Here is a 57,671-nt window from a genome sequence, read left to right as displayed (position 1 = left end):
CGTGCCGCGCGTCATTCGCGACGATGCCCGTTATGAGACTGCCGCTGGTGAAGTGGGCAAGTCGGAGACTGCCAAGTGAGTGAGTTCCGCCAGGCAACCGATGCCTTCGCGAGCAATCCTGTCGAAAGCAAGCAGGAAATCCGCAATTACACGATGAACTTCGGCCCGCAGCATCCTGCGGCGCACGGCGTGTTGCGCCTGATCCTGGAAATGGATGGCGAGACCGTGGTGCGTGCCGATCCGCATATCGGCCTGCTGCACCGTGGCACCGAGAAGCTGGCCGAGTCCAAGCCGTTCAACCAGTCGGTTCCGTACATGGATCGTCTGGATTACGTCTCGATGATGTGCAACGAGCACGCCTATGTGCGCGCGATCGAATCCCTGATGGGGATCGAAGCACCCGAGCGTGCGCAGTACATCCGCACCATGTTCGACGAGATCACCCGCATCAAGAACCATTTGATGTGGGTCGGTTCCAATGCGCTCGATCTGGGTGCGATGGCGGTGATGCTGTATGCATTCCGCGAGCGCGAAGAACTGATGGACGTCTACGAGGCGGTCAGTGGCGCGCGCATGCACGCGGCCTACTACCGTCCCGGCGGCGTCTACCGCGATCTACCCGATCGCATGCCGCAGTACAAGGAGTCGCGTTGGCACAAGGGCGGGGCGCTGAAGAAGCGCAATGCCGGTCGCGAAGGCACCATGCTGGACTTCCTCGAGGAGTTCACCAATACCTTCCCGGCACGCGTGGACGAGTACGAGACCCTGCTGACCGATAACCGCATCTGGAAGCAGCGTACCGTCGACGTCGGTATCATCAGCCCGGATCTGGCACGCGCCTGGGGTATGACCGGTCCGATGTTGCGTGGCTCGGGCATCGAGTGGGATCTGCGCAAGAAGCAGCCCTACGCCAAGTACGACGCGGTGGATTTCGATATCCCGGTCGGCACCAACGGCGACTGCTATGACCGCTACCTGGTGCGCGTGGCCGAGATGCGCGAATCCAACCGCATCATCAAACAGTGCGTGAAGTGGCTGAAGGCCAACCCAGGCCCGGTCATGGTCACCAATTTCAAGGTCGCTCCGCCCAGCCGCGAAGGCATGAAGGACGACATGGAAGCACTGATCCATCACTTCAAGCTGTTCAGTGAAGGCTATTGCGTGCCGGCCGGCGAAACCTATAGCGCGGTGGAAGCACCCAAGGGCGAGTTCGGTTGCTACTTGATGTCCGACGGCGCCAACAAGCCGTTCCGCGTGCATCTGCGCGCGCCGGGTTTTGCGCATCTGTCGTCGATGGACGCGGTGGTGCGTGGCTATTTGTTGGCCGACGTCGTGGCGATGATCGGTACTTACGATTTAGTTTTCGGTGAGGTTGACCGATGAAGGCGACGGGTAATTTCGAAGCGGCGCGCGACGTCGATCCGCAGGTGGTGCTGAGCGACAAGACGCGCGCCCACATCGATCACTGGCTGACCAAGTTCCCGCCGGACCGCAAGCGTTCGGCGGTGCTGCAGGGTCTGCACGCCGCGCAAGAGCAGAACCAGGGCTGGCTGACCGACGAATTGATCGTGGGCGTAGCCAAGTACCTGGAGCTGCCGCCGGTATGGGCTTATGAGGTCGCCAGCTTTTACTCGATGTTCGAGACCGAACGCGTCGGCCGCCATAACGTGGCGTTCTGCACCAATATCAGCTGCTGGCTCAATGGCGCCGAGGATCTGCTGGCCCACGCGGAAAAGAAGCTGGGTTGCAAGCTGGGGCAGTCGACGGCCGATGGTCGCGTCTACCTCAAGCGCGAAGAAGAGTGCCTGGCTGCCTGCTCCGCGGCGCCGATGATGGTCATCAATGGCCACTATCACGAGCATCTGACGAAAGAAAAGGTCGACGCGCTGCTGGACGGGCTGGAGTAAGACATGGCACATCATCACGCACCCTCAGGCCCGGTCGGTCCGGCGCCGCAGCCGCATCAGGTCGTCTACACGACCCTGCACTACGACACTCCGTGGTCGTATGAGAGCTATCTGAAAACCGGTGGCTACGCCGCGCTGCGCAAGATCCTCGAAGAGAAGATCCCGCCGGCCGATGTTATCGAAATGGTCAAGGCGTCGAACCTGCGCGGCCGTGGTGGTGCGGGCTTTCCGACCGGGTTGAAATGGTCGTTCATGCCCAAGGGCACGATGCAGAAGTACATCCTGTGCAATTCGGACGAATCCGAGCCGGGCACCTGCAAAGACCGCGACATCCTGCGCTACAACCCGCATTCGGTGGTGGAGGGCATGGCGATCGCCTGCTACGCCACCGGCTCGACGGTGGGCTACAACTACCTGCGTGGCGAATTCCACCACGAGCCGTTCGAAAACTTCGAGCTGGCGCTGGCCGATGCCTACGCCAACGGTTGGTTAGGCAAGAACATTCTCGGCAGCGGTGTGGATATCGACATCTACGGTGCGCTGGGCGCTGGCGCGTACATCTGTGGCGAAGAAACCGCATTGATGGAATCGCTGGAAGGCAAGAAGGGCCAGCCGCGCTACAAGCCGCCGTTCCCCGCGAATTTCGGCCTGTACGGCAAGCCGACCACCATCAACAACACCGAGACCTATGCGTCGGTGCCGGCGATCATTCGCAATGGCCCGGAGTGGTTTCTCGGTTTGAGCAAGACCAAGAACGGCGGCCCGAAGATCTTCTCGGTGTCCGGTTGCGTGCAGAAGGGCGGCAATTTCGAGGTGCCGCTCGGCACCACCTTCGACGAACTGCTGGAAATGGCCGGCGGGCTGCGCCCGGGTCGCAAGCTCAAGGGCGTGGTGCCTGGCGGCGTGTCGATGCCGGTGCTGAAGGCCGACCAGGTGGCTGGCCTGCAGATGGACTACGACACCTTGCGTGCGCTCGGCACCGGTCTGGGTTCGGGTGCCATCGTGGTGCTGGACGACAGCGTCTGCTGCGTGCGTTTCGCCTGCCGCATCTCGCAGTTCTTTCACAAGGAATCCTGCGGCCAGTGCACCCCGTGCCGCGAGGGCACCGGCTGGATGCATCGCGTGCTGGAGCGCATCGTCGCCGGCAAGGCCACGATGGAAGACCTGCATCAGCTGCGCACCGTCGCTGGCCAGATCGAAGGCCATACCATCTGTGCGTTCGGCGAAGCGGCGGCATGGCCGATTCAAGGCTTCCTGCGCCAGTTCTGGGACGAGTTCGAGTACTACATCGTCAACGGTCGTTCGATCGTCGATACGCAAGTCGGAGTGGCTGCATGAGCGCCCAACCAGTGAACCCGAACGTGCCACCGGACCATGTGACCGTCGAGATCGACGGCCAGAGTCTGGTCGTGCCGAAGGGCTCGATGATCATCCAGGCGGCCGACAAGGCCGGCATCCCGATTCCGCGCTTCTGCTACCACGAGAAGCTGCCGATCGCGGCCAACTGCCGCATGTGCCTGGTCGATGTCGAAAAGTCGCCCAAGCCGTCGCCGGCCTGCGCCACGCCGGTGATGGATGGCATGAAGGTCACCACGCGTAGCGAAAAGGCTTTGAAGTACCAGCGCAGCGTGATGGAATTCCTGCTGATCAACCACCCGCTGGACTGCCCGATCTGCGATCAGGGCGGCGAGTGCGAACTGCAGGACGTTTCGCTCGGTTACGGCCGTTCGGTCAGCCGCTTCAACGAGCGCAAGCGGGTAGTGCCGGACGAGGACATCGGTCCGCTGGTCGCCACTGAGATGACCCGCTGCATCCAGTGCACCCGTTGCGTGCGTTTCACCGCTGATATCGCCGGCACTTACGAGCTGGGCGGCATGTATCGCGGCGAAAACCTGCAGATCGGCACCTACGACGGCAAGCCGCTGACCACCGAGATTTCCGGCAACGTCATCGACGTCTGCCCGGTGGGCGCGCTGACCAACAAGGTGTTCCAGTTCCGCGCGCGTCCGTGGGAACTGATGGCGCGCGAATCGCTGGGTTACCACGATGCGATGGGGTCGAACCTGTTCCTGCATGTGCGTCGTGGCGAAGTGCTGCGCACCGTGCCGCGTGAGAACGAGGCAGTCAACGAATGCTGGCTCTCCGACCGCGACCGTTATTCGCATCAGGGCCTGTATGCCGAAGACCGTGCGGTCAAGCCGCTGAAGAAGGTCAACGGGCAGTGGACTGAAGTGAGCTGGACCGAAGGTCTGGCCGCCGCCACGCAGATCCTGCGCGAAAACGCCGGCGATCAGCTCGGGGTGTTGGTGCATCCGTCCACGTCCAACGAAGAAGGCGCATTGCTCGCGCGTCTGGCCGAAGGTCTGGGCAGCGGCAACCTGGACCACCGTTTGCTCAACCGTGATTTCTCCGACGCTGCGGTAGCCGAAGCGTTTGCCACGCCGCTGGCGGAGATCGAACAGGCTGACGTGGTGGTGTTGTTCGGCACCAATGTGCGGCATGAGCTGCCGTTGCTGCACGCACGTCTGCGCAAGGCGCATATCCAGAACCGTACGCAGATTCACTCGGTCAACCCGGTCGACTTCGATTTCGCCTTCAGCCAGGCCAGCCGCACCGTGGTGGCGCCGTCGCAGTTGGCGGGTGCACTGAGCGATGCGACCCTGCGCGATGCGGTCAAGGCTGCAAGCCGCGCCGTGATCGTGGTCGGCGCGTTGGCCGAAAATCATCCGCAGGCTGCCGCGTTGCGTGCCGCTGCACGCGACTTCGCTGCCGCAACCGGCGCATCGTTGTGCCGCATCCCGCAAGGCGCCAATGCCGTGGGTCTGGTGGCGCAGGGCGTGCTGCCGACCGCGCGCGATGTCGCCGCCATGCTGGCCCAGCCGCGTCAGGCGTACATGCTGTACGGCATCGAGCCAGGCCTGGATTTTGCCGACGCCGCCGCTGCACGCAGCGCGCTGGCAGGCGCCAAGGTGGTTGCCTTCAGCCAGTTCGCCTGTGCGTCGACGCGCGATGTGGCCGATGTGATTCTGCCGATCGGTGCGTTACCGGAGATCGATGCATCGCTGACCAATCTCGATGGCCGCGTACAGACTGCACGTGCTGCTGGCCGCCTGCCGGTCGAAGCGCGCGAGGGCTGGCGCGTGCTGCGTGCACTTGGCGGTGAACTGGGTCTGCCCGGTTTCGAATTCATCGACCTGGTCGGCCTGCGCGCCGGCATGCAGAACCGCAACGTGACGCCAACGGCGTCGGCGCAACCAGCGGCCGCCAGCAACGGGCTGGAAGTCGCTGCAACTGCTGCGATTTACCGCACCGATGCGGTGGTGCGTCGGGCCGCTGCGCTGCAGTCGCATCCGCTCAACATCGCGCCGTGCGTGGCGATGCATCCGGAGCAGGCGACGCAGTTGCAGGTCCAGGCTGGTCAGATGGTCAAGGTCGGTACCGATGCCGGTAAGGCAACGTTGCCGGTGGTGCTGGACAAGCGCGTCGCACCGGGCACGGTGTGGATCGAATCCGGCCATGGCGCAACCGCGCCGCTCGGTGCCGGTCGTGTAACGGTGGTGGCTGCATGAACGAATTGTTGTTGAACCTGGTCGACCCGTTGCACCAGTGGTTCCTGGGGCTGGGCGATGGCGGCGTGGTGCTGTGGTCGGTATTGAAGATCCTGCTGATCGCCGTGCCGGTGATCGTGGCGGTGGCCTTCTACGTGGTCTGGGAGCGCAAGCTGATCGGCTGGATGCACGTGCGCCATGGGCCCATGTACGTGGGTATGGGCATCTTCCAGGCCTTCGCCGACGTCTTCAAACTCCTGTTCAAGGAAATCGTGCAGCCAACCAGCTCGCACAAGGCGATGTTCGTCATCGCACCGCTGCTGACACTGGCGCCGGCCTTCGCCGCATGGTCGGTAGTACCATTCGATGCGAAGCTGGTGTTGTCCAATGCCAACGTCGGCCTGCTGTATCTGCTGGCGATGACCTCGCTGGGCGTGTACGGCATCATCCTGGCCGGCTGGGCATCGAACTCGAAATACGCCTTCCTGGGCGCGATGCGTTCGGCCGCGCAGGTGGTCAGCTACGAAATCGCGATGGGCTTTGCGCTGGTCGGTGTGATGATTGCCTCCGGCAGTGTCAACCTGAGCCAGATCGTGTTCGCGCAGGCCGGCAACTCCGGTTTCTTTGACTGGTTCCTGATTCCGCTGTTCCCGTTGTTCATCGTGTACTGGGTTTCTGGCGTCGCCGAAACCAACCGCGCGCCGTTCGACGTGGTGGAAGGCGAATCGGAAATCGTCGCCGGTCACATGGTGGAATATTCCGGCGGTGCGTTCGCCCTGTTCTTCCTGGCCGAATACGCCAACATGATCCTGGTCAGCTTCCTGATCTCGATCTTCTTCCTCGGCGGTTGGTTGAGCCCGATCCAGGGCTGGGTCAATGCGGACGTTTCGCCGTGGATCGACTGGTTGTGGAAGGGCGGCTGGCCGTGGCTGCTGATGAAGGTGTTCTTCTTCGCCAGCGCCTATATCTGGTTCCGCGCCAGCTTCCCGCGTTACCGCTACGACCAGATCATGCGTCTGGGCTGGAAGGTCTTCATTCCGCTCACGATCGTGTGGATCGCAGTGACGGCGTTGATGGTGTTTTACGGCGTGATCCAGAAGGGCGTGTAATTGATGAACAAGATCACCCATTACTTCAAGAGCTTGCTGCTGCTCGAGCTGCTCGGCGGCTTGTGGCTGACGTTGAAATACACGTTCAAGCCCAAGTACACCGTGCTGTATCCGATGGAGAAGTTCCCGCAGTCGCCGCGCTTTCGCGGCCTGCATGCGCTGCGCCGTTATCCCAACGGCGAAGAGCGTTGCATCGCCTGCAAGCTGTGCGAAGCGGTGTGCCCAGCGCTGGCGATCACCATCGACTCGGCCAAGCGCGAAGACGGCACCCGCCGCACCACGCGCTACGACATCGACCTGTTCAAGTGCATCTTCTGCGGCTTCTGCGAAGAAAGCTGCCCGGTGGACTCGATTGTCGAAACGCACATCCTCGAGTACCACTTCGAGAAGCGTGGCGAAAACATTGTCAACAAGCCGCAGCTGCTGGCGATCGGAGACCGGTTAGAGACCGAGATCGCCGAGCGTCGCGCTGCCGATGCCGCCTTCCGTTGAGGTCATGATGGACTGGGTCACTCTTGCTTTCTACGCCTTCTCCGCCGTCGCGGTCGTGTCCGCCGGTGCGGTGATCAGCGTGCGCAACCCGGTATACGCCGTGTTGTGCCTGATCCTCACGTTCTTCTCGATGGCATGCATCTGGCTGCTGGTCGGGGCTGAATTCCTCGGCGTGACGCTGGTGCTGGTCTATGTCGGCGCGGTGATGGTGCTGTTCCTCTTTGTGGTGATGATGCTGGACATCGATACCAGCCGCTTGCGCGAGGGGTGGGTCAAGTACATGCCGCTCGGCGTCATCGTGGCGGTGGCCATGCTCGCGCAGATGGTCACGTTGATCGGTGTCAAGGCGCGCAGCGCCACGCCGTTCCCGGCAGACAACGCAGCTGCGCAAGCGGCTGACAGTTCAAACCTGACCTGGTTGGCCAAGAGCCTGTACACCGAATTTCTGCTGCCTTTCGAATTTGCCGCGGTGATCCTGACGGTGGCGGTGGTGGCTGCAGTGATGCTGACCCTGCGCAAGCGCACTGGCATCAAGTTGCAGAATGCCGGCGAGCAGTCCCGGGTCAAGGCGGGCGACCGTCTGCGCATGGTCAAAATGGCGGTTGAAAAGCCGGTACAGGTTGCGCCGCAAATCGACGCGGCCGACGGACAGGAGGCGAAGTCTTGATTACCTTGGGCCACCTGCTTGGACTGGGCGCGGTGCTGTTCTGCATCTCGCTGGCCGGCATCTTCCTCAACCGCAAGAACGTCATCGTGCTGCTGATGTCGATCGAGTTGATGTTGCTGTCGGTCAACGTCAACTTCATCGCGTTCTCGCGCGAGCTTGGCGATACCGCCGGTCAGTTGTTCGTGTTCTTCATTCTGACGGTTGCCGCTGCGGAGGCTGCAATCGGCCTTGCGATCCTGGTGACTCTGTTCCGCACGCGCCGCACGATCAATGTGGCCGAAGTCGATACGTTGAAGGGCTGACCTGTAGATGGAAATCACTCTCTCCAAGAGTCTGTTGATCGCAGTGGTGCTTGCACCGCTGGTCGGCAGCATCATCGCCGGCCTGTTCGGGCGCCAGGTCGGGCGCAAGGGCGCGCAGTACGTCACCATCCTCGGTGTTGCGGTCAGCTGCGTGCTGTCGTGCCTGACGCTGTATCAGCTGGTGGAGCAGGGCGCCAGCCCGTTCAACCAGAACCTCTACACATTCTTTGATGTCGGCAACTACTCGGCACATGTCGGCTTCATGGTCGACCGCCTGACTGCGATGATGATGGTGGTGGTGACCTTCGTGTCGCTGTTGGTGCACATCTACACCATCGGCTACATGGAAGAGGACCCGGGTTACCAGCGCTTCTTCAGCTACATCTCGTTGTTCACCTTCTCCATGCTTACGCTGGTGATGAGCAACAACTTCCTGCAGCTGTTCTTCGGCTGGGAAGCGGTGGGCCTGGTGTCGTACCTGCTGATCGGTTTCTGGTTCAAGCGCCCGACTGCCGTGTTCGCCAACATGAAGGCGTTCCTGGTCAACCGCGTCGGCGACTTTGGCTTCATCCTCGGTATCGCCGGCGTCCTGTTGTGGTTCGGCTCGTTGGATTACTCCACCGTGTTCGCCAACGCGACCACCATGGCCGGCGCCAAGGTGCAGCTGTTCGCGGGCCACGAATGGAGCGTGATGACGCTGATCTGCATCTGCCTGTTTATCGGTGCGATGGGCAAGTCGGCCCAGGTGCCGTTGCACGTGTGGCTGCCGGACTCGATGGAAGGCCCGACACCGATCTCGGCGCTGATCCACGCCGCAACGATGGTGACCGCCGGCATCTTCATGGTGGCGCGTATGTCGCCGCTGTTCGAGCTGTCGGAAACAGCGCTGAACTTCATCCTGTTCATCGGTGCGACCACAGCCTTCTTCACCGGCCTGATCGGTATCGTGCAGAACGACATCAAGCGCGTGGTGGCGTACTCCACGCTGTCGCAGCTGGGTTACATGACCGTGGCATTGGGCGTGTCGGCCTATTCGGCAGCCGTGTTCCACCTGATGACCCATGCCTTCTTCAAGGCGCTGCTGTTCCTGGCGGCCGGCTCGGTGATCATCGGCATGCACCACGAGCAGGACATGCGCAAGATGGGTGGCCTGCGCAAGTACATGAAGGTGACCTACTGGACCAGCGTGATCGGTACATTGGCCTTGGTTGGTACGCCGTTCTTCTCCGGCTTCTACTCGAAGGACACCATTATCGAGGCCGCTGCGCATCATGCGCATGAGTCGCATGGCTGGATCGCAACCTATGGCTACTGGGCTGTGCTTGGCGGCGTATTGGTGACCAGTTTCTACAGCTTCCGTCTGCTGTTCCTGACCTTCCACGGCAAGGAGCGGTTCCGCGACGCCCATGCGCACGACGCGCATTCGCATCACGACAGCGCGCATACCGATGCCGAAGCGCAGGTTCACTCGCACGATGCGCATGGCCACGACACGCATGGCCACGACGATCACGGACATGGTCACCATGGTGCCCACGAGCCGCATGAGTCCAAGTGGGTGGTAACACTGCCGTTGGTCTTGTTAGCAATCCCCTCGATCGCGATCGGCTTCTTCACGATCGGTCCGATGTTGTTCGGAACCGACTGGCAGGGCCACCATGCAGCACACGCTATGCAGGGCCAGGCAGTTTCGTTCTTCACTGGCATCGTCGATTTCTACGATCCGGCACGCGATACCGTTGGTGCATTGGCCGAAGAGTTTCACGGCCCGGTTGCTTTCGCACTGCACGGCATGATGGCCGCTCCGTTCTTCCTGACGATTGCCGGCCTGCTGCTGGCTGCCCTGTTCTACCTGTGGAAGCCGGAACTGGCCACAAAGTCGCGCAAGACATTCGCGCCGATCGTGTGGTTGCTGGAAAACAAGTACGGCTTCGACAAGCTCTGGATCAATGGCTTCGCCGGTGGTGGCGTTGTGCTTGGCAAGGCGTCACGTGCAGTCGATACCCATGTGGTCGACGGCGCTGTCGTCAACGGTTCTGCCCGACTGATCGACCTGGCTGCAAATCTGCTGCGTCGCACGCAATCCGGTTTCCTCTATCACTACGCCTTCGCAATGATCATCGGTTTGATCGCCTTGTTGGCGGTACTGATGCATTTCTGGCGTTGACCTGTACGGAATAAGAAAACGTGTCGAACTGGCCTTTACTGTCTATCTTGATCTGGCTGCCGATTATCGGCGGCGCCCTGATCCTTGCGTTGCGCAACGCCGAGACTGCCCGCTGGGCTTCCTTGGCGGTAGCGGTGGCGACCTTTGCGCTGAGTCTGCCGCTGCTGGGCTACGACACTGCCAATGACGCCATGCAGTTCATCGAACTGCATGCCTGGATCCCGGCCTACAACATCGGCTACAACCTGGGCGTGGATGGCATTGCGGTCGCGTTGATCGTGCTGACCACGCTGGTGACGGTGCTGGCCCTGATCGGCGCCTGGCGCTCGATCGACAAGCGCGTCAATCAGTACGTCGCTGCCTTCCTGATTCTGGAAGGCGTCACGGTCGGCATCTTCGCCGCCACCGACGCGATGTTGTTCTACGTGTTCTTCGAAGCCATGCTGATCCCGATGTTCCTGATCATCGGCGTCTGGGGCGGCCCGCGGCGCATCTACGCGGCGATGAAGTTCTTCCTCTATACCTTCCTCGGCTCGGTACTGATGTTGGTGGGCCTGGTGTATCTGTATCTGAAGGGCGGCAGCTTCCAGCTCGCCGACCTGTACGCGCTGCAGCTGACCGCCAAGGAACAGACCTGGATCTTCTTCGCATTCCTGATCGCCTTTGCGGTCAAGGTGCCGATGTTCCCGGTGCACACCTGGTTGCCTGACGCGCACGTCGAGGCGCCGACCGCCGGTTCGGTGATCCTGGCGGCGATTGCGTTGAAGATCGGCGGCTATGGCTTCCTGCGCTTCAACCTGCCGATCGTGCCCGACGCGAGCCATGAGTTCGCCTGGCTGGTCATCACGCTGTCGCTGATTGCGGTGATCTATGTCGGCCTGGTGGCGTTGGTGCAGGACGACATGAAGAAGCTGGTGGCGTATTCGTCCATCGCGCACATGGGCTTCGTCACGCTCGGTACCTTTATCGCCTTCACCCTGGTGCGCGAGTACGGCAGCACCGATGCTGCCCGTCTGGGCCTGCAGGGCGCGATGGTGCAGATGATCTCGCACGGTTTCGTGTCCGGCGCGATGTTCTCGTGCATCGGCGTGCTTTACGACCGCATGCATACCCGTCGCATCGCCGATTACGGCGGCGTGGTCAACGTGATGCCCTGGTTCGCCACCTTCGCCATGTTGTTCTTCATGGCCAATGCCGGCCTGCCGGGAACCAGTGGTTTCGTCGGCGAGTTCATGGTCATCCTGGCCAGCTTCCAGAAACATCCGTTGGTTGCCTTCGGCGCCGCCACCACGCTGGTGATCACCGCTGCGTACACGCTGTGGCTGTACAAGCGCGTGTTCTTCGGCGAAGTGGCCAACGCACACGTGGCCGAGCTGAAAGACATCAATGGCCGCGAAGCATTCGTGCTGGGGGTGTTCGCCGCTGGCGTGCTGGCCCTTGGCCTGTACCCGAAGCCGCTGACCGATCTGATGGAACCGTCGATCGCCAAGCTGGCGACCCAGATTGCCGCGACCAAGCTCTGACCGCTTGCCGTACGTTTTGATTTCCAGGATTTAATGATGACCACGCCAACGCTCGCGCCGTTGACCACCGCTGACCTGGCTCCGCTCGTACCGGAGCTGGTGCTGATCGGCGGCGCCTTCGCTCTGCTGATGCTCGACCTGTTCGTGAGCCAGCGGAACAAGGTCTGGACCCACCTGTTCTCCGTTGCCGTGCTTGCCGTGGTGCTCGTGTTGCTTGCAACCGGCACGGGCGGGCAGGGCGATATCTTCAATGGCATGTTCGTCCGCGACACGGCAGCCGATGTCATGAAGACCGTGATCGTGCTGGTCAGCGGGTTGAGCCTGGTGTATGGCTGGACCTACCTGCGCGAGCGTAATCTCTACCAGGGCGAAATCCCGGTGCTTGTGTTGTTCGCCACTGCCGGCATGATGCTGCTGGCGTCGGCCGGTAGCCTGTTGATGGTCTATCTGGGCCTGGAGCTGCTGGCGCTGTGCTCCTACGCACTGGTCGCCTCCAACCGCGACAATGGCCTGGCCACCGAAGCGGCGATGAAGTATTTCGTGCTCGGGTCGCTGGCGTCGGGTCTGCTGCTGTACGGCATGTCGCTGGTCTACGGCGCCACCGGTACGCTCAGCCTGGCCGGCATCCACGATGCGATCGAAGGCTCGAACGAACGCACGTTGCTGCTGACCGGCACCATCTTCATGATCGCTGGCGTCGCCTTCAAGCTGGGTGCTGCACCCTTCCACATGTGGCTGCCCGACGTGTATCAGGGTGCGCCTGCGCCGATCGCGTTGTTCATCAGCTCGGCGCCCAAGCTTGCGGCGTTCGGTATGGCCTATCGCCTGCTGGAAGTCGGTATGGGCCCGTTGTCGCCGCAGTGGCATCTGCTGATCGGCGGCTTGTCGGCGGTTTCGCTGGTGGTCGGTAACCTGATGGCGATTGCGCAGAGCAACCTCAAGCGCATGCTCGCATACTCGACGGTCTCGCATATCGGCTTCCTGCTGATGGGCGTGGCGGGCGGCGGGGAAGAGGGCTATGCGGCTGCGATGTTCTACGCGGTCAGCTACACCATCATGTCCACCGCTTCGTTCGGCGCCATCATCGCGCTGTCGCGCAACGGGTTCGAAGCGGAAAACATCGACGACTTCAAGGGACTCAACGCGCGCAATCCGTGGATGGCTGGTCTGGTGCTGTGCATCATGGCATCGCTTGCAGGTATTCCGCCGTTCCTCGGTTTCTGGACCAAGCTGGCGGTGCTGGGTGCGGCAGTGAAGGGCGACATGCTGTGGCTGGCGTTGGTCGGTGTGATCTGCGCAGTGATCGGTGCGTACTACTACCTGCGCGTCATCAAGGTCATGTACTTCGACGAGCCGGTAGGCGAGCCGTTGCCGGCCAATAACGATCGCGTGCTCGGCACCGTGCTCGGCGTCAATGCGCTGGCCCTGCTTGCACTTGGTCTGGCCTGGAGTCCGATCATGGTGTGGTGCCAGCGCGCATTCGCCGGCCTCGCCTAAGACCGCTGCGCCAGCGTTAGGTTTTGCGGCGCCGCATGCTGCATGTGGCTTCGCACTGAAATAAAACCGCGCTTACTGTTTCGTTTTTGTTGCATTGCGGGTATTATTCGCCGCGACGTTGAACAGCCGCCACGCTGTTCAACAGATGAAAAACTAGGGCTTGCAATTGCCGCTCAAGTTCTTCATAATTCCGCTTCTGCTGCGGGGTGGAGCAGTCTGGCAGCTCGTCGGGCTCATAACCCGAAGGTCGCAGGTTCAAATCCTGCCCCCGCTACCAAGTTTCGAATTGTTGCTTCATCGCAGTAATTCAGCTTCTTGGATCGTAAGGACGCATGTTCCCGTCTTTACGCCGACCCTGAGAGGTCGGGTTTTTTTCACGCAAGGGGCCCATCGGGCCCCTTGTTTTTTCCGGAACCGGAAAGTTTGCTGCCGGTTGCCGGGGTACTACTGGCAATCATCTGATCAGGGCAGTCTGTGAGCGAAAAAGCGACCGAAATCGCGAATCTGCTGAGTCCAACGGTTGAGTCCCTGGGCTTGGAACTGCTGGGCGTGGAATATCTTCCCGCTCCAGGCGGCGCCACATTGCGCCTATATATCGACGTGCCGCTGGCCGAACAGCCCGAGCGTGTCATCAATGTCGACGACTGCGAGCGCGTGAGCCGCGAAGTCTCCGCCCAGCTCGACGTCGAAGACCCGATCAGCGGTAACTACACGCTGGAAGTGTCATCGCCGGGTGTGGATCGTCCGCTGTTCACGCTGGAACAGTTCGCGCGCCACACCGGTGAGTCGGCAAAGATCGTCTTGAAGCTGGCGCAGGATGGTCGGCGCCGCTTCCAGGGCGAGATCCTGCGCATCGATGCCGAGGCAGAGGCGGTGGTGTTTGCTGTCGATGGCAAGGACGTGCAGATCGGCTACGACAATATCGACAAAGCGCGCATCGTGCCGGATTGGGTTGCGCTGGGTCTGGCACCGCAGAAACCGAACAAGCCCGGCCCGAAAAAACCCGGGCACGAAAAGAAGAAACCATCCAACGAGTCGGCGGCTGGCAAGCCGCGCGCGGAGTGACGAAATGAGCAAGGAACTTTTGCTGGTAGTGGATGCGGTCGCCAATGAAAAGGGCGTGCCGCGCGAAGTGATCTTCGAGGCGATCGAGGCCGCGCTGGCTTCCGCGGCGAAGAAGCGCTATCCCGACCAGGACGTGCTGGCCCGCGTCACCATCGATCACAAGGACGGTACTTACGAAACCTACCGTCGCTGGGAAGTGGTTGCCGATGACGTGGTGATGGAATCCCCCGACCGCCAGGTGCGTCTGATGGATGCCATCGACGAAGCCGACGGCGTGGAAGTGGGCGATTACATCGAAGAACAGATCGAGAATCCCGACTTCGGCCGTATCGCCGCGCAGGCTGCCAAGCAGGTGATCGTGCAGCGTGTGCGCGAGGCCGAGCGTCAGCAGGTGGTGGATGCGTGGAAGGATCGTGTGGGTGAGTTGATCACCGGCGTGGTCAAGCGCGCGGAGCGCGGCAATATTTTTGTCGATCTTGGCGGCAACGCCGAAGCCTTCATTCCGAAGGACAAGGGCATTCCGCGCGACGTGCTGCGTCCCGGCGACCGCGTGCGCGGTTACCTGGCCGAGGTGCGCTCCGAGCCACGCGGCCCGCAGCTGTTCATCAGCCGTGCCGCACCTGAATTCATGATCGAACTGTTCAAGCTCGAAGTGCCGGAAGTCGGTCAGGGCCTGGTCGAGATCAAGGCTTGCGCACGCGATCCGGGCGACCGCGCCAAGATCGCCGTGATCGCGCACGACGCCCGCACCGATCCCATCGGCGCCTGCATCGGCATGCGCGGTTCGCGCGTGCAGGCGGTGTCCAACGAACTCAATGGCGAGCGCGTGGACATCGTGTTGTGGAACGAGAACCCGGCCAACTTCGTCATCAACGCAATGGCGCCTGCCGAAGTGCAGTCGATCATCGTCGACGAAGACAAGCACTCGATGGACCTGGCCGTGGCAGAAGACCGCCTGGCGCAGGCGATCGGCAAGGGCGGCCAGAACGTGCGTCTGGCCAGCCGCCTGACCGGTTGGCAGCTCAACGTGATGACCGCCGACCAGGTGGCCGCCAAGTCCGAGGCCGAGCAGGCCGCGGCACGCCAGCTGTTCATGGACCGCCTGGAAGTGGACGAGGAAATCTCCGCGATCCTGGTCTCCGAAGGTTTCAACACGGTCGAAGAAATCGCCTACGTGCCGGTCGGCGAGTTGCTGGCGGTAGAGGGCTTCGACGAAGACATCGTTGAAGAACTGCGTGCCCGTGCCCGCGATGCGCTGCTCAACGCCGCGCTGGCCGAGGAAGAAGGCCTGGAAGGAACTCAGCCCACCGAGGACCTGCTGGCGCTGGAGGGGATGGACGAGGAGACGGCTTTTGCGCTGGCCGAGCACGGCGTGCGTACCAGCGAGGACTTGTCCGACCTGGCCGCGGACGAGATCGTCGACTTCGGCATCGAGGGCATGACCCAGGAGCGCGCTGCGGCGCTGATCCTGGCAGCCCGCGCCGAGGAGATCGCCCGTTTGGAGCGCGGCGAATGAGCCGGCAATGAACCGCGCCCTGACCCCATCAGGGCTTAGAATCAGCGTATCCCTTGCTCTGGGCGAGGGGGCGCCAACCAGATCATAGGATCCGAATGTCGCAGCAAACCACCATCCGCAAGCTTGCCGAACTGGTCAATACGCCGGTCGATAAACTGCTGGTTCAACTGGCCGAGGCCGGAATGAAGTTCAGCGGTCCCGACCAGGTCGTGACCAGCACCGAGAAGATGAAACTGCTTGGCTTCCTGCGTCGCACGCATGGCAAGGCGGAAACGTCTGCCGAAGCGGCGAGCGAAGCAGCCAAGAAGATCACGCTCAACCGGCGCAAGCTGCAGGAAGTCACTGTCAACGCCGGCCGCACCAAGACCACGGTCAACGTGGAAGTGCGGCAGAAGCGCACTTACGTGAAGTCCGAGAACGAAGGCAGCGGCCGCGCCGCACCGATGACGCCGGACGAAGAACGCGCCGATATCCTGCGTAAGCTCGAGGAGTCGCGTCAGCGCAACCTTGAGGAGCAGCAGCGCCTGGCCGAAAGCGACCGCGTGCGCGACGAGGCAATTCAGCGCAAGCGCGAGGAAGAGCAGGCCGCCAAGGACCGTGCAGAAGCCGAGCGCAAGGCTGCCGAGGAAGCCGCTGCGGCTGCCAGTGCGCCGGCCCCGGTTGCTGATGCGCCGACGCCGTCCGCCGCGGCGCCAGCTGCGCGTTCGCCTTCTTCGCCGTCGTCCGCACCGCGTGCGGCACGTCCGGCGGGCGCATCTCCGGCCTCGCGTCCGGCAGCGCCGGCACGTGCGGACGACCGCAGCAATGCCGCCAAGCACAAGACGCGCGGTTCGCACGTCATGGTGGCCGGTGTTGAAGATGACGATGCGACCAAGCGCTTTGCCGGGCAGTTGCATCTGTCCGCGGCCGATCGCGCGCGGCGTTCCAATGTGCGCGGCAAGCCGACCGGCCGCCCGGGTTCGTCGTCCTCGCGCCGTGGTAATGACAACGGCCGTGGCGGCAGCCAGGCCAACAGCGGCCCGCACGGGTTCGAGCGTCCCACCGCACCGGTGGTGCGTGAAGTGGCGATCGGCGAGACCATCACCGTGGCAGACCTGGCGCAGAAGCTCGCGCTCAAGGGCGGCGACGTGGTCAAGGCGTTGTTCAAGATGGGCGTCATGGCGACCATCACCCAGAGCATCGATCACGACACCGCCGCACTGGTGACCGAAGAGCTCGGCCATAAAGCCGTGCGTGCCGACAATGCCGACTTCGAGGACGCGCTGCTGGCGCATGCCGAAGATGCGCAGGGCGAGGCCACGTCGCGTCCGCCGGTGGTCACCATCATGGGTCACGTCGATCACGGCAAGACCTCGCTGCTGGACTACATCCGCCGTACCAAGATCGCCTCCGGCGAAGCCGGCGGCATTACCCAGCACATCGGTGCGTACCACGTCGAAACCGGTCGTGGCGTCATCAGCTTCCTGGATACGCCCGGCCATGCCGCGTTTACCTCGATGCGTGCCCGTGGCGCCAAGATCACCGACATCGTGGTGCTGGTCGTTGCCGCCGACGATGGCGTGATGCCGCAGACCAAGGAAGCGGTTGCGCATGCCAAGGCGGCAGGCGTGCCGCTGATCGTGGCGGTCAACAAGATCGACAAGACCGGCGCGGATCCGCTGCGGGTCAAGAACGAGCTGCTGGCCGAAAACGTGGTGGCCGAAGAGTTCGGTGGCGATACCCAGTTCATCGAAGTGTCGGCCAAGGTCGGCACCGGCGTGGATACGCTGCTGGACGCGATTTCGCTGCAGGCCGAAGTGCTGGAGCTCAAGGCCGTGGCCGAGGGCCGCGCCAGCGGTACCGTCATCGAATCCTCGCTGGACAAGGGCCGCGGCCCGGTGGCGACGGTGCTGGTGCAGCAGGGTGCGCTGAAGCGTGGCGACTATCTGGTGTGCGGCATCCAGTACGGTCGCGTGCGTGCGTTGTTCGACGAAACCGGCCATCAGCCGGCCTCGGCGGGCCCGTCGATTCCGGTGCAGGTGCTGGGTTTGTCCGGCGTGCCGGAAGCCGGCGACGACTTCGTGGTCGTCGACGACGAGCGCCTGGCCAAGGACGTGGCGCAGCAGCGCGAAACCAAGCGCCGCGAATCGCGTCTGGTGGCCTCGGCGACCAACCGCATGGAAGACATCCTGGCCCAGATGGGCAAGGGCGAAGGCCAGCAGGTACTGAACCTGGTGATCAAGGCCGACGTGCAGGGTTCGGTGGAAGCACTCAAGCAGTCGCTGGTGGCGTTGTCCAACGAGGACATCCGCATCAACGTGATCCACTCCGGCGTGGGCGGCATCACCGAATCCGACGCGAATTCGGCCGCTGCTTCCAAGGCGACGATCATCGGCTTCAACGTGCGTGCGGATGCCTCGGCGCGCAAGATCGTCGAGTCCAACGGCATTGATCTGCGTTACTTCTCGATCATCTATGACGTGATCGATCAGGTGAAGCAGGTAGCCTCCGGTCTGCTCGGCGTGGAAATCCGCGAAGAGATCATCGGTATCGCACAGGTCCGCGATGTGTTCCGTAGCTCGAAGTTCGGCGCGGTTGCAGGCTGCATGGTCATCGAAGGCGTGGTCAAGCGCAGCAAGCCGATCCGCGTGCTCCGCGACAGCGTTGTGGTGTTCGAAGGCGAGCTGGAATCGCTGCGTCGCTTCAAGGAGAACGTCGACGAAGTGCGCAACGGTACCGAATGCGGTATCGGCGTGAAGGCTTACAACGACGTCAAGGCCGGCGACCAGATCGAGTGCTTCGAGCGTATCGAAGTGGCCCGTACGCTGTAACGAAGACGGGACCCGGGGCCCGGGACCGGGGACCCGGGAGAAGCGAAGCCACGGCGCTTGCTCTTCCGGGTCCCGGTCCTGGGTCCTGGGTCCCGAACCAAAGGTTCCGACCATGCCAACCAAATCATTCCATCGCACCGACCGCGTGTCCGCGCAGGTGCGTCGTGACCTCGGCACGATCGTGCACGCGGCCGTGCGCGACCATGGCCTGCCGTCGGTCAGCGTGTCCGACGTCGAAATCAGTCGCGACCTGGCGCATGCCAAGGTCTTTGTCACCGCGCTGCAGCAGGAGCGTTCGGCCGAAGCGGTCAAGGGGCTCAAGGAAATCGCCGGCCAGCTGCGTACCCAGTTGGCGCGCGCGATGAAGCTGCGCCACGTGCCCGAGCTGCACTTCCATTACGACGATTCGGTCGATCGCGGCGAACGCATCGACAATCTGCTGCGTGACCTGGACGACGTTGGCCCCGAGGCCACGTCCAGCGATGAAGATGCCGAACAGCGCTGAGCGCTGTCACGGCCTGCCGCATCTGCCGCGGCCCTGATTCCCGCAGGCGCGCACTGCGCCTGATTCGAGCACCGATCTTTTGAAACCCCGCATCGTCTATCGCCCGTTGCACGGCATCCTGCTGCTGGACAAGCCGGCCGGGCTGAGCTCCAACAATGCACTGCAGGCCGCACGCCGGTTATTGCGCGCAGACAAGGGTGGCCATACCGGCAGCCTGGATCCGCTGGCTACCGGCCTGTTGCCGCTCTGTTTTGGCGAAGCCACCAAGATCGCCGGACTGCTGCTTGGGTCTGCCAAGGCCTACGACGCCGAGATTGTGCTGGGCGTCACCACCGACACCGACGATGCCGATGGCGAGCCGCTACGCGAGCGTGCGGTGCCCGATATCGGTGATGCCGCGCTGCAAGCCGCACTGGCGCCTTTCATCGGGCGCATCCAGCAACAAGCGCCCATTTATTCCGCGCTCAAGCAGGGCGGCGAGCCGCTGTATGCCAAGGCGCGACGCGGCGAACGTATCGAAGCCCCGGTGCGCGAGGTGGATGTGCAGGCGATCGATGTGCTGGGCTACAGCGCCCCAGGTCTGCGGCTGCGCGTGACCTGCGGCTCGGGCACGTATATCCGCAGCCTGGCACGTGACCTGGGCGAGGTGCTGGGATGTGGAGCGCACATCGCCTCGTTGCGTCGGCTGTGGGTGGAGCCGTTTCGCGCTCCACAGATGATCACACTGGAGGCATTGTCGGCGGCGCTGGAGGCGGGCACCGAAGCACGGACGCTATTGCTGCCGATCGAGGCCGGCCTGGCCGGTTTTGCGCGAATCGTGCTCGATCAGACCCATGCGGCGCGTTTTCGCATGGGCCAGCGCCTGCGTGATGCCGCATTTCCGCCGGGGCAAGTCGCTGTATTCGGACCTGACGGAACCCCCTCGGGGCTAGGCCTGGTCGACGCCGACGGGCGCTTGTCGCCGCAGCGATTGTTCAATGGACTGAACGAAATTCCGGCCTGTTAAGATTTTGTCAACTTGTTCCCTGGGCCGGGCGACGTTACAATTTCGCGGCCCCGATCGGGGCACCTCAGCGCCAAGCGCGCTCATCCTAAGCAAACGGCGAGTCCGACGGTGCGTTACGCACGTTCCTGTCGACCACGCATCTATCGAGAAAACATCATGTCCGTCGACACCCAGAAAGTTATTGAAGACAACAAGCGCAGCGCCCAGGACACCGGTTCCCCGGAAGTGCAGGTCGCTCTGCTGACCGCGCGCATCGAGCTGCTGACCGGTCACTTCAAGACCCACAAGAAGGATCACCACAGCCGTCGTGGTCTGCTGCAGATGGTCAATCGTCGCCGCAGCCTGCTCGACTACCTGAAAAAGAAGGACAACGAGCGTTACAAGTCCTTGATCGAGAAGCTCGGCCTGCGCCGCTAATCGAGTCCTACCGCCGCGGCGCAGCGATGCGCCGCGGTTTTGTTTTGGTCAATCGCACTACGTCTTAAGCAATACGCACTCTTGGGCCGGAGCCTCCCGGCCGCCCGTTCTCGGCATGGGTCGACGACGGTCCAACGCAGACAGCAATACCTAAGGGAAAAAACCTCCGTGGCAAAAATCACCAAAACCTTCCAGTACGGCAAGCACACCGTCACTCTTGAGACGGGCGAAATCGCTCGCCAGGCAGGCGGCGCCGTGATCGTCAAGTTCGACGACACCGTACTGCTGGTCACCGCCGTCGCCGCCAAGAGCGCGCGCGAAGGGCAGGACTTCTTTCCTCTGACGGTCGATTATCAGGAGAAGTTCTACGCTGGCGGCCGTATCCCGGGCGGCTTCTTCAAGCGCGAAGGACGCGCGACCGAGAAGGAAACGTTGATCTCGCGCCTGATCGATCGTCCGATCCGTCCGCTGTTCCCGGAGGACTACAAGAACGAAGTGCAGATCATCGCCACCGTGATGTCGATGAACCCGGACATCGACGGCGACATCGCCGCGCTGATCGGCGCCTCGGCTGCCCTGTCGCTGGCCGGCACCCCCTTCAAGGGCCCGATCGGCGCTGCCAAGGTCGGCTACAAGAACGGTGAATACATCCTCAACCCGACCGTGACCGAGCTGAAGGATTCGCAGCTGGAGCTGGTCGTGGCCGGTACCGCCAACGCGGTGCTGATGGTCGAGTCCGAAGCCGAGCTGCTGTCCGAAGAAGTGATGCTGGGCGCAGTGACGTTCGGTCATCGCGAGATGCAGAAGGTCATCAACGTCATCAACGAGCTGACCGTCGAAGCCGGCACCAAGCCGTCCGACTGGGTGGCCCCGGCAAAGAACGAGAGCATGATCGCCGCACTGAAGGAAGCGGTGGGCGACCAGCTCGCTTCGGCATTCCAGGTGCGCGACAAGCTGCAGCGCCGCGATGCGATTTCGGCGATCAAGAAGGACGTGCTGGGCGCACTGGCGCCGCGCGCCACCATCGAAGGCTGGGCTGCCGGTGATTTGGCCAAGGAATTCGGCGAGCTGGAATACCAGACCATGCGTGGTTCGGTGTTGAGCAGTAAGGTGCGTATCGACGGCCGTGCACTGGACACCGTGCGTCCGATCAGCGCTAAGGCCGGCGTGTTGCCGCGTACCCATGGCTCGGCGCTGTTTACCCGCGGCGAGACGCAGGCGATCGTGATCACCACCCTGGGCACCGCGCGCGACGGTCAGGTCATCGACGCAGTGTCGGGCGAGTACAAGGAAAACTTCCTGTTCCATTACAACTTTCCTCCGTACTCGGTGGGCGAGTGCGGTCGTTTCGGTGCGCCGAAGCGTCGCGAAATCGGCCACGGCCGCCTGGCCAAGCGTGGCGTGCTGGCTGTGATGCCGACCCTGGAAGAATTCCCGTACACCATTCGCGTGGTCTCGGAAATCACCGAGTCCAACGGTTCGTCCTCGATGGCATCGGTCTGCGGCAGCTCGCTGGCGCTGATGGATGCCGGCGTGCCGATCAAGGCGCCGGTCGCGGGTATCGCAATGGGTCTGGTCAAGGAAGGCAACGACTTCGTCGTGCTCTCCGACATCCTGGGTGACGAAGATCACCTCGGGGACATGGACTTCAAGGTGGCCGGTACTGCCGAAGGCGTGTCCGCGCTGCAGATGGACATCAAGATCGAAGGCATCACCGAAGAGATCATGAAGCAGGCCTTGCAGCAGGCCAAGGCTGGCCGCCTGCACATCCTGGGCGAGATGGCGCATGCGCTGACCACCCCGCGTCAGGAATTGAGCGACTACGCGCCGCGCCTGCTGACCATCAAGATCCACCCGGACAAGATCCGCGAAGTGATCGGCAAGGGTGGCTCGACCATCCAGGCCATCACCAAGGAAACCGGTACGCAGATCGACATCCAGGACGATGGCACGATCATCATCGCCTCGGTCAATGCCATTGCCGCGCAGGCTGCGAAGTCGCGCATCGAGCAGATCACCTCGGACGTGGAGCCGGGCCGCATCTACGAAGGCAAGGTCGCCAAGATCATGGACTTCGGTGCGTTCGTCACCATCCTGCCGGGCAAGGACGGCCTGGTGCACGTGTCGCAGATTTCCAGCGAGCGCGTGGAGAAGGTCGGCGACAAGTTGAAGGAAGGCGATCTGGTCCGCGTCAAGGTGCTGGAAGTGGACAAGCAGGGCCGCATCCGTCTGTCGATCAAGGCAGTGGAAGAAGGCGAAGGCGTGCAGGCGTCGGCCGAGTAATCGCAGCGTGCTGATGCATCACGCGTGATGCATGACAAAAGAGCGGGCTTCGGCCCGCTTTTTTGTTGTGCACTTGACCCCTTCTCGCTCTGGGAGAAGGTGCCCAAAAGGGGGCGGATGAGGTACGTGCAAGGCCTGGTGATATTCGGAACGTAAGTGGCTTGCCCGTACCCTCACCCCAACCCCTCTCCTGCAGGAGAGGGGCTTGGATTCCTTCTCATCTCGGGAGAAGGTGGCGCTCAGCGCTGGACGGGGGCGTGCAACGCTGAATGGGGTGAAGGCGAGCAAGGGCTTCGCACCGTACCCTCACCTCAAGCCCTCTCCCGCGGGAGAGGGGCTTTGAATCCTTCTTCCATCGGGAGAAGGTGCCCCGCAGGGACCGATGAGGGCACGCCCGGCGTTACTGCTTCGATCTATCCTTGCTGCTCCGTCGGCGCTTGCTGCGTTTGCGGACGCGGCGGCACGACGCGTGGGAAGCCCGGCGGCATCGTTTGTTCTGTGGGTGCGGTGTCGGGTGTCGGCAGCGGCGCAGTGGCTGGCGGCGCAACCATCGCCGCATCAGGACGCAGCTTCAACAGCGCAGCCCAGTCGCGGCGATTGAAGTCGCACAGGTCTTCGTGCGCCGGCGTGCATTCGCTGGCGATGCCCAGGCTGTCTTCGTTCTGGTCCTGGCTGCTGTCCGATTGCGGTGTTGGCCACACCACGCGGCCGGCGCGATCCAGCGGCATCTTGCGCATCATCACCGTGTTGAATACGTTGCCGCCGATCAGATACAGCGTGCGATCGCCGCCGACGTTGGCGGCCACCACCACATCGCAATGCGACTGCCATGGCATCGGTGCGCTGCCGCCCAGCGCGGCCTTCAGGCCGGCATAGCCCAACGCGGTGCTGCGGCCGCGCAGCAGGCACAGCAGATCGCCGGGCGCCGGCTTCTCGACCGCTGGATCGGTGAACCGGTACGGTCCGGTAGTGCCGTCGTTGTAGGCGCTGCGGATGTAATCCAGATGGCGCGCGGAGCGATGAAAACCGCTCAGCCCCGACTGCGTCATCACCCAGGAGATGAAAGCGGCCGACCATGGGTTGTCGATCAGAAATGCGCGGCAGTCGCTGGCGGTGTAGCGCGTACCATCCAGTGCCGCGCAGCTCGATGCGCCGGGGCGTCCGCCCATGGACGCAAGCGTGCCACTGTCGCGCCAGTAGCCTGCAACGCGTTGCCAGGCGACCAAGCCGTGATCGGCGAGATAGCCCGATTCGGCTTCGGTGACGCCCAGGCTGGCCAAGCGTCCCTTGGCATCGATAAACGGGCGTTGCCACAACCGATGCTCATTGCAGGCGCTGCGCACGATGGCGATCGCGGCGGGACTCGTTCCGAACCGTGGCGGGATATCGCACACCTCCGCAGCCGCAGCGCTACTTCCGATACCTGCCAGCAAGAAGCAGATCCACGGCCAAGGTTTGACGGTCATTGCAGGTCCTGCACGGAAACAATCGCAGCAGGCTGCCAGAGCCGGCTGCGCGCACGCGTGAAATCAGCGCGCTGGCGGTGGGCCGAGTTTGAGCGACAGATCCACTGCCTGCACATGCTTGGTGAGTCCGCCAATCGAGATGCAGTCCACCCCGTCTTCGGCAATTGCGCGAATGCCGGCCAGATCCACGCTGCCGGAGACTTCCAGCGGAATGCGTCGTTCCGGCTGTAGCGCAGCAACGAGACGCACCGCTTCTCGGCGCATGGCCTGGTCGAAGTCGTCGATCAGGATGCGCGTGCAGCCAACCTGCAGTGCTTCGTGCAGTTGCTCCAGCGTTTCCACTTCCACCACCAGCGGCAGCTGCGGTTGCTGCGCACGTGCGGCACGCACGGCCGCGCTCAGCGAACCGGCGGCGCGGATGTGGTTCTCCTTGAGCATCACCGTGTCGAACAGGCCGATGCGGTGATTGTCGCCACCGCCGCAGCGCACGGCGTATTTCTGCGCGGCGCGCAGGCCCGGCAGCGTCTTGCGCGTGTCCAGGATGCGCGCGCGCGTCCCGGCCACCGCAGCCACATACGCCGCGGTGGTGGTCGCCGTGGCAGACAGTGTCTGCATGAAATTGAGCGAGGTGCGTTCGGCACTGACCAGGCTACGGCTGCGCCCCTGCAACAGCGCGAGCACCGTGCCGGCGCCGACGTGCTGGCCTTCGTGCACGTGCCAGTCGATGCGTACCTGCGGGTGGAGCGCGCGGTGGGTGGCATCGAACCAGGGGCGGCCGGCGATGACCGCGTCCTGCTTGCACAGCAGGTAGGCGCTGTCGGCTTGGTCGGGTAGCAGTGCGGCGGTGACATCGCCGCTGCCGATGTCTTCGGCCAGGGCACGCGCTACGTCGGCGTCGATCGATTCGGCGGGCGGCGCGGCCGGCACGTTGGTGTGCTGAGACAGGCTCACTTCTCGGGGAAGTCGGCGATTTGTGCGGTGGCGATGGCTTCTTCGGCCAGCAGCACCGGAATGCCGTCGTCGACGCGGAAGATCTGCTTGCGGTCGCGGGTGATCAGCGCTTCACGCAGCGGCTGGGTTTGTGCGGCGCCGTCGGCGCGCTGCAGGGTTCCGCCTGCGATGGCGGCATTGAGTGCTTCCAGGCCCTTGCCGTCGAGCAGCGAAAGCGGCTGGCGGGTGTCGGGCGAGCACAGCAGGTCGAGCAATTTGCGATCCATCGAAGTCTTGTCTTGCGTGGAGATTGGCTAGAATACGTCTTTACCGCAGGGCAGGGCCATGACCTCCAACCACTCCGCGCCGCTGGTCGGCATCGTGATGGGTTCCCGTTCGGATTGGGAGACCATGCAACATGCAGCTCAGAAGCTCGACGCGCTGGGCGTGCCGTACGAAGTCAAGGTGGTCTCGGCGCACCGCACCCCGGACGTCTTGTTCACCTACGCCGAGCAGGCGGGCGCACGCGGACTGCGCGCGATCATTGCCGGCGCCGGCGGCGCGGCGCACCTGCCGGGCATGCTGGCCGCCAAGACCGCAGTGCCGGTGCTCGGCGTGCCGGTGCAGTCCAAGGCGCTGAACGGCATGGATTCGCTGCTGTCGATCGTGCAGATGCCTGCAGGCATTCCGGTGGCCACCTTCGCCATCGGCAATGCGGGCGCGGCCAATGCGGCGTTGTTTGCGGCGGCCATGCTGGCGCCCGAGCAGGCGCAGGTCGGTCAGGCGCTGGCGCAGTTCCGCGCCAAGCAGACCGACGATGTCATGGCCAGCGACGACCCGCGCCAATGAGCACGGTCGGCATTCTCGGTGGCGGTCAGCTGGCGCGCATGCTGGTACTGGCCGGTGCGCCGCTCGGCATACGCTTTGCGGTCTTCGATCCGGCAGCCGATGCCTGCGCAGGCCAGGTGGCACCGCTGCAGGTTGGCGCGTTCGATGACGTGGCGACCCTTGCCGCATTCGCCGGGCAGGTGGACGTGATCACCTTCGATTTCGAAAACGTGCCGGCCGCCAGCGCGCAGCAACTTGCCGCCCAGGTGCCGGTGTTTCCGAGTCCGGCGGCGCTTGCGGTTGCGCAGGACAGGCTCAGCGAAAAAACCTTGTTCCGCGAACTCGGCATTCCGGTGCCCGAGTTTGCCGCGATCGACGACCGCGCCGGCCTGGACGCAGCGCTCGCGCGGATCGGTACGCCCTGCGTGCTGAAGACGCGCCGCTTCGGCTACGACGGCAAGGGCCAGTTCCGGATCAAGACGCTCGCCGATGCCGATGCAGCGTGGGACGCGCTTGGCGCCCAGGCGGCGCACGTCGGGTTGATCGTGGAAGCGTTCGTGCCGTTCCAGCGCGAGGTCAGCGTGGTTGCAGTACGCGGCCGCGATGGCGAATTCCGCGCTTGGCCGTTGACCGAAAACTGGCATGTGGACGGTGTGCTGTCGGCCAGCCTGGCACCGGCGAGCGTGGAGGCGGCCCTTCAAGCCTCGGCCGAATCGCACGCGCGTGCCGTGGCGGAAAAGCTCGACTATGTCGGCGTATTTGCGCTGGAACTGTTCGTGCGCGACGGCGAGTTGCTTGCCAACGAAATGGCGCCGCGCGTGCATAACTCGGGGCACTGGACCATCGAAGGTGCCGAGACCTCGCAATTCGAAAATCATGTGCGGGCCGTCCTTGGCTTGCCACTGGGCAGTACTGCGATGCGCGGCCACGCCTGCATGCTCAACTGGCTGGGCGCGATGCCAGAGGCCAGGGCGTTTCTGGCGGTGCCCGGTGGGCATTGGCACGACTACGGCAAGCAAGCGCGCGATGGACGCAAGGTGGGGCACGCAACGCTGCGCGCGGAGACAGCGCAGGCGCTGGCACTGGCGGTGAGCGATGCCGGCGCGGCGTTGCAGCGCGATGCGCAAGCTCGGCCGGTGGTTGCGCGTTTGAACGAAGGGTGAGGCGCGCAGCGTTTCGGTTGCGATCACGCGCGACGACACCTCCGTTTGCGCGGGCGCGTCGGTGTCGGACGCGGACCCGTTCTGCGATGTGTCAGCAGATGAGCCGGTCCGCATCTGCGGCTGGAAACTGAGCGGCCAGGTCAGCCCAGCCGGCTTGCGACGAAATCCCAGTTGACCAGCTTCCAGAAAGCCTCCAGATAGCGCGCACGATCCTGCTGGTAGTCCAGGTAATACGCGTGCTCCCAGATATCGCAGGCGAGCAACGGAATGTCTGGCCCGGTGAGCGGGGTGGAGGCATTGGGTGTGGCGACTACTGCCAGCGCGCCGTCCGGGCGCTGCACCAGCCACACCCAGCCCGAGCCGAACGTGCTCAGGGCCACGCGATTGAACTCCTGCTTGAAATGCACGAAGTCGCCGAACGATTTGGCGATGCCGTCGCCCAGCCGCCCAAGCGGCTCCCCGCCAGCGCGCGGACGCAGGCACTGCCAATAGAAATTGTGGTTCCACACCTGTGCGGCCAGATGAAACAACGTGCCCTGCGCCTGCGCGATGATGTCTTCCAGCGTCAGCTCGGCAAACTCGCTGCCTTCCAGGCGTGCGTTGAGCTGTTCGACCTCGCTGCGGTGACAGACGCCGTGATGCGCCTCCAACGTCGCAGACGACAGATGCGGTTCCAGGGCGGCGCGGGAATAGGGCAGTGCAACGTGTTCGATCGGCATGATGGCAGTGGCAGCGAAGGGAGTGCGGCGACAGGTCGCGCTGAAGGCTTACAATGCGCGCCTTTGCGGAAGTCTATCCGACCCGGCGGTCGGGCCTGCCGCTCCCAGTCAGGAGAGTCCAATGCCGGTGATGGAACGGATCCAGGCCGAAGTCGAACAACACCCGATCGTGCTGTTCATGAAAGGCACCCCGCAATTTCCGATGTGCGAGTTTTCCAGTCGCGCCGTGCAGGCCCTGGTGGCCGCCGGTGCCGACCAACTGCGTACGGTCAACGTGTTGGAAGAGCCCGAAGTGCGCGCCAATCTGCCGCGCTACTCCAACTGGCCCACGTTTCCGCAGCTGTTCATCCATGGCGAGCTGATCGGCGGCTGCGACATCACGCTGGAACTGTTCGAAGCCGGCGAGCTCAAGCGCATCGTCAGCGAGGCGTACCAGCCGTGAGTTCGGTGCAGGCCCAGCCGCAGTCGGCTGCCTTGTCGGGGCGCGTCGTGCTGATCACCGGCGCCGCCGGTGGCCTGGGCGCCGCCGCGGCGCAGGCATGCGCGGCTGCAGGCGCCACGGTAGTGCTGCTTGGTCGCAAGGTGCGCCCGCTGGAGCGCGTCTACGACGCGGTTGCAGCGCTGGGTGCCGAGCCGCTGTTGTATCCGCTGGATCTGGCCGGCGCCACCCCGGACGACTACGCCGCGCTTGCGCAACGGGTGCAGACCGAGCTTGGTGGCCTGCATGGTCTGCTGCAGTGCGCTGCCGACTTTTCCGGCCTGACGCCAACCGAACTCGTCTCACCCGCAGATTTCGCACGCAGCCTGCATGTCAACCTGACCGCGCGCGCCTGGCTGACCCAGGCATGCCTGCCGCTGTTGCGGCAGCAGGACGATGCGGCAGCTGTCTTCGTTGTGGACGACCCCGCGCGCGTAGGTCAGGCCTATTGGGGGGCGTATGGCGCCGCCCAACATGCGCAGCGCGGCTTGATCGCCACCTTGCATCATGAAACCGCCGCCGGCCCGGTCCGCGTCGGCGGCCTGCAGCCCGGCCCGATGCGCACCGCATTGCGCGCACGCGCTTTCACCCATCACGAAGACAACGACGCGGTCGATGCCGCACGTTACGCACCTGCATGCGTCAGCATGCTGTCAGCCGCAGGGGTGACGCATCGCGGTGCGATCTGGAGTCCGCAGGTATGACCATTCTTTCTGCGGCGCTGCTGCTGTTTCTGATTCTCGACCCGCTGGGCAACATTCCAGTGTTCCTCAGCGTGCTCAAGCCGCTGCCGCCCAAGCGCCAGCGTTTCGTGCTTGCGCGTGAACTGCTGATCGCGCTGTGCGTGTTGATGGCGTTCCTGTGGGGCGGCAAGTACGCGCTGGAGCTGATGCACCTGCGCCAGGAATCGGTGGCCATTGCCGGCGGCATCGTGCTGTTTGTGATCGGCATCCGCATGATCTTCCCGCGGCCCGAAGGCCTGATGGGCGAAATTCCCGACGGCGAACCCTTCATCGTGCCGCTGGCCATCCCGCTGGTGGCCGGCCCGTCCGGCATGGCCGCGGTGATGCTCATGGGCAGCAACGAGCCCACGCGGCTGTGGGACTGGAGCCTTGCGCTGATGATCGCCTGGATCGGCGCCTCGTCGATCCTGGCCGCCGCGCCGCTACTGTACAAACTGCTCGGCCACCGCGCCCTGACGGCCATCGAGCGCCTGATGGGCATGCTGCTGGTCGCCATCTCGGTACAGATGTTCCTGGACGGCCTGGGCACGTACTTCAAGCTGCCGGTGTCGATCTAGCGCAGCTCCGGGCGGCTTGCCGATCGCGCCGCGTGTGGGCGTCGACATGCGTCGATAGTGCGGGTTTCAACCCGCACTGGCCGTGGGTTACGTGCGCACGGTCCATGGTGCCGGCAACCAGCGCGCCGTCGCGTCCGGACATCTAGCGGTGCGACGCAATGGGCTCTGGACGATGAAGGCGGCGCAGCCCTTGGCCGCTGGCGACTGTCTTGAGGTTGATCCTTCACTGACGCATGAGTGCAGGTGGAATGTCATATTCGGTGGGGCGCATCGACAGATGGCAACCCCATGTGCAGCACGCACGCCATGGCCGAATGCAAGCGTTTGGGCGATTTGCCCCAATTTGGTCACTTCGTAGCTTCAAAGGCGCGACAGGCGTCTCGCTCAAGTTGCGACCTTGCACGATCTGGCGATTACGCCTTGACCTTCGCAGTTCATGTAGCAGCGCGCGAAGTTTGTCACGCCGTCGTCACAATCAGGGCTTAGCGTGTTAATCTGTTGTTAACCGTTGCGGCAGCAACCAGTCGCGCGGCAAGGGACCCCAGATCATCGGCAGCCCACCCCCGGGAACGGTTGGGCTGACTGCGCCTTTTTGTCACTGCCCAACCTGTATCGAGGCTACCGAAATGACCCACCCCCGTTATCTCCGCATGTCCAAGCTGACGCTTGGCCTTGTTGCCGCGCTCGCCGCCGCTCCTGTGTTTGCGCAAAGCACCTCGGCTGGCGTCGCCGGCCTGGTGACCGGCAGTGGCGGCCAGCCCGTCCCGAACGCCGAAGTCACCATTACGCACGTGGAGTCCGGAACGGTCAGCCGCGCCACCACCGATGCCAGCGGACGCTATAACGCGCGCGGCTTGCGTGTGGGCGGGCCGTACACCATCACCATTACCGCTTCGGGCGCTGGCAACACCACCCGCGAAGGCGTGTATCTGAATCTGGACAAGGTCAACCAGGTCGATGCCGCTCTGGGCGGCGATTTGGCGACGCTGGGCACCGTGCAGGCAATCGCCGGCAATTACGGCTCGGCCATTTTCAGCGCCAACAAGATGGGTACCGGCACCAACGTGACCCGCGAAGAAATCGAGTCGCTGCCGTCGATCAACCGTAACCTGCAGGACTATGTGCGTCTGGATCCGCGCGTTGCGCAAACCGACAAGGCGCGCAACGAAATCTCCATCGCCGGCCAGAACCCGCGCTACAACGCGATCCGCGTCGACGGCATCAGCACCAACGACGCCTTCGGTCTGGAATCCAACAGTCTGCCGACCCCGCGCCAGCCGTTCTCGATGGACGTCATCGATGAAATCTCGGTGGACGTGGCCAACTACGACGTGACGATCAGTGGCGGCACCGGTGGCGTGATCAATGCCGTCACCAAGTCGGGCACCAACGAATTCCATGGTTCGGTCTACGGCACTTATCGCGAGAACGACTGGTCGGGCAAGAATCAGAACAACATCCGCCCGCAGCTGTTCGACAACGAAGCGACGTATGGTCTGACTCTGGGCGGCCCGATCGTAAAGGACAAATTGTTCTTCTTCGCCAACTATGAGAAGTACAAGGGTAAGGGTGTGTTTACCGGTAACAGTGGCTACGGTCCAGCCGGTTCTGGTGCCAGCAATGAAGTCGGTATTACCCAGGCGCAGGTCGATCAGGTGATCGATATCTCGCGCAATGTCTATGGCTTCGACCCTGGGACCCTGGCCTTGCCGGCATTGGATTCTGATTCAGAAGAGAAGGGCTTCAAGCTGGATTGGAACATCAGCGACAAGCATCGTGGTTCGTTTCGCTATGGCAAGTCCGAGCAGAGCACGGCCAATCTCAATGGGTTCGGCAACAATCAGCTGGCGTTGAACTCGTACCACTATGTGCGCGACTTCGAACTCGAGACCTACACCGGTCAGTTGTTCAGCGACTGGACCGATACTTTCTCGACCGAAGCCAAGGTGTCTTATCGCGATTACTCGGCAGTTCGTACTGCGGCATCGCAGTTGCCGGCCATCGCCGTGCGTTTCGGCAACAACACCTTAAATCTGGGTACTGAAGCCAATACTCAGGCTAACGAGTTGCGCACCGAAACCTGGAACGCGTTCTTCGCCGGCACGTTGTTCTTGAATGACCACACGGTCAAGTTCGGGTTCGACTACGAAGACAACGACATCTACAACTTGTATGGTCCGCGTGTTTTCGGTAGCTACACCTTCAACTCGGTTGCCAATTACCAGGCAAATTTGCCGAACGCGTATCGTTACTCGTATTCGCCCACCGGTATCGACAATATCGCTGCGAAGTGGGGCATGCGGAATGTGGGCGTGTTCTTGCAGGATTCTTGGGCCGTCAATAGCAACCTGACACTGAACTTCGGCCTGCGTTATGACGAGCCGATGGTGAAGAACTCGCCGCAGTTCAACCAGGCTGCGTTCAACGCATTCGGTCTTCGCAATGATGAAACCATTGACGGCAACGGCTTGTGGCAGCCGCGCTTTGGTTTCAACTACACCTTCGATGCAGATCGTCCGACCCAGCTGCGTGGCGGCGTTGGTCTGTTCCAGGGTGCTGCCGCGTCGGTTTGGTTGTCCAATCCGTATTCCAATACTGGTTTGGCTTATACCGATTACAACTTCAACAACGCGTCCAACAGTGGTATCCGCTTCACGCCGGATATCAACAACCAGCCGCGCGGAACATCGGGCGCCACGCAGTCGGTCGACTTTGTTGACAAGGATCTGAGCCAGCCGTCCGTTTGGAAAGCAAACCTCGCCTTCGATACCGAGTTGCCGTGGTACGGCATCGTCGCCTCGATGGAAGGTGTGGTGACCAAGGTCAAGGAAGCGATTTATTACCAGCAGCTCAATCTCGGTAATCCGACGGCAGTTGGCCAGGATGGTCGTGATATCTACTGGAATGCCAATGGCCGCAATCCGGCTAACTGGAATTCCCTGGGTAATGCATGTCTCCGCGAAACGGGTGTGGCGGCTGGTTCGTCATGTGTGAACAGCGGTACCGATATCCGTGCTGGTCGCAACATGAGCTTCAACGATGCCATCATTGCGCGCCCCACCGATCAGGGTGGCTCGCAAAGTTTCACTGTCGGCTTGAACAAGCCGTTCAACGACAGCGACTGGTCGTGGAGCTTGGCTTACACCTACTCGAACGCGAAAGAAGTCAGCGGTCTGACCAGTTCCACTTCGGGGTCGCAGCTGCTCAACACCGCAACCTTCCAGGCGAATGAAGAGGTCAATGCAACCTCGGCATACGAAATCAAGGACAGTTTCCTGGGTACGCTGCAGTGGAAGCATAATTTCTTCGGCGATTTTGCAACGAAGGTCGGTCTGGTGTATCAAGGCCGCAGCGGTCGTCCCTACAGCTATACGTTCGACAACGATGCCAATGGCGACGGTCGCTCCAATGACCTGTTGTACATCCCGGCGGCGCGCGGCGATGTGCTGTTCCGTAACGCGGCCGAAGAAAACGCGTTCTGGAACTACGTCAACAATGACCAGTACTTGTCCACGCACAAGGGCCAGGTTGCTGGCCGCAATGCGGTACGTAATTCCTGGGTCAACCAGTTCGATCTACACATCGAGCAGGAGCTTCCTGGCTTCTTCGATGGCAACAAGGCGCAGATCTGGGTCGACGTCATGAACGTGGGCAACCTGCTCAACAAGAAGTGGGGCCGCGTCGATGAGTACGCATTCCCGGGCTTCAAGGGTGTTGCTGAATACGGCGGTATCGACGCGGCGACTGGCAAGTATGTTTACCGCTTCAATGAGCCGGATGCCGCGACCGTCTACGACGACAAGGGCATCTCCCGCTGGGCGCTGCAGCTGGGCTTCCGCTACCAGTTCTAAAGCCGGCTAGCGTGTCGATGTTTGCAAAAACGGCCGGGGTCTCCCGGCCGTTTTCTTTTGTGCGGGTGAGTACGCTAAAGTTCCGTGCATACGACAGGAGCATGCTATGGAACTCAGCAGTACGGCAGCACGGGCGCTGCCGGTGGTGGATGCGCGGATCTACCCGCGTGGTGGTCTGGATGTGTTGTCCAAGGCAGAAGTGCCCCGGTTGCGCGATGCATCCAGCGGTGGCATGCATGAGCTGTTGCGCCGCTGTGCGCTGGCCGTGCTGACCAGCGGAAGCGCATCGGACGACCCGCGCGCTGCGCGCGATCTCTACCCGGATTTCGACATCCAGGTGAATCAGCAGGATCGCGGCATCCGCATCGATCTGATCAACGCACCGGCAATGGCTTTCGTCGATGGCGAGATCATCCGCGGCGTGGCCGAACTGTTGTTTGCCGTCGTCCGCGACCTCGCTTACATGGCCATCGAGCTCGAAGCGCAACGCGCGGATCTCGACACCAGCGAAGGCATCACCAATGCCGTGTTCGGCCAGCTGCGTAATGCGCGCATCCTGCAGCCCTTGGATCCGAACCTGGTCGTATGCTGGGGCGGACATTCCATCTCGCGCGATGAATACCTTTACACCAAGCAGGTCGGCTACGAGCTTGGCTTGCGCGGGCTGGATATCTGCACCGGCTGCGGCCCGGGCGCCATGAAGGGGCCGATGAAGGGCGCCACCATCGCGCATGCCAAGCAGCGCAAGCACAATACCCGCTACATCGGCGTCACCGAGCCAGGCATCATCGCCGCCGAATCGCCGAACCCGATCGTCAACCATCTGGTGATCATGCCGGACATCGAGAAGCGCCTTGAGGCCTTCGTCCGCATCGGACATGGCATCCTGGTGTTCCCGGGCGGTGTCGGCACCGCGGAGGAAATTCTCTACCTGCTCGGCATCCTGCTACGCGAAGAAAACGCGGACGTGCCGTTCCCGCTGATCCTCACCGGCCCGACCATCGCCGCGCCGTACTTCGAGCAGATCGACCGTTTCATTCGCCTCACCCTGGGCGACGCTGCCGCCTCGCGCTACGAGATCATCGTCGGCGACCCGGTCGCCGTCGCGCGCCGTATGGCCGAAGGGGTCCACGGAGTGCGCGCGCACCGCAAGGACCAGAAGGACTCGTATTACTTCAACTGGTCCGTGCACATCCCGCTCGAGTACCAGCAGCCCTTCGAGCCCAGCCACGAAGCGATGGCCGCGCTCGACCTGCACCACGGCCGCCCGGCGCCGGCCCTGGCCGCCGACCTGCGCCGCGCCTTCTCCGGCATCGTCGCCGGCAACGTCAAGGAAGACGGCATGCGCCGCATCGAGGAATTCGGCCCCTTCGAAATCCACGGTGATCCCGAGATCATGCAGGCCCTGGATGAGCTGCTGCGCGGCTTTGTCGAGCAGCGCCGGATGAAGATCTCGGGGGACTATCGGCCTTGTTATCGGGTGGTGACTTGATTGGTCAGGCTGATGGTCGCAAGAAACGCGAATTCGGATTTTTGAATCGATAGGGTCGCGCGGCCGCTCTCCGCCAAGCGGCCGCGTAACGCGGGAAGACCAATGCCGTGGCCCGGATTTGGTCTGCCATTCGCTATGTTGGATAGCGTATTTCTTACCTCAATTCTGACCGAGCCCAGGCTATCGATGACCGCAATTGTTATCTCACCTCCGTCGGTTGTTCCTTCGACGCCGTGGTGTACAGCGTTTTCTATGAGCGGCTGTAACGTCAATCGCGGAAGTAAAATGTTTGGTAGGGGAGCGGGAAGGATCCAGCGAACACGTAGGCGCGCTCCGAATCTTAACGATTCGATATCTAGATAGCGCTTGGCTAGCATGATCTCGTCTGCAAGATGTACGTCGTCTGGTCCGCCCAATGCTGCTCTGAACAGTTCCGATAGATCTAGGAGTAATTGCTCTGCTTGTTGAGGTTTCGCATGCACCAGCGCGACCGCCATGTTCAGGGTATTGAACAAGAAATGCGGTTGAACTCTAGCCGTCAGCGCGTCGAGTTCTGCTTGTTTTGCACGTACGGCCAGTTGCCGTAGCCGGAGATGATTGTGCAAGGCGCCCATGCCTAACATTGCAATCAGCAGCGCTACTCCTGAAAGCTGGAATGCAAGCGCACGCCAATGGTGATCGCCCAAGTGTAGATAGTCACCCAGCGTCCAGAACACCAATGCTGTTACAGCCAGGGTCACAACCTGCATAAGCGCCAGGGCTGTGCAAGCGATCAACAGCGCATGGCGTCCCGACAGCACTTTCCTTAACACCATCAAGCTTGCCAATGTCAGTAGTGACACCCACTGAACTCCGAGCGAAGCAAGACCGAAATACACCCAACGGTTTGCAGAGTAGCCGGGAGCCATCGCCAAAATCGCTGCCACGCACTCTCCTGCTATCAGTACCCACAGGAGACTTGCTGGGTGGCTGAGAGATTCCAGAGGATCCCTTTGCGCTTGCATCAGGGGCTGAGTGGACGGCTCGGGCATAACAAATCATAAGGCAAGAACAGCTAGTCGCGCCGTTTGCCTGTCGCGTCAAGCCGCCCGTCGGGCACAAGTGGCGTGTGGAGATGGTCTTCGATACCGTCAGCACGGGGAAATCTGGGGGGCAAATGGGCACTCTTATTCGCAAGGCCGCCTTTGGTAGGCGTGAATCTGCTTTTACGCTGATTGAGCTTATGGTTACGGTGGCGGTCCTGGCGATCGTGATGGCTGTCGCTGTTCCTGCATTCGGCACATTGATTCGCAGCAGCAGGTTGACCGCTAGCGCAAACGAAATGGTCGCGGCGCTCCAACTGGCTCGATCCGAGGCGGTTCGGCAGAATTCAACGGTGGCAGTCTGCAGAAGTGATAACGGAAGCACATGTGCGACGGGAGGCGCTTGGACGCAATCCATCACAGTTGTGGTGCGGACTGGTCAGGTACTTCGGGTAAGTCAAATTCGATCAGGCTTGGTGGTAGATGCTAGTCCGGCAGTCAACTCCCTGAATGACCGTATTTCTTTCTCTCCCGACGGAATCGCAAGAACAGGCGCAGGAGCTCCTTTAGTCGGAAAGATTTCCGTCTGTATGACGACAACGTCCCCAGCTCAAAACATTCGCAATGTTGTTATAAGCGGGGGCGGGCGAGTCTCAATTGAGCGCGCAGTGGGCGCATCTTGCCCTACACCTACGGACTCTTAAGTCACTCAGAAACTCATGAAAATGACTACACCACAAAAAATGAGCGGCGTAACCCTAATTGAGGTGATGATTTCCGTCTTGGTAATGGGGATTGGGATGCTTGGCATTGCCGCTATGCAGACAACAGCTTTACGCAACAATCAGGGCGCACTCCGGCGTAGCGAGGTCGTAATGCAGACGTACACTATTCTCGATGCAATGCGTGCGAACAGAGACGTTGCAATGATTGGCGGATATAATACCGGTAGCTTGCTGTGTAACGTGCCGACGGGGACCAGTTTGCCCGATAGAGATAAGGCTCTCTGGATCGCCAGTCTTAAGCGCGCACTTGGGGATAGCGCGTCCACATGCGGATCTATTGCTTGCTTGGATGGTAACTGCGAAGTTACTATCCAGTGGGATGATAGTCGCGCTCAAAACCTGGATGGCGCAGGAGAAACTGCGCAACAGGTGGCCACGGTGACTCAACTGTGAAAAGCCATTATTTTTCAGTAGGTTTCGTAAAATCACAGGGCGGTTTTAATTTAATCGAACTGATGATATCGATGGTTCTTGGCCTGCTTGTGGTAGGGGCGGCAATAGGAATTTTTCTCTCAAATCGCCAAGCTTATGCAGCGACGGAAGGCGTCGGTAGAATCCAGGAGACAGCGCGCCTCGGCTTTGAACTAATCGCTCGAGATATTCGCGAGGCGGGCGCCAATCCATGTGATAAAGCACTGCCGGTCGCAAATGTATTAACGGCGCCTACTGCCACGTGGTGGAAGAACTGGGCGCAACCATTGCAAGGTTATGAGGATGGAGCGCTGGCCGGCTCATCCGCAGGTACTGATGCCGTGCAGATCCTTGAGGCTGCCACCGGCGGAGCCACTGTAAACACCCATATCGCGGCCACCCAAATTCTCACGCTTTCAGCCTCCGCTCTGGAGCTTCAGAGCGGAAACGTTGCACTGCTTTGTGATCGCCAGCAATTGGCAATATTTCAGATGCAGACTGTTTCCGGCACTAGCGTTAATTACAGCTCGGCCTCGCAGAACGCATGTAATCGGTTTGGGCGTCTGCCGGGCGTCTGCGTGGCGGGCTCAAACAGCTATACATATGAAAGAAACTCCATCCTCACCAATCTTCGCGCAGTTCGTTGGTACGTTAAAGCGCCGCCAAGGGGGGGGGGGAGTTCCCTATACCAAGATGTGGTTGGTTCGAATGGGGTCATATCAAGCAATGAGGTGGCTGAAAATGTTTCCGATCTGGAGATTGAGTACCTGACTGCATCTGGTGGCGCTCTCGCTGACGCGACTTATGTAAATGCGTCTGGAGTATCCAACTGGGGTTCGGTTCTTGCAGTTCGCTTAAGCATTACAGTCCGATCACCAGATTCTGTAGGTACGGATGGGCAGCCACTCACCCGGACAATGACCTCTGTCGTCAGCATCAGGAATCGCAACCCATGAGCCGGAGTAGTGGAGTTTACAAGCAAACAGGAATTTCGCTCATTGTAGTGCTGCTGTTGCTGCTAGTAATGACGTTGCTAGGCTTGGCTGTCTTGCGCAGTACGCTGATGGAAGAGCGTATGTCGGCAAATATGTATGATCGCAGTTTGGCGTTCCAGGCAACGGAAGGAGCCTTGCGTGAAGCCGAAAAAGTAATTCAAACAGCAGCGGGTGCGGGTCAGGTGGCAGGCTATGTCTGCCCCACTGCGGCTGTTGCGATGCGCTGCCTAGTAATACCTATACAGGCAACGGCGCGGGCTGTGCCGCTGGAACTCAAGAATGCTGGGTCGATGCAAGTATGGTGCAAAAACTTCAGGTTGGCTCGGCGCAGTATTATATTCAATACCTTGGACAGCGGACCAGTGAGGATCAGCTGAGTCTCAACTCTAGCGTTAATCAGAATCAATATGGTGGTTCTGGTGGGACGTCTTTAGAGCACTACTATCGCGTTACTGCGAGAAGCGTCAATCCAGCTGTTGCTGGGCAGCGCGCGCTCGTCGTTTTGCAAACCAACGTTACAGTGAAATAAGGCGTCGCTATGAAAACTTCCGGAAGTCAATCTACGCTCAAGGACCGGTTGTTACTAGTGGTCGCCGGCATTGTTATCGCTTTTACTGGTGCCGCTGGCGCTGAAGTCGATGTTTCGCAGTCGCCCCTCTTCGTAGGAAGTAATGTTCCTGGGAATCTTGCATTAGTCCCATCAGTCGAATTTCCGACTGTAATTAGCGTTGCTAACCTTGGCGGGTTTACGACTGGATCGCGATATGTCGGGTATTTTAATTCAGCAAAATGCTATAAATATAATTATGATGCAGACGAGACGAAGCGTTATTTCTATCCGGTAGCATCACCAGCGCCAGATGCCTCCTTTCGTTGTAATGATGCCACGTTGTGGTCCGGTAATTTTCTGAACTGGGCAGCAACTCAGACAATTGATCCTTTTCGCTCGGCCATGACGGGTGGATATCGAGTAGTCGATACGCCGACTACAACGATTTTGGAGAAAGCAGTCGGTGAACGAGTAAATACAGGGAATTTTCCTCGTCGTACTGTAACAGGTAGTACAGTCATTGCTGGCGTCATGGCTTCGAAGTGGAATAAGGTCATGATTCGCATTGATGGTCTACAGAACAAGATGTGGATCACACAAGACCTTGATTTGGGTGGAAATACTAACGCTACAGGCCCGCGTTACGAGTATAACCCCAGCGTTCATGCGCTAGACGGAAGTTGCTTGGAACGAACGGGTCGTCAGTGTGATCGCTACGACACGGACGCGGTTTTTGAATTAAGTGTGCGCGTGAAGGTTTGCGATAATGCCGCCGGGCTGGAAGATAATTGCGTTAAATACTCTCAGGGTTATAAGCCAGAAGGGCTTATTCAGGAGTATTCGCAGCGGATAAAGTATAGTATTTTCGGTTACCTGAATATTGATGGGAATGGCGTCGATACGGGGGTTTTGCGAGCGAGGCAGAAATTTGTCGGTCCAAAAACCTATAATCCTGAAGAGGGCGTGGCTGACAACGTTGCAAAGGAGTGGGACCCTGTTACCGGCGTCCTCTATCAGAATCCGGATACGGCAGATGCAGCTGCCACTACCGCAGCGGTAGGAATGACCATCTCAAATAGTGGCGTTATCAATTATTTGAATAAGTTTGGTCAGATGAGTACTGGCAAGAACACTAAGAGTAACGATGACGTGAGTGAGCTGTATTATGCGGCTCTGCGTTACTTTAAAAAACAGGGTGATATTCCCGCTTATTCTAACTTTACTGCGACGACTGCTACAGGCAAGTATCAGCAGGCAGATGCCTTTCCCGTAATTACCGGCTGGAATCAGAAGGGACTGGATCCTATTTCTTATTGGTGTCAGACAAATGTGATTTTGGGCATTGGTGATACCAACACGCATAGTGACAAAAATCTTCCCGGCGTGGAGGCAAATGGTGGGGCTGTGGATGCGACACCGCGCGTGCCTCCTGAAGTTACCGCTGACACCACAGTCGATGTTGTTAAGTTGTTAACAAACATTTTAATAATGGAAGGTCAATCTCGGGCAACTGCATTCTCCCGATCTACAACTGCCAATTTTAATGGTTTGTTAAATTCTGGCTACATTGCTTCTCTAGCTTATCATGCGCATACGACAGACCTTCGTCCTGATTTGCAAGGGCAGCAAAATATATCCACACATTGGGTTGACGTAGTCGAAAACGGCGATTACAAGGGTAAGCTAACTAATCAGTACTGGCTGGCTGCTAAGTATGGTGGGTTTACAGTTCCCACAGGCTACGACTCTTCCACTAGAACGGCGCCGCTATCTAACGCAGACTGGTGGACTACAAACGAGCTCGTCAATAACACGGCGGGTTATCAACGTGCGGATAATTACTACATAGCTGCCGACGCGGGCAAGATGGTGACCAGCCTCAAACGTGCTTTTGAGCGCATCATTGATGAAATGAAAGGTTCCGGGTCTTCGTTGGCTAGTAATACGACTAAGCTTGAAGCTGGTGCAAGGACTTACCAGTCGATTTTTTATAGTCGCACTTGGCGTGGAGATATGGTTGCCTATGATGTGAATCCTGCTACGGGAGGCCTCACACAAGCCTGGAGTGCGAACAGCGCATTTCCCGCCTGGGATCAGCGTGTAATTAAGTTTGCAGGCCCTGCTTTGCTCTCCAATTTTACCTTTGGCAATCTGGGGACCACGCCTCTATCCTCGGCAAGCCAGGCGCAGATAAATTATTTGCGCGGCGACCGTTCATCAGAAAAAGCCAATGGTGGTACGCTGCGAACGCGAACCGGTATCATGGGTGATATTGTGAATTCACAGCCTGTGTATGTGGGTGCGCCGAACGCGAGGCTTTATGCGGGCGCTACTTTTGCGGGGGCCTCGATCTACCCTAATTTTGCTGCTGCTCAAGCGTCGAGATCTGCCACCATTTATGTCGGCGCCAACGACGGAATGCTTCACGCGTTCGATGCGGCCACGGGTGCCGAGAGGTTTGCGTTTGTTCCCAAAGGAGCGATGACTAATCTGCTGTCTTATACAAATCAGAATTACGAGCATCGTTATTACGTTGATGGCGAACTCACGGTTTCAGATGTCTATGACGTCTCATTAGGACGCTGGCGTTCAGTGCTTGTAGGCACGCTTGGGCGAGGTGGTCGGGGCGCTTTTGCATTAGATGTCACAGACCCGGGGAATATTTCGTTATTGTGGGATAAGACTTCGGGCGAAATTTCATCCATGGGCAATAACCTTGGTAAGCCCATCATCGGGCAACTTGCATCTGGTGCTTGGTTCACGATGATAGGTAATGGACCTAACAGCAGTAATGATGGGGCTGGTTTGGTGCTCATCGGAGTTCTGACGGGGACCGTGACAGAAATAGCAACTGGTGCAACGGGTGCTAATGGCCTCTCCGGCGTGCTGGGTTGGTCGTCCACGAATAATTCGATCGTGGATCGGATCTATGCGGGCGATTTAAAAGGAAATATGTGGCGCTTTGCGATGGTAGGTACCGTTGCAACGGTGACAAAGTTGTTTACCGCGACATATGGAGGTCAGACTCAGCCAATCACTGCAGCTCCGACCGCTGCAAAAGATCCGGCGACTGGCTTGACATGGCTGTTCTTCGGGACAGGAAAATATATTTCGGATGGCGATTTATCCAATAAAGATGTGCAGTCTTGGTACGGATTGGTCGACCGAAGTGGTGCAGCGATCGCAAATCGTTCGACTTTGAATTCAGTTGATATTTTAAGCGAAGGCACGGTAAATGGATTTACTGCGCGTGTCATCGAAGATCAGGCAAATCCGGGCATCAATGGCTGGTATATGGATTTGATTTCGCCGGTGTCTGGCAGGCAAGGCGAGCGGATGGTCGTCCCTAACTTCTTCCAGGGTACTGCACTAATCGGCACAACCCGCATACCTGATGCGGGCGATGTCTGCAGTCCCAGTGGTAAGGGCTTTGTAATGGCGATCAACCCATTTACTGGTGGGCGTTTGCCTCAATCATTTTTCGATCTTGATGGTAGTGGCGGGTCGAGTACGGGTGACACGCTCAATGGCAGTCCGGTTTCCGGATTGGGGATGAATAGCAGTCCCAATAATCCGATTTTTGTCGGTAACATCATGCAGGTGGCCCTTGATAATGCGAGTACCGTTAGCCTGGGTACTAACAGCAGTGCGTTGAGCATGCGGCGGGTATCTTGGCGTGAGCTGATCAGGAGCGAGTGATGAACTATTCTGTAATGACGAGACGTCAGAGGGGCTTTACTCTGATCGAGATTATGATTGTGGTGCTGATCGTTGGTGTCCTTGCCGCAATCGCAATGGCGAGCTACAAGAATTCGGTCATTAAAACGCGACGGTCTTCTGCTGCTGCTTGTCTGCAAGAGCGTGCCCAATTCATGGAGCGTTACTACACGACAAAGATGACTTACGCAGCGGCGCCCACGCCTCCTGCTTGCGGTGGAGGCCTCTCATCGTTCTACGAAGTTTCTTATGACGGTAATCCAACTGCGACCGCCTTCAGAATCCGTGCGGTTCCTAAGGGCGCGCAAAGCGGAGACACGAGCTGCGGTACGTTAACCATCGATGAAAAGGGAGTGCGTTCGGCATCCGGTGGTGCATCCGACTGTTGGTGATGGTTGCTCCGTAAGGGGCTTGCAACTTGGCTGATAGTCCCCTATGATTCGCCTCCCCGCCCGAATAGCTCAGCCGGTTAGAGCACTTGACTGTTAATCAGGGGGTCGTTGGTTCGAGTCCAACTTCGGGCGCCAAGATGTTCAAGAAGCCGCGACGTGTCGCGGCTTTTTGTTTGCCTGGTCATCGGGCTGCGCAGCTGGTAGGGCTGGTGTAGCGCACAGTGCGTGCTCTTCCGGAGTTGTTGACCACCACGTCAGCGAGTCGCCTGGCGTTGCTGCAGAGGCTGATGGTGATGTTCGTGCCGCTGCTGCGGCCGTTCGGCAGGAAGCGAACGATTGATCGTCCAGCTGTGCTGACGATATCGATGCCGCCGGTGGCGGAGTCTTGCTCCACTCTGACCACGGATGCAGCGTTTGGCGGATGCCCATCGCGCCCTGGATCCTTAAAGAGAATCCATCCCTGGCTCCAGATGCGATCTGTTCGGCAACGTGTGCCATCCATGGAGGGGCAAAGGCTGACAGGCCCGCCTTGGGTGACGGCAAGGCTTCTGGCCATTGCAAGGTGCGCAGTTAGCAGGTGCACGCGCGTGGTCGCTCGCTGCCACTCGATGAGGCTTTTGAAGCTCGGCATGCCGATGGCTGCGCCGATTCCGATGATCGCCATCACGATGAGCAACTGGACTGCGGTGTACCCTCTCGCGCTCGAATAGCCTGCTGCGTCCATTGCGCGTCTCCTTGAAGTGGAGCAAGCAGTCTCAACATTGGTTGCTTGCCAGGTAACCCTGTCTTTCCTTGCGTGGCTGTCAGGGTTCTACCGATGCTGGCCTCCGTAAATTCGTGCAGCCTCCCCCCGAGATCCGCTCCATGACCGACCGTTTTCAGCTCGTATCCCCATACTCGCCAGCGGGCGACCAGCCTGCCGCCATCGACAAGTTGGTGACCAACTTCGAGGCTGGGCTGGCCAAACAGACGCTGTTGGGGGTGACCGGTTCGGGCAAGACCTACACCATTGCCAATGTGGTCCAGCAGGTGCAGAAGCCGACGCTGGTGATGGCGCCTAACAAGACGTTGGCGGCGCAGCTGTACGGCGAGTTCAAGTCGTTCTTCCCGCATAACGCGGTCGAGTACTTCGTCAGCTACTACGACTACTACCAGCCGGAGGCCTATGTGCCGTCGTCGGACACTTTCATCGAGAAGGACAGTTCGATCAATGAACACATCGAGCAGATGCGCTTGTCGGCGACCAAGACCTTGCTGTCTCGGCGCGATTCGCTGGTGGTGGCGACGGTGTCGGCAATCTACGGCCTCGGCGCGCCGGAGGACTATCTATCGCTGCGCCTGATCCTGTCGGTTGGGGAGCACATCGATCAGCGCCAGTTGATCCGCCATCTCACCGATCTGCAATACACCCGCAACGAGTTCGAACTGACGCGCGGTGCCTTTCGCGTGCGCGGCGAGGTGTTGGATGTGTTCCCGGCCGAGTCGGATACCGAAGCCTTGCGCATCGAGTTGTTCGATGGCGACATCGAGCAGCTGACCTTGTTCGATCCACTCACTGGCGAAACCTTGCGCAAGTTGCAGCGCTACACCGTGTACCCGAAGACCCATTACGCCACGACGCGCGAGCGCACGTTGAGTGCGGTGGACACCATCAAGGAAGAGCTGAAAGAACGCCTGGAACAGCTCTACGCGCAGAACAAGCTGGTCGAGGCGCAACGTCTGGCGCAGCGCACGCAATTCGATCTGGAAATGATGGCCGAGGTGGGTTTTTGCAACGGTATCGAAAACTACTCGCGGCATCTCACCGGCAAGGCGCCCGGCGAGCCGCCGCCGACCCTGTTCGACTACCTGCCGCCGGACGCGCTGCTGGTCATCGATGAGTCGCATGTGACCATTCCGCAGATCGGCGCGATGTACAAGGGCGACCGTTCGCGCAAGGAGACGCTGGTGGAGTTCGGTTTTCGATTGCCGTCCGCCTTGGACAACCGCCCCTTGCGTTTCGAAGAGTGGGAGGCGCGTTCGCCACGCAGCATCTATGTCTCGGCAACGCCGGGGCCTTATGAGGTGCGCGAGTCTGCCGGCGAAGTCACGGAACTGGTGGTGCGCCCAACCGGTCTGATCGACCCGGTGGTGGAGATCCGTCCGGTTGGTACGCAGGTCGACGACCTCATGTCCGAGGTTCACGAGCGCATCAAGCTCGGCGATCGCGTGTTGGTAACCACGTTGACCAAGCGCATGGCCGAGAACCTCACCGAGTATCTGGGCGAGCACGGGATTCGGGTGCGCTACCTGCACTCGGATATCGACACCGTCGAGCGCGTGGAGATCATCCGCGACCTGCGCCTGGGCAAGTTCGATGTGCTCGTGGGCATCAACCTGCTGCGCGAGGGTTTGGACATGCCGGAAGTCTCGCTGGTGGCCATCCTGGATGCCGACAAGGAGGGCTTCCTGCGATCGACCGGATCGCTGATCCAGACCATTGGCCGTGCCGCACGCAATCTGCGCGGCAAGGCCATTCTGTATGCCGACAAGATAACGCGCTCGATGCAGGCGGCAATCGACGAGACCGATCGTCGCCGCGAGAAGCAGGTCGAGTACAACCTGGAACATGGCATCACACCGAAATCCGTCGAGCGGCCGATCGCCGACATCATGGAAGGCGCGCGCGACGATGCGGCCGAGAAGAAGTCGGGCAAGGGCCGTTCGAAATCGCGCCAGGTCGCAGAGGAGACGCCCGATTACCGTGCCATGAAGCCTGCGGAAATCGCTGGCAAGCTCAAGAGTCTGGAACAGAAGATGTACCAGCACGCCAAGGATCTGGAGTTCGAGGCCGCAGCCCAGATTCGCGACCAGATCCAGAAGTTGAAGGCTGCCAGCTTGGGATAGGGCGGATGGCTCGCCCTGCAGACACGATAGGACTTGTGGTCGGTAAAACCCTGCGCTAGAATGCGCGCCCTGCACAGCGCAATGCTGACGCAGGATTCGGGCGGTTAGCTCAGCGGTAGAGCACTACCTTGACATGGTAGGGGTCACAGGTTCGAACCCTGTACCGCCCACCACTCTAAGTCCAGATGGTACAGAGGCTTGAGTGGTTTCAAGATCGGCAGCGACGTCTGCCATTGACCCCCAAAGTGACCCAACGCAAAAGCTCTTGCAGCTTTGGCATGTGTCAGTTCGGGTCTGCGTTACTGGAATCACGGCCTTCCTGTGCTTTCATCTCTGCCCGCCTGCCTGCGCGTTGCGTATCGATTGGCAATGTTGAAGCATGTCGCTCGCATATGGATGTTGGCTGTCTTCGGTCAAAACGTCCCCAGCCAGGTACGCGGCGATGCCGAAAGGTGCCGCGCCCTCTGTCTGATCTGCACGTTTCGGACGATGCGCGATGCCATGGGCGTATCGCCCCCAGATGGACGAACTCCCAATGCCGCTCTCTTCCTCCCAAGCGCACCGAAAGTGCCTCGGGTGTGGGAAATAAGTGTTCAGTGCGGCTGTTTTGCGGGTCAGCGCGGCCCACCGCCGCCCAGTTAGCCGATACCGCTTTCACCATCACACGTCTTGCTTTAGCATCGCCACCGCGCTGACGGAAAGGAAGGCTGGCGATGGACGAATACCAGCACACCGTGCTGACCAGGGGCGGATATCGTGTTGTGGCGATTACGCGTGACGAGGTGTACGCACCCGACGCCGTCGTGGCATACGCCGTCGTGACCGATGCGGGTACGCGGATCACGCCGGATTTGTCCCTGGACCAGGCCAAGGTCTGGATCGATTCGCTGGTGGAGAGCGAGAGCGGCGGGCGCAAGTCCGAGCTTGTCGACCATAAGCCAATCGTGCGTCGCTAGCCCGCCATCGTGATGCAAGCCTAAGGAGAAGGGCGCATGTCCAAACCCAAAATCATCGCAATTGCCACGCTGGTGGCGGTGCTAGTCGGATACTGCCTGTCTGGCTATCTCACCCTGCTGTTGCTGCGGCTCGACACCGGTCTGTACGGGTGGGACACCTACTACCGCTATTTCAGCGCGCTTGGGTTGCCCCAAGTGGCGCCTTACGCGACCAAGATCAAGATTGCGGGCGCGCTTGGATTCAGCCTGCCGGTGCTGGTCTGGGCGATTGTCGTTGTGCTCATCGTCAAGCCCAAGGCGCGCGCCCTGCACGGTGACGCGCGCTTCGCTGGCGCCGCCGACCTCTCCAAGCATGGGCTGTTCAAGCCCGCCGGAAACGGCATTGTCGTCGGCAAGTTCAATGGCAAGCTGGTGCGACTGAGCGGCCAGCAATTCGTGATTCTTGCTGCGCCGACGCGCTCGGGCAAGGGTGTCGGTGTCGTGATCCCGAACCTTTTGGAGTATCAAGAGTCGATCGTCGTCCTGGACATCAAGCAGGAGAACTTCGACCTGACCAGCGGGTGGCGCGCCAGTCAGGGCCACGAAGTCTTCCTGTTCAACCCGTTCGCCGAAGACCGTCGCACGCATCGCTGGAACCCGTTGACCTATGTGTCGAACGACCCCGCATTCCGCGTTTCGGATCTGATGAGCATCGCGGCGATGCTGTACCCGGACGGCTCCGACGACCAGAAGTTCTGGGTCAGCCAAGCGCGCAACGCGTTCATGGCATTCGCGCTGTACCTGTTCGAGAACTGGGACGAGGAGCTGTCGCTCGGTTTCCCGGGTGGGGCAGGGGCGCCCACGCTAGGCGGGATCTATCGCTTGTCCTCGGGCGACGGTACCGATCTCAAGAAATATCTGAAGTCGCTGTCCGAGCGGCGGTTCCTCAGCAGCAACGCCAAGTCGGCCTTTGCCAACATGCTCTCCCAGGCGGATGAGACCTTCGCCTCGATCATGGGCACCTTGAAGGAGCCGCTCAATGCATGGATCAATCCGGTGCTGGACGCCGCCACCAGTGCGGACGACTTCCTGCTCACGGACCTTCGCAAGAAGAAGATGACCATCTACATCGGCATCCAGCCCAACAAGCTGGCCGAAAGCCGCCTGATCATCAATCTGCTCTTCAGCCAGATCATCAACCTCAATACCCGCGAACTGCCCAAGTCCAACCCTGAGCTCAAATATCAGTGCCTGTTGCTGATGGACGAATTCACCTCGATCGGCAAGGTGGACATCATCGCGACCGCGGTAGCCTACATGGCCGGCTACAACATCCGCCTGCTGCCCATCATCCAGAGCATGGCGCAGTTGGACGCAACCTACGGCAAAGATCTGTCACGCACCATCATTACCAACCACGCCCTGCAGATCCTCTACGCGCCGCGCGAACAGCAGGACGCCAACGACTACTCCGAGATGCTGGGTTACACCACCATCAAGAAGAAGAACGTCACCCGAGGGCGGGAGACCACCCATAGCGTGTCAGAAGAGCGGCGGGCTCTGATGTTGCCCCAGGAGCTCAAGGCCATGGGCAACGAGAAGGAAGTGTTCCTGTACGAGGGGATCCCGCATCCGGTGAAGTGCGACAAGATTCGCTACTACGAGGATCGCTACTTCACTGCGCGCTTGCTGCCAAAAACTGAAGTGAAAACGCTTACCATTAAAGTGTGATTGATGTCACATTTGCAGTGCGGTGCCTGGTGTGCAATTCTTGACGGATCTGCTTGTTAAGGGCAAAGTTAGCAAGAATCTGCGGTGTAGATAGATGGTCGTAGGGGAGCGGCGCCGGATGGGCCGTACTGGAGTAAGGCTATGGATGGTTTATCAGCGTATTCATTTTTCTCGGCAGCACGCACTCGCAACTGGGGCGACCCAGCGGGTGGTAGAGCCGCGAGAAACGCATCAATAACACGTTTCCTCCGGTACCCACTGGTGCGCGGAGGCTTAGTGCTGTCCGTCTTAAGCCCGAAATTTCATGAGTTGGAGAAGTCAGAGTGAATCCGATGTATGTGTCCAAGCTGTCGTTGGTGCTAGTGGCTGCAGCATTGGTAGGCGCGTGCGCGACCAAGCCTGCTCCTGACTTTGGTGGTCGTTGGAAGCACGTCAACCACTTTGACGAGGCGCCCACCGAAATTCCGCTCTACACCTCGTACACGTATCAGGCCACGCCCATGGACGGTACGCTGAAGACCATGCTGGAACGCTGGGCTGCGGATTCCAATATGCAGCTGTCCTACAACTTGCCATCGGACTACACCTTGATCGGGCCGGTTTCCGCAATCAGCACGACCAGCGTCCAACAGGCCGCAACCGAGCTGAGTGCCGTGTACGCAGCCCAAGGAGTTTCGGTGTCGGTTTCTGCCAACAAGTTGCTGGTCCAACCAGTGCCGGTGTCGTCTGGCGCCAAGCTCTAAGGGCTGCCTCCTGCTCGATGCCTTTCAGGCATGGAGCCGGCGGTGTTCCTACCTTCTCAAGTACCCGCGACGCGTTGCGGCAATGGTTTCAGGCCTGACAAGGCCCCACGGTGACGGATCTAGACATGTTGCGTAAGAAGGTCAGTGAAAAGGACGGTTCCGCCCAAGTGGGTGCGGCCGTCCAAAAAGCGGTGAATTATGAGGTCAGCATTGCCGACCTCGCGCGCCGCAGCGAAAAGCGTGCCTGGATCGTGGCGACGCTGTCGATGCTGGTCACCGTCATGACGGCGGGTGGCTACTACTACATGCTGCCGTTGAAGGAGAAAGTGCCATATCTCGTCATGGCAGATGCGTATTCGGGTACTAGCACCATCGCCAAGCTTGAGCCCAACTTTGGTGGTCGAACAATCAGTACCAGCGAGGCGCTGGCGCGTAGCAATATCGCGCGTTTCATTATTGCGCGTGAGTCGTTTGATCTTTCCATTATTGGCCAGCGTGACTGGAACACAGTCTCGGCAATGGGGGCAACAAACGTCGTGAGTGAATATCGCGCGCTGCATTCTGCCAACAATCCGTCGAGGCCGCTGAATACGTACGGCAAGCTCCGTGCAATTCGCGTCAATATTTTGAGTATCACCTTGATTGGTGGCAATGGGAAGGCATATACCGGGGCAACCGTGCGCTTTCAGCGAACCGTTTATGACAAGAACTCCACGGTTTCGACGCTACTGGATAACAAAATTGCCACGATGGGGTTCGTCTACCAGGATAATCTTGAGATGAGCGATAGCCTGAGGGTTGAAAATCCCCTGGGTTTCCGGGTCACTGATTACCGCGTAGATAATGATTACTCCGCGCTGCCCGTTGCCCCAGCCGCTGGTGCGGTCATCAATGCTCAAACTCAGGCAGCAGTGCAGCAGCAGGCAATGCAGCAGCCGATGACTGGGATGACCGATCCAAATGCAGCAGGTGCCACCATTGCACCTCAGGGGGGCGTTCCGCTGCAACAAGGCATGCAGCAGCAAGGTGGCGCGCCTCAGCAACAGGCGCAGCCAGCATTTCCTGATCAAATGCAGCCGGCCGGTCAGCTGCAAGCGCAGCCTGCAATGCAACCCCAAGGGATGCCCAAGAATGTCAATGGAGCAAGTGGTCGATGAAACTTTTTAACCGATATAGGGTTGCGTTGTTGTCAGCGCTACCACTTGCGCTGTGTGCTTTGTCAGCAGCTGCTCAGGTGGTCCAGGAATATGAGTATGCACCGGACCGTATCTATCAGGTGCGCACAGGCCTTGGCATTACCACTCAAGTGGAGCTGAGTCCGAACGAAAAAATTCTTGATTACAGCACCGGTTTCACCGGCGGATGGGAGCTTACGCGGCGAGAGAATGTATTTTATCTCAAGCCTAAAAACGTCGATGTCGATACGAACATGATGATTCGTACCGCGACGCATTCTTATATTCTTGAGCTCAAGGTAGTGGCAACAGATTGGCAACGTCTTGAGCAGGCGAAGCAAGCGGGTGTCCAATATAAGGTTGTATTTACCTACCCGAAGGACACGAGCTTCAATAATGTCGAGGATGCGGATGCTTCGAAGAACGGCCCGCTGTTGAATGCCAAAATCTTGAAGGATCGCCGTTACTACTACGATTACGATTATGCGACACGAACCAAGAAATCCTGGTTGATTCCGAGTCGTGTCTACGATGATGGTAAATTCACTTATATCAATATGGATCTGACGCGTTTTCCGACTGGAAATTTTCCTGCGGTCTTCGCTCGCGAGAAAGAGCACTCCGAAGATTTTCTCGTTAATACGACGGTAGAGGGTAATACTCTGATCGTGCACGGAACCTACCCTTTCCTGGTGGTTCGTCATGGCGATAACGTCGTCGGTCTGCGAAGGAACAAGCAAAAGTGAACTCGAATATTCCAAACAGTCCTGATGAGCGCACCCAGAACCATGGCGGGGATGAGCAGCGCAACGGCGAGCACAACGAGCGCAACAATCCTTACTTCGCGCGCCAGCAGGCCAGTGCAGAACCGGACCTGGATGCCAATGAGCCGATCTTAAGATCGAGCGACATCAAGCGACTTAATCGCAAGGCCCTGGTGTTTCTCGCAGCCATTGCAGCTCTTTTGATTCTCGCAATCTTCTGGCTAGCGACACAAAGCGGGGAGGATTCCGCGCCTCCGAAGCCACGTACTGAGACGGTGGTGGCACCTGCGTTGCCGCAGAGCATGACGGCGCCAGTTGAGGAAGCGCCAGTCCCGCTAGCTCAGCAGCCCAGTTTGCCGCCACTGCCGCCAATGCCGACCGACAATAGTGAAGAGGTCAGCTCCGCACCGGAACGTCAGCGCGGCCCGACGCTGTTGGAGCGTCGCATCCTTGCTGAGTCTGCTGCAAATAGCGGCGGGGTTCCTGGTCAACTTGGGGCACAGCCTGCACCTGCTCAGGAAGATGGCCCGGTCACGCTGGCCAAGCCGATCAGCAACCCGGACGGTCTGTTGGTGCGCGGGACCTATATTCGCTGCATCCTGGAGACCCGCATCATCTCCGATTTCGGCGGCTACACCTCGTGCATCGTCACCGAGCCGGTCTACTCCATCAATGGGCATAACTTGCTTCTTCCGAAGGGGTCCAAGATGCTGGGTCAGTACAGCGCCGGTGAACCGACCTCTCATCGTCTCCAAGTCGTCTGGGACCGCGTCACTACGCCTACCGGTTTGGATGTCACGCTCATGGGTCCAGGCATCGATACGCTTGGAAGCTCCGGTCATCCGGGTAACTACAATGCGCATTGGGGTAACAAGATTGCTTCAGCCTTATTCATCAGTCTGCTGAGCGACGCATTCAAGTACGCAGCGGCCGAATATGGCCCCGAGACCACAACAATCGGCGTGGGCTCCGGCATCATTACCCAGCAGCCGTTCGAGAGTAATACCGCACGTAGCATGCAGCAGCTTGCGGAGCAGGCGGTTGAAAAATCAGGACGTCGTCCTGCCACACTGACGATCAACCAAGGAACGGTTTTGAACGTCTACGTTGCCAAGGACGTCGATTTCTCGGCTGTCCTGCCGAAGTGAATGAAATGGTTGCCATGACGATCGATGACTCCCCGACAGCGCGCATTTCGAACGACTTTCTGGACTACCAGTACTCCGTGCTGGGAATCCTGGACTATCTGAATTCGCCTGACGTGACCGAAATTTGCATCAATCGTCCTGGTGAGCTGTACCTGGAAACGATCCATGGATGGCAGCGGGTCGACGTGCCATCCCTCACCTACGACCGCGCTCGGCAGTTCTGTACGGCGGTCGTCAATGAGAGCAACACCGGGCAACGAATCACCGATGCCGACCCTGTGGTGTCGCTAACGTTTCCGACCGGGCAACGTGCGCAGTTCGTGATGCCGCCCGCCTGCGATGCGGGCAAGGTGTCCATTACGATCCGACTTCCTTCGAAGCACACAAAGTCGCTGGAGCAGTACAAGCACGACGGTTTCTTCGACGAAGTGCTTGAGCAATCGGCGGATGTCAGCGATCACGACCAGGAACTGCTTGAGCTGCGCCGCAAGCGCGACTACGCAGAGTTCTTCAAGAAGTGCGTGCTTTACAAGAAAAACGTCGTTGTTGCTGGGGCGACAGGTAGCGGCAAGACCACCTTCATGAAGGCCCTGGTCAATCACATTCCAAGCGAAGAGCGCTTGGTGACGATTGAGGACGCCAGGGAGCTATTCATTAGTCAGCCGAACGCTGTGCACCTGCTTTATTCCAAGGGCGGTCAAAGCGCCAGCAACGTGACTGCTAAGAGCTGCATGGAGGCCTGCCTGCGTATGAAGCCAGACCGCATCATCCTTGCCGAGTTGCGCGGCGATGAGTCGTTCTACTTCATTCGTAACTGCGCGTCGGGCCATCCTGGCTCCATCACCAGTTGCCATGCCGGAAGTGTTGAGCAGACCTGGGACCAGCTTGCGTTGATGGTGAAGGCCTCCAATGAGGGCTCCGGTCTGGAGTTCGAGGTGATCAAACGTCTGTTGAGAATGACCATCGACATCGTGGTTCACATCAAGGCGCACGCTGGACGGCGCTTCATCACGGGTATCGATTTCGATCCTCTTCGCACCCTGCGCGGCGGCTAGGGCATCGAGTTCGTCGCTGATTTTGATCTGGTTTTGGAAGGAGTACTGACATGTTGCCTGGCATGGAACTGATGGGGTGCACTGGACTGGCCGTCCCCGGCGAGGTAATGCAGCACGTTGTCCGTGTCGAGTCGTCGCGTAATCCCTATGCCATTGGTGTCGTTGGCGGACGCCTGGTGCGCGAGCCACGCGGTCTGGCTGAAGCGGTCGCCACGGCGAAGATGCTGGAGCAGAAGGGGTACAACTTTTCGCTGGGTTTAGGCCAGGTCAATCGCTACAACCTGCAGAAGTACGGCTTGGCGACTTATGAGATGGCATTCGACAAATGCCCCAACTTGGTCGCTGCCTCAAAGATTCTGGCCGAATGCCACTCGCGTTCTGGCGCCAATTGGGGAAAGTCGTTTAGCTGCTACTACTCTGGAAATTTTGAAACCGGCTTCAAGCATGGCTACGTGCAGAAGATCTATGCCTCCATTCGTCAGTCGGTCGCGTCTTCCGGCGCCGAGCCCATCGCGGTCGTGCCAACCCGCCAGGTGCAATTGAAGCCTGCAAATCCCCTGCGACAGGCTGCAGCCGAGTTGGCAGACGCGATTGTGGCTCGCCGCATTCAGGAATTTTCCGGGGCGAGCCACACGGCGGCTTCACCACAAGGGCCTATGCTATCTCAGCCTGCAACAGCGTATTCCTCGCCGAGTCGGGTAGCGTCTGTGGCTCCTGTAGCTGCTCCGGCAGAAAACGAGCTGTATGTGGTGAAGGCAACGGGGCAGGGGCGTGGGGTGGCGGTACCGGCTTCCGGTCCGCAGGCTTCGACGCCGAGTGACCAATCTGCACCCGTTTCTATGCAGCGAGCACCGCAAACAGTTCCGCAAGTGGATAGTGCATTCGTTTTTTAGGATGGAAATTGCCAAGGATATGGCTGCTGGACCCCCTCTGTTCCCAAGGAGTTAGACATGAAGTTTGAAATCGACAACAAAACAGTCGCCGACGCCAAAATGATTGGCGCGCAGGCAATGAAGGCATTGGTGTTTACCGCATTGTTGGTAGTGGCCGGTGGTGCTGGCGCGACCACGGGTGGTAACAGCCTGGGTGGTACCGACACACGTGTCTGTGGCTTTCTTAACAATGTGACGAAGCTGCTGAATATGGGTTCGATCGCGGTCGTCACCATCGCAGTTATCGTGGCGGGTTACCAGATTGCCTTCGCACACAAGCGCATCTCAGAAGTTTCGCCCATTCTCATCGGTGGCGTACTCATTGGCGCCGCTGGTCAGATCGCCAATATGATCTTGCAGAACAAAGAATCGAATTCTGGAGACTGTTCGGGAATCGGCGCTTCGCTAGTGCAGATCGCTCAGTACTATGCATAAAGACGTACTCTTCCGCGGATGCACCCGCCCCGCCATGTTTTTGGGGGTGCCTTACATCCCCTTCTTCATTGGTGCGGGCGGTGGCTTGCTGTTGGGGATGTACATCAATCTTTGGTACCTGCTGACCATTCCGGTCATCATCTTTGCCATGCAGCAGATGGCCAAGCGTGATGAGATGATTTTCAGGTTGCTGGGATTACGCTGGCTGTTCCGAATGCGTGCGCGAAACCTTCAGCGTTATTCAGGAATGTGGGTCTTTAGCCCAAATGAATATCGCAAGAATCCCCCGGGAAAATCGCGATGAGCACGTAGCCGTTTACCAACCCCACGCAGACAACCCGCGTGGGGTTGGTGTTTGCGATAGTCGCTTGGTGTGATGCTTCCTCTCTAAATTTGGTAAGACCATGTTCAGCCCAGACAGTCCGATCAGCGAGTTTGTTTCCATCTCGACGCATGTTGCGCCGTCCGTCGTCAAGACGACCGCCGGCGACTACCTGTTGATCTGGCATCTGGGCGGGTTGCCGTTCGTGGGGCGAGACGAGTTCGAGCTCGAGCAGCGGCATAACACGTTTAACCGTCTTTTGCAGACCCTCCGCGCCCCGGATTTCGCTAACGTTGCATTCTGGGTCCACGATGTACGGCGTCGGCGCAGAATCGGCACAGGCGGACGTTTCAAGCAGGCATTCAATCAAAATCTGTCTGACGAATATTACACGGCACTTTCATCGCAAAAGATCATGCAGAACGAGCTGTATTTCAGCATGATTTACCGGCCTGTAGTCACGGGGCGTCGCTTGGTGGAGAAATCCGCGAACCCGGATAAGATTCGCGCCGAGGAAGAACAGGCTGTCGCAAAGGTTGTCGAACTGGCTACTAACGTCGAAGCCGTGCTCAAGGACTATGCTCCGTACCGTCTCGGTATGTACGAGGCCAAAAATGGCGTGGTTTTCTCCGAGACATTGGAGTTTCTGGGCTACTTGTTGAATCGGATCGATGAGCCTGTGCCGGTCTTGCCAGCTCCGGTGCCCGCGTATTTGCCCGTCAGTAAGCACATGTTTGCCAACAAGACCGGCGATTTCGTCATTCGTACTCCAGACGGAATCAATCACTTTGGCGCTATCTTGAATATCAAGGAATATGCGGATGGAACCTATCCGGGCATTCTCAATGGCCTGAAGTACCTGGACTTCGAATACGTCATGACGCACTCGTTCAGCCCGGTCGGACGACACGATGCGCTGAAGGTGTTGGAACGCACCAAGGGGATGATGGTTTCTTCGGGCGACAAATCGTCGACCCAGATTCGCGATCTCGATGTCGCCATGGACGATGTTGCCTCAGGAAACTTCGTGCTCGGCGAGTACCATTTCACATTGGCGGTCTATGCCGACAGCCAGGAGAAGCTGGCGAGGCAGATCGCAACCACCCGAGCCGAGTTGTCCAATGCCGGCTTCGTTTCGGCCAAGGAAGATCTTGCGATCGCCTCGTCGTTCTATGCACAGCTGCCGGGCAACTGGCGCTTCCGTACGCGCATCGCCAACCTGAGCTCGCTGAACTTCCTTGGCTTGTCGCCGCTGCACAATTTTGCCCAGGGCAAGCAGCACAACAATCCATGGGGTGACTGCGTCACCACCCTGCAGACAACCAACGGCCAGCCGTATTACTTCAACTTCCACGCCACGCACCCGTCGGAAAATTCGCTGGGTGAGAAGGCCATCGGTAACACGATGGTGATCGGTAAGTCGGGTACCGGTAAGACGGCGCTGATCAACTTCCTGTTGAGTCAGGTGCAGAAGTTCGACCCGATTCCGACCATCTTCTTCTTCGACAAGGACCGCGGCGCGGAGATCTTCGTGCGCGCGTGCGGTGGCAACTACCTAGCGCTGGAAAATGGTTCGCCGACTGGCTTCAATCCTTTCCAGTGCGAGCGCAATGAAGCCAACACCCAATTCCTGGCCGAGTTGATCAAGGTGCTGGGCGGCAAGGCCGAATACAGCGCCCGCGAGGAAGAAGATATCTATCGTGCGGTGGAAGGCATGCTGGACACGCCGATGCACCTGCGCAGCATGAGCAATTTCCGCAAGAGTCTGCCCAACATGGGCGACGACGGTCTGTATGCGCGTCTGCGCCGCTGGACCGCTGGCAATTCGCTCGGTTGGGTGTTCGACAATCCGTTGGACACGATCGACCTGACGCGGGCGTCGATCATCGGGTTCGACTATACCGACGTGATCGACAACGCCGAAGTGCGCGTGCCGGTGATCAACTACCTGCTGCACCGCCTGGAAGCGCTGATCGACGGCCGCCCGCTGATCTACGTGATGGACGAATTCTGGAAGATCCTGGACGGCAAGGGTGGCCTGAAGGAATTTGCCAAGAACAAGCAGAAGACCATCCGTAAGCAGAACGGCCTAGGGATTTTCGCCACGCAGAGCCCGGAAGATGCGCTGGCCAGCGACATTGCGGCCGCGTTGATCGAGCAGACGGCCACCATGATCCTGCTGCCGAACCCGAATGCCAGCCGCGACGATTACATGGAAGGGCTCAAGCTCACCGACGCCGAATACCAGGTTGTGGTGTCGCTGGATGAGCGCTCGCGCTGTTTCCTGGTCAAGCAAGGCCACGCGTCGGCGGTGTGCCAGCTCAACCTGCGGGGGATGGATGACGCGCTGTCGGTGATTTCCTCGTCCACCGACAATATCGAGATCATGCACCAGATCCTGGCGGGCAAGGCCGGCAAGCTGGGCGTCACCGTCGACCAGCTGACGCCGGAGCAGTGGTTGGCTGACTTCTATGCCAACCGCAAGGGCTCCGGTAAGCGCAAGTCGGCCAAGGACAAGGAGGTTGAAGATGCATAGCCAGCCAACGCAATCGCAGCAGTTTCACACCGCACCATCTTCATTTGTGTCACAGGAGGCGAAGAACACCATGACAATCAAGTTCAGACATTTTTC

General features: G+C 60.0%; 49 protein-coding genes, 3 tRNA genes and 1 pseudogene (1 of these 53 running past the window's edge). 47 read left to right on the top strand and 6 right to left on the bottom strand.

What is annotated here, in order from left to right:
* The 20 genes from J7396_RS06655 to pnp form a co-directional block, all read left to right on the top strand.
* A protein-coding gene (locus J7396_RS06655; RefSeq protein WP_008570968.1) for an NADH-quinone oxidoreductase subunit C crosses the window boundary here: on the top strand, positions 1 to 79 show its end. Its footprint begins 674 nt before the window's first position; only the last 79 of its 753 coding nucleotides appear in the window; its start codon lies beyond the left edge, outside the window; the stop codon is at positions 77 to 79.
* Positions 76 to 1,383, top strand: coding sequence for an NADH-quinone oxidoreductase subunit D (locus J7396_RS06650; protein WP_008570969.1), 1,308 nt, complete (start codon positions 76 to 78; stop codon positions 1,381 to 1,383). The genes J7396_RS06655 and J7396_RS06650 overlap by 4 nt, the downstream gene beginning before the upstream one ends.
* Entirely contained in the window at positions 1,380 to 1,907 is a 528-nt protein-coding gene (gene nuoE, locus J7396_RS06645; protein WP_003485548.1) for an NADH-quinone oxidoreductase subunit NuoE, read from the top strand. Before J7396_RS06650 ends, nuoE begins: the two co-directional genes overlap by 4 nt.
* A 3-nt stretch (positions 1,908 to 1,910) precedes the next feature.
* Complete coding sequence (nuoF, locus tag J7396_RS06640; RefSeq protein WP_003485551.1) at positions 1,911 to 3,245, top strand: NADH-quinone oxidoreductase subunit NuoF; 1,335 nt, start codon at positions 1,911 to 1,913, stop codon at positions 3,243 to 3,245.
* Positions 3,242 to 5,476 (top strand): NADH-quinone oxidoreductase subunit NuoG, encoded by a 2,235-nt coding sequence (gene nuoG, locus J7396_RS06635; protein WP_209261200.1) that lies wholly within the window; start codon positions 3,242 to 3,244, stop codon positions 5,474 to 5,476. The genes nuoF and nuoG overlap by 4 nt, the downstream gene beginning before the upstream one ends.
* Positions 5,473 to 6,564, top strand: coding sequence for an NADH-quinone oxidoreductase subunit NuoH (gene nuoH / locus J7396_RS06630; RefSeq protein ID WP_008570972.1), 1,092 nt, complete (start codon positions 5,473 to 5,475; stop codon positions 6,562 to 6,564). Before nuoG ends, nuoH begins: the two co-directional genes overlap by 4 nt.
* Positions 6,565 to 6,567: 3 nt before the next feature.
* Positions 6,568 to 7,056, top strand: coding sequence for an NADH-quinone oxidoreductase subunit NuoI (gene nuoI, locus J7396_RS06625; protein WP_003485557.1), 489 nt, complete (start codon positions 6,568 to 6,570; stop codon positions 7,054 to 7,056).
* A 4-nt stretch (positions 7,057 to 7,060) separates the two neighbouring features.
* On the top strand, positions 7,061 to 7,723 hold the full coding sequence (locus J7396_RS06620) for an NADH-quinone oxidoreductase subunit J (RefSeq protein ID WP_008570973.1): 663 nt from the start codon (positions 7,061 to 7,063) through the stop codon (positions 7,721 to 7,723).
* A complete protein-coding gene (gene nuoK / locus J7396_RS06615; protein ID WP_005914274.1) occupies positions 7,720 to 8,025 on the top strand; it encodes an NADH-quinone oxidoreductase subunit NuoK in 306 nt (101 codons plus the stop codon). Before J7396_RS06620 ends, nuoK begins: the two co-directional genes overlap by 4 nt.
* 7 nt (positions 8,026 to 8,032) lie before the next feature.
* A complete protein-coding gene (gene nuoL, locus J7396_RS06610; protein WP_029819747.1) occupies positions 8,033 to 10,192 on the top strand; it encodes an NADH-quinone oxidoreductase subunit L in 2,160 nt (719 codons plus the stop codon).
* Positions 10,193 to 10,212: 20 nt separating this feature from the next.
* Entirely contained in the window at positions 10,213 to 11,715 is a 1,503-nt protein-coding gene (locus J7396_RS06605) for an NADH-quinone oxidoreductase subunit M (protein WP_031423322.1), read from the top strand.
* 36 nt (positions 11,716 to 11,751) lie between these two features.
* Positions 11,752 to 13,212, top strand: coding sequence for an NADH-quinone oxidoreductase subunit NuoN (nuoN, locus tag J7396_RS06600; protein WP_003485567.1), 1,461 nt, complete (start codon positions 11,752 to 11,754; stop codon positions 13,210 to 13,212).
* Between the two features lie 200 nt (positions 13,213 to 13,412).
* Positions 13,413 to 13,489 (top strand) — tRNA-Met (locus J7396_RS06595).
* Between the two features lie 197 nt (positions 13,490 to 13,686).
* The gene (gene rimP, locus J7396_RS06590; RefSeq protein ID WP_008570977.1) at positions 13,687 to 14,277 is read left to right on the top strand and encodes a ribosome maturation factor RimP; all 591 of its coding nucleotides are present in this window, start codon (positions 13,687 to 13,689) and stop codon (positions 14,275 to 14,277) included.
* A gap of 4 nt (positions 14,278 to 14,281) precedes the next feature.
* Positions 14,282 to 15,793, top strand: a complete 1,512-nt coding sequence (gene nusA, locus J7396_RS06585; protein WP_005914268.1) for a transcription termination factor NusA — start codon at positions 14,282 to 14,284, stop codon at positions 15,791 to 15,793.
* Between the two features lie 95 nt (positions 15,794 to 15,888).
* Positions 15,889 to 18,603 carry a translation initiation factor IF-2 gene (infB, locus tag J7396_RS06580; RefSeq protein WP_011347934.1) on the top strand — a complete coding sequence of 905 codons (2,715 nt, stop codon included), beginning with the start codon at positions 15,889 to 15,891 and terminating at the stop codon, positions 18,601 to 18,603.
* A 112-nt stretch (positions 18,604 to 18,715) separates the two neighbouring features.
* Positions 18,716 to 19,108 carry a 30S ribosome-binding factor RbfA gene (gene rbfA, locus J7396_RS06575; protein ID WP_005914265.1) on the top strand — a complete coding sequence of 131 codons (393 nt, stop codon included), beginning with the start codon at positions 18,716 to 18,718 and terminating at the stop codon, positions 19,106 to 19,108.
* Between the two features lie 79 nt (positions 19,109 to 19,187).
* On the top strand, positions 19,188 to 20,114 hold the full coding sequence (gene truB / locus J7396_RS06570) for a tRNA pseudouridine(55) synthase TruB (protein WP_122273530.1): 927 nt from the start codon (positions 19,188 to 19,190) through the stop codon (positions 20,112 to 20,114).
* Positions 20,115 to 20,270: 156 nt separating this feature from the next.
* Positions 20,271 to 20,531, top strand: a complete 261-nt coding sequence (gene rpsO, locus J7396_RS06565; RefSeq protein WP_003485583.1) for a 30S ribosomal protein S15 — start codon at positions 20,271 to 20,273, stop codon at positions 20,529 to 20,531.
* Positions 20,532 to 20,699: 168 nt separating this feature from the next.
* Positions 20,700 to 22,814, top strand: coding sequence for a polyribonucleotide nucleotidyltransferase (gene pnp / locus J7396_RS06560; protein WP_005914260.1), 2,115 nt, complete (start codon positions 20,700 to 20,702; stop codon positions 22,812 to 22,814).
* Between the two features lie 413 nt (positions 22,815 to 23,227).
* On the opposite strand, the gene J7396_RS06555 is transcribed toward pnp, so the two are convergent.
* The 3 genes from J7396_RS06555 to J7396_RS06545 all read right to left on the bottom strand — a co-directional run bounded on the left by J7396_RS06555 (position 23,228) and on the right by J7396_RS06545 (position 25,497).
* Positions 23,228 to 24,280 (bottom strand): DUF2272 domain-containing protein, encoded by a 1,053-nt coding sequence (locus J7396_RS06555; RefSeq protein WP_209261199.1) that lies wholly within the window; start codon positions 24,278 to 24,280, stop codon positions 23,228 to 23,230.
* A gap of 63 nt (positions 24,281 to 24,343) precedes the next feature.
* Positions 24,344 to 25,231, bottom strand: a complete 888-nt coding sequence (nadC, locus tag J7396_RS06550; protein WP_209261198.1) for a carboxylating nicotinate-nucleotide diphosphorylase — start codon at positions 25,229 to 25,231, stop codon at positions 24,344 to 24,346.
* Positions 25,228 to 25,497 (bottom strand): Trm112 family protein, encoded by a 270-nt coding sequence (locus tag J7396_RS06545; RefSeq protein WP_008570984.1) that lies wholly within the window; start codon positions 25,495 to 25,497, stop codon positions 25,228 to 25,230. The genes nadC and J7396_RS06545 overlap by 4 nt, the downstream gene beginning before the upstream one ends.
* A gap of 58 nt (positions 25,498 to 25,555) precedes the next feature.
* Between J7396_RS06545 and purE the strand changes: the two genes are divergently transcribed.
* On the top strand, positions 25,556 to 26,059 hold the full coding sequence (gene purE, locus J7396_RS06540) for a 5-(carboxyamino)imidazole ribonucleotide mutase (protein ID WP_008570985.1): 504 nt from the start codon (positions 25,556 to 25,558) through the stop codon (positions 26,057 to 26,059).
* On the top strand, positions 26,056 to 27,201 hold the full coding sequence (locus J7396_RS06535; protein WP_209261197.1) for a 5-(carboxyamino)imidazole ribonucleotide synthase: 1,146 nt from the start codon (positions 26,056 to 26,058) through the stop codon (positions 27,199 to 27,201). Before purE ends, J7396_RS06535 begins: the two co-directional genes overlap by 4 nt.
* Positions 27,202 to 27,341: 140 nt before the next feature.
* Here J7396_RS06535 and J7396_RS06530 read toward each other — a convergent pair whose 3' ends face one another.
* Entirely contained in the window at positions 27,342 to 27,920 is a 579-nt protein-coding gene (locus J7396_RS06530) for a Fe-Mn family superoxide dismutase (protein ID WP_008570987.1), read from the bottom strand.
* A 121-nt stretch (positions 27,921 to 28,041) separates the two neighbouring features.
* On the opposite strand from J7396_RS06530, the gene grxD reads away from it, so the two are divergent.
* The 5 genes from grxD to ppnN all read left to right on the top strand — a co-directional run bounded on the left by grxD (position 28,042) and on the right by ppnN (position 35,041).
* Positions 28,042 to 28,362, top strand: a complete 321-nt coding sequence (gene grxD / locus J7396_RS06525) for a Grx4 family monothiol glutaredoxin (RefSeq protein WP_003485599.1) — start codon at positions 28,042 to 28,044, stop codon at positions 28,360 to 28,362.
* On the top strand, positions 28,359 to 29,102 hold the full coding sequence (locus J7396_RS06520; RefSeq protein WP_014090515.1) for an SDR family NAD(P)-dependent oxidoreductase: 744 nt from the start codon (positions 28,359 to 28,361) through the stop codon (positions 29,100 to 29,102). The genes grxD and J7396_RS06520 overlap by 4 nt, the downstream gene beginning before the upstream one ends.
* Entirely contained in the window at positions 29,099 to 29,698 is a 600-nt protein-coding gene (locus tag J7396_RS06515) for a YhgN family NAAT transporter (protein WP_003485603.1), read from the top strand. Before J7396_RS06520 ends, J7396_RS06515 begins: the two co-directional genes overlap by 4 nt.
* Positions 29,699 to 30,324: 626 nt before the next feature.
* The gene (locus J7396_RS06510; protein ID WP_031423301.1) at positions 30,325 to 33,549 is read left to right on the top strand and encodes a TonB-dependent receptor; all 3,225 of its coding nucleotides are present in this window, start codon (positions 30,325 to 30,327) and stop codon (positions 33,547 to 33,549) included.
* Positions 33,550 to 33,655: 106 nt separating this feature from the next.
* On the top strand, positions 33,656 to 35,041 hold the full coding sequence (ppnN, locus tag J7396_RS06505) for a nucleotide 5'-monophosphate nucleosidase PpnN (RefSeq protein ID WP_209261196.1): 1,386 nt from the start codon (positions 33,656 to 33,658) through the stop codon (positions 35,039 to 35,041).
* On the opposite strand, the gene J7396_RS06500 is transcribed toward ppnN, so the two are convergent.
* The gene (locus tag J7396_RS06500) at positions 35,023 to 35,967 is read right to left on the bottom strand and encodes a histidine kinase (RefSeq protein ID WP_223866254.1); all 945 of its coding nucleotides are present in this window, start codon (positions 35,965 to 35,967) and stop codon (positions 35,023 to 35,025) included. The genes ppnN and J7396_RS06500 overlap by 19 nt on opposite strands.
* A gap of 188 nt (positions 35,968 to 36,155) precedes the next feature.
* Here J7396_RS06500 and J7396_RS06495 point away from each other — a divergent pair, with 188 nt between their 5' ends.
* From J7396_RS06495 to J7396_RS06465, 7 genes and pseudogenes are all read left to right on the top strand, one after another.
* Positions 36,156 to 36,767 (top strand): GspH/FimT family pseudopilin, encoded by a 612-nt coding sequence (locus J7396_RS06495; protein WP_306460193.1) that lies wholly within the window; start codon positions 36,156 to 36,158, stop codon positions 36,765 to 36,767.
* Positions 36,768 to 36,788: 21 nt separating this feature from the next.
* Positions 36,789 to 37,241, top strand: coding sequence for a type IV pilus modification protein PilV (gene pilV / locus J7396_RS06490; protein ID WP_306460192.1), 453 nt, complete (start codon positions 36,789 to 36,791; stop codon positions 37,239 to 37,241).
* Positions 37,238 to 38,215, top strand: coding sequence for a PilW family protein (locus J7396_RS22775; RefSeq protein WP_343237463.1), 978 nt, complete (start codon positions 37,238 to 37,240; stop codon positions 38,213 to 38,215). The genes pilV and J7396_RS22775 overlap by 4 nt, the downstream gene beginning before the upstream one ends.
* Positions 38,212 to 38,783, top strand: a pseudogene (locus tag J7396_RS06480) (PilX N-terminal domain-containing pilus assembly protein). The gene J7396_RS22775 and the pseudogene J7396_RS06480 overlap by 4 nt, the downstream one beginning before the upstream one ends.
* Before the next feature lie 9 nt (positions 38,784 to 38,792).
* Positions 38,793 to 42,503, top strand: a complete 3,711-nt coding sequence (locus tag J7396_RS06475; protein ID WP_209261195.1) for a pilus assembly protein — start codon at positions 38,793 to 38,795, stop codon at positions 42,501 to 42,503.
* Positions 42,503 to 42,913 (top strand): type IV pilin protein, encoded by a 411-nt coding sequence (locus J7396_RS06470; protein ID WP_008570996.1) that lies wholly within the window; start codon positions 42,503 to 42,505, stop codon positions 42,911 to 42,913. The genes J7396_RS06475 and J7396_RS06470 overlap by 1 nt, the downstream gene beginning before the upstream one ends.
* 58 nt (positions 42,914 to 42,971) lie before the next feature.
* Positions 42,972 to 43,048, top strand: a tRNA-Asn gene (locus J7396_RS06465).
* 46 nt (positions 43,049 to 43,094) lie between these two features.
* Here the strand turns inward: J7396_RS06465 and J7396_RS06460 are convergent.
* Complete coding sequence (locus J7396_RS06460) at positions 43,095 to 43,637, bottom strand: GspH/FimT family pseudopilin (protein ID WP_008570997.1); 543 nt, start codon at positions 43,635 to 43,637, stop codon at positions 43,095 to 43,097.
* A gap of 140 nt (positions 43,638 to 43,777) precedes the next feature.
* On the opposite strand from J7396_RS06460, the gene uvrB reads away from it, so the two are divergent.
* From uvrB to J7396_RS06395, 13 genes are all read left to right on the top strand, one after another.
* Positions 43,778 to 45,799, top strand: coding sequence for an excinuclease ABC subunit UvrB (uvrB, locus tag J7396_RS06455; RefSeq protein ID WP_008570998.1), 2,022 nt, complete (start codon positions 43,778 to 43,780; stop codon positions 45,797 to 45,799).
* 98 nt (positions 45,800 to 45,897) lie between these two features.
* Positions 45,898 to 45,972 (top strand) — tRNA-Val (locus tag J7396_RS06450).
* Positions 45,973 to 46,512: 540 nt separating this feature from the next.
* Positions 46,513 to 46,755 carry a hypothetical protein gene (locus J7396_RS06445; RefSeq protein WP_014090502.1) on the top strand — a complete coding sequence of 81 codons (243 nt, stop codon included), beginning with the start codon at positions 46,513 to 46,515 and terminating at the stop codon, positions 46,753 to 46,755.
* Positions 46,756 to 46,791: 36 nt separating this feature from the next.
* Complete coding sequence (locus J7396_RS06440) at positions 46,792 to 48,465, top strand: type IV secretory system conjugative DNA transfer family protein (RefSeq protein ID WP_209261194.1); 1,674 nt, start codon at positions 46,792 to 46,794, stop codon at positions 48,463 to 48,465.
* Between the two features lie 332 nt (positions 48,466 to 48,797).
* The gene (locus J7396_RS06435) at positions 48,798 to 49,208 is read left to right on the top strand and encodes a TcpQ domain-containing protein (RefSeq protein WP_005914237.1); all 411 of its coding nucleotides are present in this window, start codon (positions 48,798 to 48,800) and stop codon (positions 49,206 to 49,208) included.
* A gap of 125 nt (positions 49,209 to 49,333) precedes the next feature.
* Positions 49,334 to 50,365: a type IV secretion system protein gene (locus J7396_RS06430; protein WP_008571002.1), complete on the top strand. Its 1,032-nt coding sequence runs from the start codon at positions 49,334 to 49,336 to the stop codon at positions 50,363 to 50,365.
* Complete coding sequence (locus J7396_RS06425; RefSeq protein WP_008571003.1) at positions 50,362 to 51,129, top strand: TrbG/VirB9 family P-type conjugative transfer protein; 768 nt, start codon at positions 50,362 to 50,364, stop codon at positions 51,127 to 51,129. The genes J7396_RS06430 and J7396_RS06425 overlap by 4 nt, the downstream gene beginning before the upstream one ends.
* Positions 51,126 to 52,295: a TrbI/VirB10 family protein gene (locus J7396_RS06420; protein WP_008571004.1), complete on the top strand. Its 1,170-nt coding sequence runs from the start codon at positions 51,126 to 51,128 to the stop codon at positions 52,293 to 52,295. Before J7396_RS06425 ends, J7396_RS06420 begins: the two co-directional genes overlap by 4 nt.
* Before the next feature lie 5 nt (positions 52,296 to 52,300).
* Positions 52,301 to 53,350 (top strand): P-type DNA transfer ATPase VirB11, encoded by a 1,050-nt coding sequence (gene virB11 / locus J7396_RS06415; RefSeq protein WP_005914233.1) that lies wholly within the window; start codon positions 52,301 to 52,303, stop codon positions 53,348 to 53,350.
* A 62-nt stretch (positions 53,351 to 53,412) separates the two neighbouring features.
* Positions 53,413 to 54,243: a lytic transglycosylase domain-containing protein gene (locus J7396_RS06410; protein WP_033478369.1), complete on the top strand. Its 831-nt coding sequence runs from the start codon at positions 53,413 to 53,415 to the stop codon at positions 54,241 to 54,243.
* A 57-nt stretch (positions 54,244 to 54,300) separates the two neighbouring features.
* Positions 54,301 to 54,717 (top strand): TrbC/VirB2 family protein, encoded by a 417-nt coding sequence (locus J7396_RS06405; protein ID WP_184420023.1) that lies wholly within the window; start codon positions 54,301 to 54,303, stop codon positions 54,715 to 54,717.
* Entirely contained in the window at positions 54,710 to 55,021 is a 312-nt protein-coding gene (locus J7396_RS06400) for a VirB3 family type IV secretion system protein (protein ID WP_005914227.1), read from the top strand. The genes J7396_RS06405 and J7396_RS06400 overlap by 8 nt, the downstream gene beginning before the upstream one ends.
* A 100-nt stretch (positions 55,022 to 55,121) precedes the next feature.
* On the top strand, positions 55,122 to 57,575 hold the full coding sequence (locus tag J7396_RS06395; RefSeq protein WP_209261193.1) for a VirB4 family type IV secretion/conjugal transfer ATPase: 2,454 nt from the start codon (positions 55,122 to 55,124) through the stop codon (positions 57,573 to 57,575).
* Positions 57,576 to 57,671: the final 96 nt, after the last annotated feature.

This window comes from Xanthomonas sp. A1809, from assembly GCF_017746015.1.
GTDB lineage: Bacteria > Pseudomonadota > Gammaproteobacteria > Xanthomonadales > Xanthomonadaceae > Xanthomonas > Xanthomonas euvesicatoria.
Note: the sequence above shows the minus strand (reverse complement) of the source record. Positions and strands in the feature narration are given on the sequence as shown.

Coding starts and splice junctions, on each gene's coding strand:
- nuoE (WP_003485548.1), top strand. CDS start 1,380: ATGAAGGCGACGGGTAATTTCGAAGCGGCGCGCGACGTCGATCCGCAG.
- nuoF (WP_003485551.1), top strand. CDS start 1,911: ATGGCACATCATCACGCACCCTCAGGCCCGGTCGGTCCGGCGCCGCAG.
- nuoG (WP_209261200.1), top strand. CDS start 3,242: ATGAGCGCCCAACCAGTGAACCCGAACGTGCCACCGGACCATGTGACC.
- nuoH (WP_008570972.1), top strand. CDS start 5,473: ATGAACGAATTGTTGTTGAACCTGGTCGACCCGTTGCACCAGTGGTTC.
- nuoI (WP_003485557.1), top strand. CDS start 6,568: ATGAACAAGATCACCCATTACTTCAAGAGCTTGCTGCTGCTCGAGCTG.
- J7396_RS06620 (WP_008570973.1), top strand. CDS start 7,061: ATGATGGACTGGGTCACTCTTGCTTTCTACGCCTTCTCCGCCGTCGCG.
- nuoL (WP_029819747.1), top strand. CDS start 8,033: ATGGAAATCACTCTCTCCAAGAGTCTGTTGATCGCAGTGGTGCTTGCA.
- nuoN (WP_003485567.1), top strand. CDS start 11,752: ATGACCACGCCAACGCTCGCGCCGTTGACCACCGCTGACCTGGCTCCG.
- nusA (WP_005914268.1), top strand. CDS start 14,282: ATGAGCAAGGAACTTTTGCTGGTAGTGGATGCGGTCGCCAATGAAAAG.
- infB (WP_011347934.1), top strand. CDS start 15,889: ATGTCGCAGCAAACCACCATCCGCAAGCTTGCCGAACTGGTCAATACG.
- rbfA (WP_005914265.1), top strand. CDS start 18,716: ATGCCAACCAAATCATTCCATCGCACCGACCGCGTGTCCGCGCAGGTG.
- rpsO (WP_003485583.1), top strand. CDS start 20,271: ATGTCCGTCGACACCCAGAAAGTTATTGAAGACAACAAGCGCAGCGCC.
- J7396_RS06555 (WP_209261199.1), bottom strand. CDS start 24,280: ATGACCGTCAAACCTTGGCCGTGGATCTGCTTCTTGCTGGCAGGTATC.
- J7396_RS06545 (WP_008570984.1), bottom strand. CDS start 25,497: ATGGATCGCAAATTGCTCGACCTGCTGTGCTCGCCCGACACCCGCCAG.
- purE (WP_008570985.1), top strand. CDS start 25,556: ATGACCTCCAACCACTCCGCGCCGCTGGTCGGCATCGTGATGGGTTCC.
- J7396_RS06535 (WP_209261197.1), top strand. CDS start 26,056: ATGAGCACGGTCGGCATTCTCGGTGGCGGTCAGCTGGCGCGCATGCTG.
- J7396_RS06530 (WP_008570987.1), bottom strand. CDS start 27,920: ATGCCGATCGAACACGTTGCACTGCCCTATTCCCGCGCCGCCCTGGAA.
- grxD (WP_003485599.1), top strand. CDS start 28,042: ATGCCGGTGATGGAACGGATCCAGGCCGAAGTCGAACAACACCCGATC.
- J7396_RS06515 (WP_003485603.1), top strand. CDS start 29,099: ATGACCATTCTTTCTGCGGCGCTGCTGCTGTTTCTGATTCTCGACCCG.
- J7396_RS06510 (WP_031423301.1), top strand. CDS start 30,325: ATGACCCACCCCCGTTATCTCCGCATGTCCAAGCTGACGCTTGGCCTT.
- ppnN (WP_209261196.1), top strand. CDS start 33,656: ATGGAACTCAGCAGTACGGCAGCACGGGCGCTGCCGGTGGTGGATGCG.
- J7396_RS06495 (WP_306460193.1), top strand. CDS start 36,156: ATGGTCTTCGATACCGTCAGCACGGGGAAATCTGGGGGGCAAATGGGC.
- pilV (WP_306460192.1), top strand. CDS start 36,789: ATGACTACACCACAAAAAATGAGCGGCGTAACCCTAATTGAGGTGATG.
- J7396_RS06475 (WP_209261195.1), top strand. CDS start 38,793: ATGAAAACTTCCGGAAGTCAATCTACGCTCAAGGACCGGTTGTTACTA.
- J7396_RS06470 (WP_008570996.1), top strand. CDS start 42,503: ATGAACTATTCTGTAATGACGAGACGTCAGAGGGGCTTTACTCTGATC.
- J7396_RS06460 (WP_008570997.1), bottom strand. CDS start 43,637: ATGGACGCAGCAGGCTATTCGAGCGCGAGAGGGTACACCGCAGTCCAG.
- uvrB (WP_008570998.1), top strand. CDS start 43,778: ATGACCGACCGTTTTCAGCTCGTATCCCCATACTCGCCAGCGGGCGAC.
- J7396_RS06445 (WP_014090502.1), top strand. CDS start 46,513: ATGGACGAATACCAGCACACCGTGCTGACCAGGGGCGGATATCGTGTT.
- J7396_RS06440 (WP_209261194.1), top strand. CDS start 46,792: ATGTCCAAACCCAAAATCATCGCAATTGCCACGCTGGTGGCGGTGCTA.
- J7396_RS06435 (WP_005914237.1), top strand. CDS start 48,798: ATGTATGTGTCCAAGCTGTCGTTGGTGCTAGTGGCTGCAGCATTGGTA.
- J7396_RS06430 (WP_008571002.1), top strand. CDS start 49,334: ATGTTGCGTAAGAAGGTCAGTGAAAAGGACGGTTCCGCCCAAGTGGGT.
- J7396_RS06425 (WP_008571003.1), top strand. CDS start 50,362: ATGAAACTTTTTAACCGATATAGGGTTGCGTTGTTGTCAGCGCTACCA.
- virB11 (WP_005914233.1), top strand. CDS start 52,301: ATGGTTGCCATGACGATCGATGACTCCCCGACAGCGCGCATTTCGAAC.
- J7396_RS06410 (WP_033478369.1), top strand. CDS start 53,413: ATGGAACTGATGGGGTGCACTGGACTGGCCGTCCCCGGCGAGGTAATG.
- J7396_RS06405 (WP_184420023.1), top strand. CDS start 54,301: ATGAAGTTTGAAATCGACAACAAAACAGTCGCCGACGCCAAAATGATT.
- J7396_RS06400 (WP_005914227.1), top strand. CDS start 54,710: ATGCATAAAGACGTACTCTTCCGCGGATGCACCCGCCCCGCCATGTTT.
- J7396_RS06395 (WP_209261193.1), top strand. CDS start 55,122: ATGTTCAGCCCAGACAGTCCGATCAGCGAGTTTGTTTCCATCTCGACG.